The sequence below is a fragment of the Bacillus sp. JJ783 genome, assembly GCF_036963225.1.
Lineage (GTDB): Bacteria > Bacillota > Bacilli > Bacillales > Bacillaceae_G > Bacillus_A > Bacillus_A cereus_U.
Genome location: NZ_JBALMG010000072.1, coordinates 1 through 57,671, shown reverse-complemented (window position 1 = coordinate 57,671; position 57,671 = coordinate 1). Strand labels below are relative to the sequence as shown.

Here is a 57,671-nt window from a genome sequence, read left to right as displayed (position 1 = left end):
ATGCTCAATTCATGAACGATCTTATGATGAAAGAAATCAAAAAAGCTGACGTAAAAGTTGACGATAAAGATTTGAAAGATCTTTTCGAAGAACCAAAAGCTGACGATAAAAAAGACGAAAAGAAATAATGAAAAGCTCGGGCTAAGCCCGAGCTTTTTTTGTATGCCCTCTCCTTGCGTTACATTACGTTCAGATTCGGTAAATGAAATTATATGATCCGTTCTCCGGATCAATCAGCTGCGGATCTAATTATATCAGCGATTTTTCAATTATATCGACCGCAACTCCAATTATATCGGCGATTCTCAAAATTTATCGACCATAACTCCAATTATATCGGCGATTTTTCAATTATATCGACTTACCGACAAAAACTGACAATGATCGCTCCTCCCTCTTAAAAGACAACAAAAAACCTCGATTCCACCACATGCGGAACCAAGGTTTATCTTATTATCATTGATTAAATTAAAAAACTATGTTAAATTAGTACAGAAACGCATTCTTAAAAAATAAGAGAATGTATTTATCCGTATCTTAATTGTACAACAAAACACATCTTCAGTCAACCTCTATTTTTCACTTTTAAAGGAGTGCTTACGTATGAACAAAAAACTTGATCAAGAGCAAAAACGCTTGGATACCGTAATAGAAACGATTACGGAGCAAATTGATAAACTGGAAAGCGAAACTGGCAGACGCCGGGCAGAAGTAATCAACATTCGCAAACACTTCTGGGATGATGTAACAGTTAACACTGATACTTTTGACGATTATCTTGAAACAGTTATCAACTTAAGACAACAAGCTCAGTCACTAGCCGTAACACAAATTACCCATAAGCACACCTTTAATCGACTTGCCGCACTACGCCGTATGCATAAAGCACCTTACTTCGGACGAATCGATTTCAAAGAAGAAGGAGAAGTTGGTGCAGAACAAATTTATATCGGGGTGGCTACCCTTACCGATGCAAGCGGAGAAAACTTTCTTATATACGATTGGCGCGCACCCATTTCAAGTGTCTACTACGATTATCCACCAGGACCAGCTGAGTACAGTACACCAGGAGGCGTAATCCGCGGCAATGTGGAGAAAAAATTACAATATATTATTCAAAATGGCGAGATTGATTCTATGTTCGATACGAGCCTTACAATTGGAGACGAAATTCTGCAACAAGCGCTCGGAAAAGGTACGAACAAACATATGCAAAGCATCGTTGCGACGATCCAGCGCGAGCAAAATGAAATTATCCGTCACGATGAAGGTCGACTACTTATCGTGCAAGGAGCTGCTGGTAGTGGTAAAACGTCAGCTGCCCTGCAACGAATCGCCTATTTACTATATAAATATCGCGAATGGTTAAAAGCAGATCAAATCATTCTCTTCTCCCCTAACTCCATGTTCAACAGCTACGTGTCTAACGTACTACCTGAACTCGGTGAAGAGAATATGCAGCAAGTTACATTCCAGGAATATTTAAACCATAGACTAAGCAAGTCATTTGATGTTGAAGATCCTTATGAACAACTAGAATATATGCTAACTGAAACGAATAGCCCTGCCTATAAAACTAGAAATGCGAGCATTCGATTTAAAGCATCCACTCAATTTTTCGATATGATTAGAACGTACAGACAATCTCTTGAATCTTCAGGCATGTTATTTAGAGGAATGAAATTTAGAGGAAAACTAATTGCCTCTGCTAAAGAAATTACAGAGCAATTTTATAATACTGATTCCTCCCTCCGCTTCCATAATAGAATCGAGAAGTTAACGGATTGGCTAAATAAACAAATAGATACAATCGAAAAAACAGAACTGAAAAAACCTTGGGTAGAAGAAGAAATTGAATTACTTAGTAAAGATGAATATCAAAAGGCTTATAAATACTTACAGAAAAAAGGAGAGTTTGACGACAATTCCTTTAATGATTATGAGAAAGAAACGAAAGTACTCGGACGTATGATTGTCCGCAAAAAATTAAAACCATTGCGTAAAGGCGTTCAAACATTGCGCTTCATCAATTTCACAGGAATATATAAACAGCTCTTCACAAATTCATCATGGGTTACTGGAGAAAAACCTAAAGAATGGGACGACATTTGCTCATTAACAGTAAACATGCTTGATGAAGGAAAGCTATATTACGAGGATGCGACTCCATTTTTACTTTTAAAAGAGTTAATTGAAGGCTTCCAAACGAACAGATCCATTAAACACGTACTCGTCGACGAAGCCCAAGATTACTCTCCGTTTCAATTCGAGTTTTTAAAACGTCTCTTCCCTGCCGCAAAAATGACGGTACTCGGCGACTTCAACCAAGCGATATTCGCTCATGCGAGGGAAACGGTTAATTTCAATACACTTACTAGCTTATACGGGCCAGACGAAACAAACGGTATCAACTTAACTCGTAGCTATCGTTCAACAAAACCGATTATTGAATTTACACGCTATCTCGTACCGGAAGGAAAGAACATTAACGCCTTTGAACGTGACGGCGAGAAACCTACAGTAACGAAAGTTTCTGATTACAACGAACTGCATAATTGTATTACTTCCAAAGTTGTTGAACTACAAGAACAACAGCACAATACGATCGCAATTATATGTAAATCCGCAGCCGAGAGTGCCGCTGCCTACGAAGCACTCAGCCATATCGAGAATATTAAACTTGTGAAAAGTAACTCAGCCGAGTATGAACAAGGCATTGTCATTATCCCCGCTTATTTAGCGAAAGGTATCGAATTTGATGCTGTCATTATTTACAATGCCTCTAAAGATGTGTACAGTGATGCAAGCCTTCGTAGATTGTTCTACACTGCTTGTACGCGCGCGATGCATGAATTGCAGCTTTATAGCGTTGGTGAGGTTAGTCCTTTTGTACTTGAGGCTGATTCGGAGAGTTTTGAGCTTATTACACCTTGATATTAATCAAGGTGTTTCTTTTTTATGCAGGACTTACAACTAAAAAATAGAATATATCATTTTAGAAAAAATTAAGGAGTGAAAAGATGAATCATTATTTCATTGCTATTTATGACGGCGTGTTCCCTACCCAAAAATTACATACTATTTTACAATCTAATCCCACTTTTACCGAACTAAACGTCCGCACCATTTCAATCTCATCACCAAGACCTTTCACCTTATTAGTTGGTGAAGAAAACGATGTACTAACAACTGGACTTACAGATAAATACCACTTATTAACGAAAGAATTACAAGTACTTGAACAGCAAGAGAAGTACTATTACGTATACAATTATAAAATTAGAAAGACCATCGAGAATCCTATCCAAAAATGCTTTCCATTAGCCAAAATTAATATAAGTGTTACGAAATTCCATAAAATGATTCAAAAAGTAAAAGACTTAAAACGACCTGTATTTGCAGGTTATAACATCACTTCTCATGATTCAGATGTACTTACAATCGATGTACTTCTTTCTTCTCATTTATTGGATCCTAACACTTCTGAAAAAGACGCGGAAGAATACTTATATTTACAACAACTAGCTGAATCAATCTCTCGTTCTGAATTATGTATTTCTATTGAGGCTAGTTCACTTATTTAAATACAACAAGAGGGTTATTTGTCATAACCCTCCACTACTATCTATTTACGTTTATACTTGATCATAATAATGAATTCTTTTATATACAACTTATATAAGTATCAAGGTGTTTTTTTCATTCTAAATGAAATATCTTTACGTCGATACACACTTAACACAATCCCCATTAAAAGTGCATGAAATACAGTTGGTGTTAATCCATAGCTAATAAAAGGTAAGGATATAGAAGCAATCGGTAATAAACCTAGAATCATGCCAACGTTATAAATAAACTGGACTACAAAAAGAGTCATTCCTCCAACGAGAAGCAATTTACCATACCGATCATTTATTTTATAAGATATGACCATTATCCTTGCTACAAAAAGAGAAAGAACGAAGACAAGAATTAGCGCAAACACATACCCATAATAGTAAGTCAAACTGGCAAATACAAAATCAGTATGGGCAGCAGGGATAGACTTCACATTTCCATATGTACCAAACCAACCTGCTGACGACATTACCTCTTTTAAACGCATGTACATAAATCCTGGACCATCCGCATTACGCTCTGGACTTAAATACCCTAAAATTCTGGCCATCCGGTATTCTTTTACTGAGGACCAGGAATAGAATACTCTGATAATAAATAAACAAATTGGTACAATTGTAATAATCAATGCCTTTTTCTTTCCTAACTTACTCCACCAAAGCATAACGAATACCATCGTGACATAGATGAAAATTGGCGCAAGAACCGATACAGTTAAAAATAAATACAAAGAAAATAAGTACAAAATCAGAAGGTGCCTTACCTTTAATCTACTGTTATTAAAAAAAGAAGCCCAAGCTAACAGAAAGAATGGTACTGCCATTAAACACCCAATTGCGATGGGATTAATTTGTATTAACGCTTCTCCATTTATGAAAGCATTCGGAAAACATTTTATCATTAACAGAATAAGTGCTCCGATTGTATAAAACAGCCACCCGAGTCTCTCTAACTTCCGATAATCAAGTAGCATCATCCCAATAGCTGTTGCCACGCCGAGAATAACAAAAATCACCTTATTCATTAATAAATCATTCGTATGCCCAAGAGCTACTATTGGTAAAAACCCTAGCCCCATAGCAGCCACCAATAAAATAAGTAAGAACCAATCAACCTTTGGCTTATGAAGTTTGTTAAGTTCTTGCCCAAGTTTGATCGGACTTCCCATTTGTTCAACAGCTTTGTCTTCAGCAACTTCCTCACTTAACCCTTTTTCCATCCACATATTCTTCGCCTGTTTCATGTGAAAATCTAGTTCTGTTGCCACTAAGTCCTTCGCTTCTTTTGATTTAATATGGTTCGTAACTTCTTTTAAAAAACGCTCCCCTTTTTTGTTCAATTTCGCCTCACTCCTGTACTAAGCCTTTTAATATAAATCGTGCCTTCGTAGCATTCTTCTCTGCCTTTCGCAGCATCTTGTTTCCTTTATCATTTAATTGATAATATTTAGCTCCCGCGTGATCCCAGCTAGATTGGATAAAGCGATTCTGTTCTAGACGATGTAATAAAGTGTATAGAGACCCTTCATCGCCTTCGAATTTTTGAATCCCTCTCCCCCTCAGTAACTGCATCAATTCATAACCCGTTTTTTCATTCATAAGAAGTTGCAACACTGCTAAAAGGATATCTTCTTCCTTTTCGGACGATTGATTGATTTTTTCACGTACCCGCTTTCGATGCTGATCAGAAAAACTCAAATGTTTAAAAGTTGTGTTCTCCATTGATTTTCGCAAGCCTTTTAATCGATCTTCCATTTGATTATTCCTCCAATCCTTTCTTCAAGAGTTCCTTAGCTCTTTTCAGTCTTGTTTTTATCGTGTTTTCCTTCACTTCTATTACTATAGCAATATCTTTAATTGGCAATTCTTCATAATAAAAGAGATAAATGACCTCTCGATATTTTATTGGTAAATTCATTACTGCAGAAGCCAGCCTACGGTCTTCTGCATTTTGAATAACGGTTTGCTCGACACTATCATGTTGAACCTCAATATAAGCAAATTCATCCTCTGTAACGATTACCTTTTTGTTATACCAACTTTTTATATAATCCTTACAATGATTAATTGCGATTCTCCATAACCATGTTTTCAAGTTCGAATTCCCTTTATATGTATGAAGAGTTTTATAACATTTCACAAATATATCTTGCGTTAAATCCTCCGCAACTTCTTTATTATTCACATATGAGTACACAAGCTGTAAGACTTCTTGTCCATACTTGTTCATTATTTCGTCGATAAGGTCCTCCTTATCTTCTATTTCAAACGCTTCTACCGTTAATTCATCCACATCATTTCCTCCTTCCCATATATTAGACGACGCACTCTATGGAAAAGTTTTATAAATACATAAAAAAATACGGATGGTACTGTCCATACCGTTTTGTTAAACCTTTATTTCAAGTTTTATACACGCCATTATAGTCTAACTCTTAGCTTCATATTCTCCTCTTCCTACTAAAATAGCCTTTTTGTTTTAAAATCCGTCCCAGTAGTTGTCTGCAAATGTTTCAAAGTGATCATCTGTAAATTGCGGGTCATTTGCCATCGCTTCCGCAATTACATCGAATTTGCCTCGTGGAATATCCCATCCTTTTTCATCAACCAATAATTCCAATTGATGCTTAATAACCATTATTCTTCCTTTCTCTCAAACAACGCTTTTGTTTTCATTTCACCAACACCAATTACTAAATTTTACATAAATACATTTTTTTACTCTTTTAGTATATTAAATATAAGCTTCCTAAAAGCTGTTATACCATTCCCCTATCCTTATTAAGGATAGGGATTCTTTATTAAATCCTATTTATAAAATCACTCTAAATAAGGATTTTGTCAAAAACTTACATGCATCTGTTTTTCGTTGTATAATTAAATTATCAATATATTAGGAGTGTTAAGTGTGTCAGAAACAATAATGATTTTGTTATACATCTGTTTCGGAATGAGTGCAGTTTTTAGCTTAATAAAGGCATTTCGAAAGCCACAGAAAAACCAGTTCTTGATTTTATTTGATTCTCTAATTTTGATAGGAGCTATATTTTTAATAGCTAGTATCTTTATCTAAATTATATAACGGACACTCTCCAGGGAGTGAAGCAGCTAGCAAAAGCTAACTGCTTTTTTAATTTAACTAACACTTTTGTTTGATTTTCATCCGCCCATATTAGGATTGATACATTCCCACATATAATCATCAAATTCAATCTCTACGTTCTTAATAATTTCACCCTCAATGGTACGATTTGAATAACCATCCTTTTTCACCTCAATCACTTTCCACTTTATTTCTTCTGGATAATGAACTCTGGTCTTCAAACGAAAAACACCTCCATTGAATTTACATACTTAGCATGCGAATTCAGGAGGTGTTTTTTCATGTACCACTATTCGGGTTCACTTCAAATCACTGTGGTTTTTACTTTATTCTTCTAAATATCCAGTTGCGGCTAATGCCTGTAAGTATTCTTGAAACAAAGGGTTTTCAATGTTACATTCTTCTTTTTCTAAGCCCATAAGAACTGTAAGTTTATTATACACTATCTCTGAATGACCTAATAGGTTGAAGTAATTAACGTATGTTCCATCTGTACTTGCTAAAAAGATAACAATTAATTTACCCTCTTGGATTTCTTTATTGAAAAAATCTCGCTCATCGAAATCTGTATTTTGTTCAGATTGATTAAGTTGCATCATTTCAGCAAAGTTATTTTTTTCCTCATCACTAAACAAACTCATCAGAACGGCCTTTTCCTCAATCTTATAACACTTTACTATTTCCCTAAATTTGATATTCGAATCTAGATGAATAGAGCCAATTTTATTTTTTTCGATTTCTGTAACTCCATACTCGCTTTTCAAAATTGTATCGATTTCATCTATTGAAAATTTGTTTGGGATGTTTCGCATTTTGTACTTTTCATAAAGTTTATTTATCATACATTACTCCTTCTTAATAGAATGATTGACCACCTGTTCTATTATGGATATGGAAGTGGAAATAGTAACCTTCTGCTGACGTTTTTCCTTTGTCACGTTCAGGGCCAATTGGTGTTCTACCGTTTCCAGCGTCTTTTGCAACAGTTGCGGCTAAAGCATAAGATTTTGACCAAACATTGTTGTTCTTTTTATCACTTGATTTTAATCTTGAAACTGCAGTTGCTTTAGAGATTGATCCGCCAATATATAAATCTCCTTTTGTTAGAACAGCAGCATAGTGATCATATTTTTTCTTTCGTAATTCTGCAGCAACTTTCCCTACTACTGTATATGTAGCACCTGCAATAACTACAGCAGCACCAATTGCGATTAAGTGCGAAACGAGTCCTTGACCAATTACACCTGCAATTGGTAATAAGAACGCTAGAGAAGCGTGTGCTTCCATAGAATCTACTTCAAAGGATTCGTTTGTTTTCAGATCGGTAAATGTCGCTTTAAACACTTCATCAGTTGCTTCTTCAACGTCAACTCTATATTCTTTTTCAACTTCATTTCCGTTTGCATCTTTTTCTATTGATTTCACTGTAAATGTGTTATCTGTTTTATCCCAAGCTGCTGAAACTCCGGCATCACCTTCTACCGTTTCAACTTCTGTTTGTACTTCTACTTTCTCACTATTATTCTCAAGTACTTCAATATTCTCGTCTTGAACCAATTCTTCTGCTAATGCTTTACCATTTGGAAGGATTCCAATGCTTAAAACAAAGATTAACATTAATGATACTATCTTTTTAACCATAATTCTCCACCCTTACTATAATTTTATAAACCCATTTCCGATTTGACTACTATCTCCAATGTCCACAGCATTTTTCTCTAAAATTTTATACACTTCTTTAGGGAACTTTAATTTGTTAGATGACAGTTTAAATGTTTCCTTATTTGCGAGAATTAAAGATACAATTCCTGTTACGTGAGCCGATGCTAGAGATGTTCCATTTTCAATCGAATAACCATTAGAAGTTTTAGTGGTTAATACGTCCACACCTGGGGCTGCAAAATCAATTTTTCCATTCTTCGCAGCGAAACTTGCAGCGTTATAGGCATGATTTACTGCTGTTACTGAAATGACATCTTTATAATTAGCTGGATATTCAACTTTTCCGCCGTAATTATTACCTGCAGATGCAATAACAATTATCCCTTTTTGAAGCGCCTTCTCAACTACCCTCTCAAGTTCAGGATGGTTAGAAGACATACCAAAGCTAATATTTAACACATCAGCATTGTTTTCAATGGACCAATTGATACCTTGAACTAAATTATCAATCTTTCCTTTTCCATCATCATCAAGAACCTTAACATCATAGAGTTCTACTAGAGATGCTGCGACACCGGTTATTCCAATTTTGTTATCATGTGCTGCGATGATACCTGCCACAGTCGTCCCATGACCTAAGACATCAATTACTGGCTGTTGTGGCTCAATTGCATTGTATTCTTTTTTTACAAGATTTCTTAAGTCGTCATGTTGTTTTTCTATTCCGCTGTCTAATATCGCAATCTTGATCTTACTTACAGATTTAATTCCTGAATATTCTGAATTAAAATTCGACAGTGACCATGATTTTACTTGCTCCTTCTTGCTTTTTTCTAGTAATATAAGGTTGTCTGGTTGATTTATTTTAACCAAACCTGCACTTCGAAAGAAAAAGAAATAGACAGCGCAAATCGCAAAAACCAAGACTAAAAAAATCAAAGAATACAAGATCTTATTCTTAATTACTACCCCCTCCTTCCTCAGATTATATTCCAATATATAAATATAATGAAAACAATACTATTTTTTACAATTTCCCCTTGATATAATGATGCTGAGTTTAGATAAGTATTTCACTTAGTAACCTATTCATGAAATGAATTTAACTGGAATAAATGCAAAATAACAGAATAGTTAATCAGAAATTTATTTTACTAGTAAATGATAGCCGCACTCAATACATTACCCCATACAGTTTCAAGATAAAAAGACTCTCTCCATCATTGGAAAGAGTCTTTTTAATGCCAAATACTCATAGTTTATATCCTACAAAAAAGAAAAAACGAATTGTGTATTTTCAAACCTACACAATTCGTTCTTACGAAAACATATCTATTTATTTTACGCTAACGCAGCTGCTTGTTCTTGTTGATCTACAGGAATTACAGCATCTCTTAACGCTTTTTCTAGTTCAGCTGTGTATTTCATTTGCTCTTCTTTGCTCCAGCCTAGTTTTGCAGCCATGTAGTTGATTACTGCTTCTTTCCACTCGTATACCCAGTGGATGTTGAAGAATACAGCGCCTCTGCGGCGTACGAAGAAGTCAACTGGTTTCGCTGTCATTTCGTAATCCATCGCGTATACAAGCGGGATAAGAACGTCTAGCGGCATGTTGTATTCTTTCGCTTCGTCTTTATGTTTTTTCGCTAAATCAAACAGTACGTCAACGTTAGAGCCGTAGAATTTAGCAAATTCTTCAGCTTGCGCTGTCGTTAAACCATATTTCGTACCTTCGCCTGCTTTTTTTGCGATAAATGCTGAGAATCCGTGTGAACCACTTACATGACCACCAGAGATTGGCATATGTTTCGTATCGCTCTTCGGATATGCGCTATGTCCTTCTTTTTGTAATAGATTCGTTACGTAGTCTACTACCATTTCAGCCATTTTGCGGTATCCTGTTAATTTTCCGCCCGCGATTGTAATTAAACCAGATTCAGAAGTCCAAATTTCATCTTTACGAGAAATTTCAGATGCATTCTTACCTTCTTCATAAATTAACGGACGTACACCAGCCCAGCTTGACTCCACATCTTTTTCTGTAATTTTCACGCTTGGGAACATGTAGTTAATCGCATTAATGATATATGTGCGATCTTCTGTTGTCATGTGCGGTACAGCTGCGTCTTTATCATAGAACGTATCTGTTGTACCTACGTACGTTTTTCCTTCGCGAGGAATCGCGAACACCATACGTTTATCTGGTGTATCAAAGTAAATCGCTTGCCCTAACGGGAAACGTTTTTGGTCAATTACTAAATGCACACCTTTTGATAACTGAAGTACTTTCCCTTTTTTAGAGTTATCTTTTTCACGAAGTGTATCTACCCAAGGACCAGCTGCGTTTACAATTTTCTTACCGTAAACTTCGTACACTTCTCCGTCTAGTAAATCGATTACACGTACACCGCATACTTTTCCATCTTTATATAAGAAACTGTCTACTTTTGCGTAGTTAACAGCTTTCGCACCGTGTTCAATCGCTTCTTTCATTACTTCAATTGTAAGACGCGCATCGTCTGTACGATATTCTACGTAGTAACCGCCGCCTTTTAATCCTTCTTGTTTTACAAGAGGCTCTTTATTTAGCGTTTCTTCACGGTTAAACATCTTTCTGCGCTCGCTTCGTTTTACACCTGCTAGGAAGTCGTATACACGAAGACCAATTGATGTACTAAATGACCCGAACGTGCCGCCTGTATGGAACGGAAGTAACATCCACTCTGGTGTTGTTACATGGGGACCGTTCTCATATACGATCGCACGCTCTTTCCCCACCTCTGCTACCATTTTCACTTCAAGTTGTTTTAAATAACGTAAACCGCCGTGTACAAGTTTCGTTGAACGACTTGATGTACCTGCTGCAAAGTCCTGCATTTCAAACACAATTGTTGATAAACCGCGTGTTGCCCCATCTAATGCAATACCAGAACCAGTAATACCTCCACCAATTACGATCACATCTAACTCTTGTTTATTTACTCCGTTTAATACGTCTTTACGTTGTTTACTTGAAAATTTCATGGTAATTCCTCCCTTTGATAACGAAAAAAGAGACCACGAACTCCGCTATAGATTTCGCCTCTATAGCGTGTTGTGGTCTCTCCAAATCTCCTACCGAATTATTAACTTGTCATCATTATAACACTGTTTATGATTATTTGAAAGCTTTAGTTGCTTCAATTGCCTTTTTCCATCCAGCATATAGCTCTTCGCTTGTTTCCGCTTCCATTGCCGGTGTAAAGCGTTTATCCATATTCCACTGCGCTTTAATTTCATCTTGGTTTTTCCAATACCCAACCGCAAGACCAGCTAAGTATGCTGCACCTAAAGCTGTCGTTTCACTGATCACTGGACGCTCTACAGGAACGTCTAACATATCGCTTTGGAACTGCATTAAGAAGTTATTCTTAACTGCCCCGCCATCAACGCGTAATGTATTCAGTTCAATACCTGAATCTGCTTCCATCGCGCATAGTACATCTTTCGTTTGGTATGCTAAAGATTCTAGCGTTGCACGAATGAAATGCTCCTTCGTCGTACCGCGCGTTACACCAAACATAGCGCCGCGTACTTCACTATCCCAGTACGGTGTACCTAATCCTACGAATGCTGGTACTATGTATACACCTTCAGTTGATTCAACACGGCTAGCATACACTTCACTCTCACTCGCATCTTTAAACATGCGCATTCCGTCACGTAACCACTGAATTGCAGAACCTGCTACGAAAATACTTCCTTCTAATGCGTAATTCACTTTACCATCTAAACCCCATGCAATTGTTGTTAATAGGCCATGCTCAGAAGCTACTGCCTTTTCGCCTGTGTTCATTAACATGAAGCAACCAGTTCCGTAAGTGTTCTTCGCCATACCTTCACCGAAACAAGCTTGTCCAAATAATGCTGCTTGCTGGTCACCAGCTACACCTGCAATCGGTACATTTTGACCGAAGAAGTGGTAATCAATTGTTTCTCCATATATTTCAGATGATTGACGTACTTCTGGAAGCATGCTCTTTGGTACTGTTAACATGTCTAGAAGCTCATCATCCCACTGTAAGTCGTGAATGTTAAACATTAATGTACGTGATGCATTTGAGTAATCTGTTACGTGCGCTTTACCACCAGACAATTTCCATACAAGCCATGTATCAATTGTTCCGAATAATAACTCTCCGTTTTCCGCTTTTTCTCTTGCACCTTCAACGTTGTCTAAAATCCATTTTACTTTCGTACCAGAGAAGTATGCATCAATTAAAAGACCTGTTTTTTCGCGAACCATCTCGCTATAACCTTTTTCTTTTAACTCATCACAAATTTCAACTGTTTGACGAGATTGCCATACGATTGCGTTATAAATTGGTTTCCCAGTCGTTTTATCCCATACAACCGCTGTTTCACGTTGGTTCGTAATACCGATACCAGCGATTTGTTCTGGCTTCACATCTGCTTCGCTTAAGCAAGTTGCGATAACTGCTAAAATAGATCCCCAAATTTCTTGTGCATTATGCTCAACCCAGCCTGGCTTTGGAAAATGTTGCGTAAACTCTTTTTGAGCTGAATGAACGATTTTTCCTTCTTTATTGAAAAGAATTGCGCGTGAGCTTGTTGTTCCTTGGTCTAATGAAAGAATATATTTTTTCATATCAGTTTCCCCCTATGCTACTTTTCTACTATTTGTAGTAGTTTCACTTTTTTTACTTGTCATATAAGAGATTGCTAGTACAATCACAGTTGCAATAATCACATAAATAAGTGCTGAATTTTGTTTTCCTTCAAATACAACTTGATGGAATAATCCTGCAAGTGATCCGCCTAGAATCGGACCAACTACCGGGATCCATGCATACTTCCAGTTTGAACCGCCCTTTCCTGCAATCGGAAGGAAGAAGTGTGCAATACGCGGACCTAAATCACGAGCCGGGTTGATTGCGTATCCTGTTGTTCCACCTAATGATAAACCAATACTTACAATTAAGAAACCTACGATAAATGGATTTAAACCATCTGCAAATTTATTTGCTCCAATTGCTAATATACCAAATACTAAAACGAATGTTCCAATCATTTCACTTAAAAGGTTTGTAAATGTGTTCGGAATTGCTGGACCTGTTGCAAATACACCTAACTTTGTTCCTGGATCTTCTGTTTCTTTCCAGTGTGGTAAGTAATGTAAATATACGAGAACTGCCCCGATAATTGCCCCAATCATTTGTGCTGCGATATACATAGGTACGTCACTCCATGGGAACGCTCCCTTAAAAGCAAGTCCTATCGTTAAAGCCGGATTCAAATGTGCCCCACTAATTGATCCAACTGCATACGCTGCCATCGCTACCGCTAAGCCCCATCCCATTGTAATTACAATCCAACCAGAATCTTTCGCAAACGATTTCTTTAAACTTACACCAGCGCAAACACCGCCACCAAGTAAGATTAACAACGCAGTCCCTATTAACTCTCCTAAAAATGCTGACATAGTATCCCTCCACTATCAATTTTAACGTTTTCAAATGCGATAGAGGTAAAATGAATGGCCATTCGTTTTTTTTCAAAAGAAAAAGATCCACAGCTTACATGCTTCTATATAATATATAGAAACAATAAAATGTGGATCTCTTCTTTTCTCCGTCACGTTTATTAACTTGTCTATAATGTTAACCCCTAATGAAAGCGGTGTCAACAGAATTTTTTCACATTTCCGTCACTTTTTTTGGTAATGTTTCCATAATTCTTTTTTCGATGTCGTAATTGCTGTCGCACCAGCATTTAACGCTCTTTCAACGTCTTCTACAGTTCGAATAAAACCACCTGCTAAAATCGGTACACCTGTACGCTCTTTCACCTCAGCAATGACACCCGTTAACGCACCAGGAAGCACCTCTATATAATCCGGCTTCGTCTTTTCTAGTAAATTACAGCTCTTTTCCATTGCGCTAGAATCAATTAAAAAGATGCGTTGAATGGAGACGACACCTTTTTGCTTCGCCTTCATAATTACGCTCGCCTTTGTCGATAATAACCCGTACGGTTTATATTCTTGGCATAAAAACTCCGTCGCATGCCCATCACTTTGTAATCCATGGATCAAATCAACATGTAAAAATACTTTTTTATTATGCTGCTTCGCGAGTGACACAACACTCTTCAATTGACCAACATGAATATCTAAAATAACAATATACTCATACGAACTATGTAATAGCTTTTCCAAATCTTTAATTTGCCTCACTGCCGGCAAAATCTTCTGTTCATGAAATTCCATTCTAAATGTCCCCTTCTTTATATCATCCTATCCTTTATAGTACACAATTTAAGTGAAAAGAACAGCTAGTGTAGGGGATTTCTTACAAATCTTTCTCTTATCTATATATTTTCTTCAACTTATCAGAAACCGTACCACCTATAATCATTAATAAGAGAGGTAAAAAATTCATCACATATGGTGCATCCGCTACAATGGTAATGCTTGCTCCTGCAAACTTATTTAACATCCATACAACGATTTTTGTAATAAACAAAAATACTCCCATCATGAATAGACTATCAAAAAACACCTTCCATTTTGGATACGCTAATTGTTTACTATCTTCGATTACCTTCTGTGTCAACTCTTCATCACTCCTCAACAACTCATCAATTGTAATACCGAACAGATCACTTAAATGAATAATAATTTCAATGCTCGGATAGTTCTTTCCCGTCTCCCATTTCGAAACAGACTGCCTACTTACATGAATTTTTTCAGCCAAATCATTTTGCGACCAATTTCGTTTTTCTCTTTCTTGTTTTAAGCGTTCACTAAAAATCATACTGTGTTTATCACCTCTCTACGTCTAGTATGGGCAAATAAATGATGAAGAGTAAAGCTAGTTATCGTTGCATCGCCTGTGCAACTTGTGCGTTACACTTTAAAATGGCGCCATTTTGTATTTTATATCATGCAGATATCATATACTTTTTTCCTATAATAATTTCCCGAACAATAAAAAGAAGAGAAACTAAACCCTTTTCTCTTCTTCAAAAGTTTCTATTAAAGCAATACCGAATCTTTATCGCTATCCTGATTACGTTTCTCTCGTTCTTCTTCTAAGCGCTTCATATATACTTCGCCTTCTTTTTCGATAAAATCGTTATCCATCTCTTGCTCTTTTTTCGAAGTATATAAAACCATGTAGCCACTTAATACAATCCCAATGATTACAAGATAAATCCACCATGGTAAAATTTCCACTTTCGTTCATCCCTTTCCTTAGACAAGCTTTATTAGTTTCACTCTATGAGGAAAGAAGTGGATTTATGCTTAAAATTTCATTGTGGATTCTCCGCGAAGAACGCTTGTACATATTCCATAAACTCGATTGGCTCTTGACGGAACGGTGCGTGGTATCCTTTTTCAATGATATGAAACGTACTATTTGCAAATAACTGATGATACAGCTCACCATTATTCCAAGGAACGCTCTTATCGTGCCTACCCCAAATAATTAAAGTCGGCACCTTAATTTTATCCGCTTCCATCGCAACGCGGCGCTCTCTCATTTTCGTAAGCTCATCATAATGCTTTTTATCATCGCGACTATTTTTCACTTCATTTTTATTATAATCCGTAATCTCTGTTACAGTTTGTAAGTCCGTCGATAGTGGCGTCACTTCATAACTTTCTTTTTGCTGGAAAGATTCAATCCCTGTAGAATCCGCCAAAATAAGATGCGTCACTGCGTCCGGATATAAATACGCTAAATTAAGGGACATCTCTCCCCCCATTGAATGACCAAGTACCGCAAACTGATCATATCCAAGTTTCTTCATTAACTTATAATATAAATTCACTTGCGCAGGAAACGAATACTGAAAATCAATCGGCTTAGAAGAACGTCCAAATCCTAAAATATCAACAGCGATAATCGTATGGTCTCCCGCTAGTTCCGGATAAATATCACTAAATCCATCTGAAGAACCACCGAATCCGTGAAGCATAAGTAAGGGCGGTTTTCCCTCACCAATTTGCTTAAAATAAATCGTCTGTCCATCAATCTGTGCCATCTTCTCTTTCGTATTTATCTTCATCATAACAGTATCCTTCACTTCTTCAACCTTCGCAATCGGCTTATCGACGAAGTTACATACTACTAAAAAAACGAGCACAATACCGCTAATCATATAAAACTTAAACCGTTTCAAAATTCAAGTCTCCTTTCTCATGTTGCTATTTAAAGTTTTTACATTTTTTGGTTGTTTTATAATTAATTTTAATTGTAACTAAAATAGTTACAATTATACTAAAAAAATATTACTCACCGCTATTACCGATGGTTGTTATGTAACCATTATAGTTACGCATTAAAAGTAAGTCAATTATTTTAATGATAAAAAAACAAGCAATTCTAGCGATTCGCTAAAACTACTTGCTCTTCTACTTATTATCTCTATTTTTACTCTTTAATAAATTCCTTAGTACTTCTCACTGTATCAATCGGACGAACTAATTTTTCGATTTCTTCACGCTTTGGCTCTAAGAACGGAGGTAAAGATAATTTTTCTCCAAGTGTTTCGTATGGCTCATCTCCCATAAACCCTGGGCCATCTGTTGCAAACTCGAATAAAATTTGCGGCGCAACTCTTGCGTATAATGACTCAAAGAAGTGACGATTTACATAACCAGATGAAGGGAGTCCAACTCGACTTAGTCGCTCAATCCACTCTTCTAATACAGCTCGATCCTCTACGCGGAATGCAGCATGGTGCACTGTACCAAAACCTTGTTGTGCTTCAGGAAGAACCGTATTATGTTCTACAATGACAGAAGCACCATTTCCACCTTCGTTTACTTCAAACAAATAGAATTCTCCTTCTTGAGCAATCTCTTTAAATAATAGAACTTTTTCTAGTACTTCTTTGAAATAACTAAAGTTCGCGATACGAATAAATACAGGTCCTAATCCAGTAATTGCATATTCTAATGGAACTGGACCGTTTTGCCACGGTGTACCTGATTCTATCCCTTTATCCAATTCGTCAGAGATTAATTGATAGTGTTGATCATCAAAGTCAACGAAAGAAAGAGTTTTCTTACCGAATTGCTCTTTAATTCCTGTATGCTCCACTTCAAGGCGGTCAAAACGTTTCACCCAATATGCTAATGCCGCATCACTTGGAACTCGGAATGAAGTTTTTGAAATTTCATTTGTCCCGTGTACACCTTTCGGAACGCCTGGAAAGTCAAAGAAAGTCATATCCGTTCCGGCACTACCTTTATCATCTGCAAAGAATAAATGATACGTTTGAATATCATCTTGGTTTACCGTTTTTTTAACGAGACGCATTCCTAAAACATGAGTGAAAAATTCATAGTTCTTTTCTGCACTACTTGTAATCGCTGTAACGTGGTGTATTCCTTTTAATTGGTTCATTATATATTCCTCCAATAATTTTAATTTATATTTAATGGTTTTATTTCGGCTCGCTGGTCAACGTAGCATTTGTTTATAAAAGTAATCATTCATTTTACTAGTCAAGTGATAATTAAAAAAATAATTCAATGTGTAAAACGATTCGTCCGAAAGTAATAATTCCTTTCGTCACTATCACTTTACATCTCAAGTGATTAAAAAGCAAGTAAATTATCTCGAATTCGAGATAATTTTTTAATATCTCAGTATTAGTTTAAAATGCTATATGTTTTGTGGCGTAATTATTTTCATATCTACTGGTAATAAAACCTTTTCACTCGCCAAAATAAATAGCCTACAATCAATGAACTAATCCTAGGCTATTAAAATTCTTTAATAGTTAAATATCCTTACAATAAATTGTAATTTTAGCGAATAATTAATATTAGTAATTCTCTGTTTCATTAAATGATTTATTTTATATATTCCAAAAATCACTATTTATATCACTGTTATATTTATAATCAACCTTTTCTTTACCACATTTTTCGCACTTATAAACATTAGCTGTCCCAATCTGCCCTGTTTTAAAATTTTCACTATCCTGAGTTTTAATAAATTTATAATTGTGTATACATCTAGGTTCTCTTACTTTATCCATCCATTTTCCTAGCATAAAGTAATCACTCTCCTTAAAAGAATATTCCTACTACAACTCTATATTTAGAATACTCTACAAAAGATTTCCAATCAACGAACACGTTCTCTTGCATCACATGGTATGCAAAAGAATGGTTTTGTTTAAGATCCGTTTTTTTATTGACAACAGACCCTCATCCATTAGCTTTACACGAGCTAATGCAATATAAATTTGCCGTATGATTTACATCTTTTTCTCTCATTATTTCTTTCCTCATCAAGGAATAAATAATGGTTTTTAAAGCTGTTTGCAGTGTCTTCCCTTATCAGGGCAATAAAAGATGGTGTGAAAACTTAATTTCACACCATCTTTTTAAACAATTTTATTGTCATGCCACACTTAATGAGGCCATTCTATTCACAATCTTAATTATGGAAAGTTGGCTTATAGAACGAACGATTATCAAGCGCAAAGACACGTTCTGTGTATTCGCCTGGTTTTGTGCGTCCTAATGCGCGGTCCATCATGTTCATTTTTGCATCTAAGTTATCGATGTAGTGCAGAATTTCTGCTTCTTTTACTAATGGTGGTTTTGGGCTACCCCATTCTGCTTTTCCGTGATGGGAAAGGACGATGTGCTGAAGGATTAATACTTCTTCTGCATCGATTTGTAGTTCCTCTGCTGCTTTACCAATTTCGTTCACCATGATAGAGATGTGGCCAAGTAAATTTCCTTCTAACGTATACGTCGTAGAAATCGGGCCAGATAGCTCAAATACTTTACCAAGATCGTGTAAAATAACGCCCGCATATAGTAAGTCTTTATCTAACGATGGGTATAGAGCCGAGATAGCTTTCGCTAAATCTAACATCGATACTACGTGATAAGCTAGTCCAGATACGAACTCGTGATGATTTTTCGTCGCTGCTGGATATTCTAAAAATTCGTTTTGGTGCTTATTTAACAAATGTCTTGTTAGACGCTGAATGTTCGGGTTTCTCATTTCAAATATGTATTGCGTAATTTTCTCAACCATATCTTCTTTTTTTATTGGAGCTTTTTCTACAAAGTCTGAAATGTCCGTTACTTCATTCTCATTCGCAACACGGATTTGTTTCACACGTAATTGAATACGTCCTTTATAGTTTAGAATATCGCCAGCTACTTTAACGATCGTTTCCGCTACATATTGCTTCTCAACTTCTGGTGATACATCCCATAGCTTCGCTTCAATATCTCCACTTGGATCTTGTAAGATTACTGTTAAAAACGGCTTACCATTACTTGCGAGACCTTTTGTCGCTGTTTTAATTAACAAGAAAACATCGACTTGTTCACCAACTTCATATTCTACAATTTTCTTTTTCATTCGAATTCCTCCACCAAATCAATTACTTTTAGTATAGCATACTACAACTCATTTTCTTTACGCTTACGTGTTAATTTTATAATCTCATTTTCTGTAAAATACGTGAGTAGATGCGCATGGCACGTAAAGAAGATAACTTGTCTATCTTTCGCAATTTCCTTTATTAGTTCAATCGTTCGATTCGTCCTTACCACATCAAAATGCACGAAACTATCATCAATAATAAATGGATAATCATGCTCAAACGTTTTCGCTAGTGCAAATCGTAACGATAAATATAACTGCTCCGCTGTCGCTTGGCTTAGTTCATGGCTGTAAAAACGCATACCATCGTTACGTTCGACAATGAACGGTTCCGCCTCTGACGGTGAGAATATTTTACTATATCGTCCGCCCGTTACATACACGAAATACTCTTCAGATTTTTGTAAAATGCGCGGAAGATGCACTTCATGATAATATTGCTTCGTTTTCGTTAACACTGTCTTCGCGGCCGCATATGCAGCCCACTTCTTCACTTGTTCACGCACTTGTGATTTTTTCATTTCCCACTCATGTAGTAAATCACCATACGTACTGCCTTCTTCTAAATTCGCAATTTCTATTCGATGCTTCGCAATGCGCTCTGTCAGTTCTTTCTCCCCTGCAAGACAGTTTTGCGCGGCTGTAATTTCTTGCTTTAATTTTTCATCATAACCGTCAGCCTCATAATGCTCAGCTAATGACAAACTCGTTAAGCGCTGTTCTAAAAGATCAATTTGAGGTAATAAACGCCCCACTTGCTTATCCGCATCTTCACGTTTCTCTGCCAGTTTACCTGCTTCTAAAAACATCTCTTCATCTGTAGATTCTGCGATATGCCATAACCCATCTCGCTCTACTACAAGTTGTTTTAATTGCTCTTGCATGAACTCATATTCTTCTTGCCATTCCGCCAGCTTCTCTTTCAGCTGCTTACAAGTTTGGCGCTTCTCTTTCTCATTTTGCATACGACTTTGCGCCTCATGCAAATTACTATACTCTTTACTACCGATAACAGTTTCTAGTTTATGTTCAAAGTGCGAAATCATTTCATACAATGAAGATTTTCGCTTACTTTGCTTCTCTAAATCACGATATAATGACTGCATTTTTTCAATACGCTCAAACGCCGGCAATATGTGCGCATACGTATAAAATTCAGGGAGCATATAGCGCGTTTTATACGCATCTACTTGTTCTCCCGTACGGAAAGTTTCTCTCTCCCATTCTTCATAAGATGAAACGACTTTATCATATGTACGTTCCATTTGCTGTAACTTATACGCCTCGCGTTCAAATAGCTTACGAAGCTCTTCATCTTTTTCTAACTGATAGCGCACGGACATCGCTTCTTCACTTTGACGTCCGCCAGCACTTTGCTGAAGAGTAAGAAGCTCTTCTTGTAATCCACCTGATGGATCTTTATATAAAACAAGAGCAAGGACAATCCCTACAAAAACAATCACACTAATAAATAACAGCACGCGGTTATCTATAAATAGACTCGTGAATAAAACAAGCGTGTTAATAAGAAGTAACAGAAGACAAACTCTTTGCCACTGTTTTTTCTTTTGCATAGCCGCTCCTGCTTTTTCCTCATACTTACGCTTCATTCTCTCTGCGCCCATACCGATAAACGCCGCATCTTGAAATGATTTTTCTTTCTCAACTAACGTATTTCGTTCTTCATCCGCTAACATTTGCTGACTTATTTGTCTTATGTTTTCTTCTTGCTCTTCTAATTGCTCTTGAGCCGTTTTAAAACGATCATCTAGTTGTGCTTTTTGCGTTTCTAATTCGCGCGCCTTTTGCACAGTTTGCGTAATTAATTCTTTCGTCGCTAAACTTATATCAAATGAAAGAACAGTCTCTTGTTCAAAAGTAGCACCAATTTGTTGCTGTAGTTCTGCGATTTCTTCTTTTATATTCGCAATACTTCCTGTCATATCACGCATTTCTTGACGTGCATTTTCATAAGACATATGCTGCATACGAAGTTCTTCTACATAACTTTCTTTTTGTAAAAATGCTTCATCTATTTTTGTGGAATCAATTTCTGATTGCACTGTTTCTATCTTTTTTTGAAGTGAATCTACTTGTACTTGCAGCGGTTCTATCTTTGCCTTTACCGCCTCATAGCGCGCCATCCCGTTTACAGGAAACTGCCCGTTTTCGTTTTCTAACACTTTCTCGTGCGCACTCTTTTCAATAACGAGAGGCTCAAGCGCTGCTAATATTTCATAGTCTTGCTTTCGTTTTTCCGCACTCTCTTTCTCCGCACGAACAGAAGCAAGTTTCTCTTCACTTTCTTTTAACTGCTCGACCTGTTTTTCATACGTGCCAATTTTTCCTTGCCACTCTTTCATCTTTTCCTCAATTTTCTTCATCTCTTGCAGTGACACGTTAATTTCAGGATTACGACCACTCGGCTTAAAACGCTGATTCATTTCTTTTTCTAATTTTTTATCTAACTGCAATAACGCATCGCTTCCGACTGCGCTGGCCGAAAATAAATAATTACCAATATCCGCTTCACCGAGCTGATGAATATTCTGCAGGCCATGCATATCAAATGAAAAGACTGAATCAAATAAGCTTTCATTCATGCCGCTTAATATATCGTTTAAAATATCTTCGCCGCCCGTTTTCCCGTCTTCAAAATAAACGGTCACCTCACCAGCTGCCGTCTTTGGCAATCGTTCAATTTTCAAACGGCCGTACTTCTCTGTTTGAACAGTCATCGCCCCGCCGTACTTTCCGCCTTCTTTCGGCTCATAACGGCGCTGTCCTCTCGTCGGAAAACCAAATAATATACTTTTCATAAACGAGCGAATTGTCGATTTCCCCGCTTCATTTTCACCGTACAACACCGTCAGCAATGAAAGATCCATTTCCACATTTTCTAGTTTTCCATAGCCATAAATATGGAGTTTTTCAATTCTCATTTTTTATCCCTCTCTTGCTGGAATAATTGCTCTAAAATAATATTTTCCGCTTCCTTTTGAATCTCTTTCTTCTCTTCTTCCGTAAAAGCTTCAATACTATTACGCGCTACAGGAGATGTCCAAATCGTGCGCAACACTCCGTCCATATTTGTAAAAGCTTCTAACTCTTTTAGCACACTACCGACGAAATGATTTTCTTCTTTCAAACGCTCAATTTCCGCAAAAGAAACCGTCTCGTTTTTCCACTTCATCGCATATACAAAGTCTTTTCGCTCTTCTCCCGCTGCTAAAATATGAAAAATCTCTTCCACGCGCTTGTCTTCACGTAAATAAGGAGAAAGTGGTCCCTGCCCTATAAATACAACAGTTAAAAGCGTGCCTTCCTCTTCTCTTCGGCATTCATTCATCGCACTTGACGCGCTCGTCATAAGATCATCAACAGTTTCAAGTCCATCGATACTCACTTCAATCTCATCCCATACAACATCCGCCGTATGGAAAAATGAACAATGCGTTCCTTGTTTCGTGAGTTCAATAAGGTATGCACCCTTGTCCCCTGTTTCCTTACGATGGCGCCCTTGTATGTTACCTGGATAAATAATGTACGGCTCTTCTGATAGAATTTCACGTTTATGTATATGGCCAAGAGCCCAATAATCAAACTGCTTTTCTTTCAGCTCACGAATTTGAAACGGTGCATAGCGATTATGCTCTGCATCCCCTTCCACACTCCCGTGAAGCATTCCAATATGAAAAGGCGCATCACTCATTTTCGTATACTGCGCTGTCATATTATCCGTTACTGCTTGCTGCAAATAACTAAACCCGTAAATAGAAGCTAACAACTCACCATTTTTATAAAACGACTTCTCTTCTACATAAGGTTCCGTAAACACATGAACATTTTCTGGAAACTCAATTGCTGCCCAGCTTCCCCCTAAATGATCGTGGTTACCGTGAATAATAAAAACGGGAATATCGTACTGCGAAAGTCTCTTCATTTGCTCGCGCACAAACACTTGCGCTCTCAAACTTCTCGTCTCCGCATCATACAAATCCCCAGCTAGTAATACGAAATCAACGCGCTCTTGAATCGCTTTATCAACAATACGCTCGAACGATTCAAACGTACTTTGCTTCATTCTTTCCCAAACAGACTGCGCAACATTCATTTCCATCCCTTTAAACGGACTATCCAAATGCAAATCAGCCGCATGTATAAACTTCACTTGTTTCACAAATAACGATCCTTTCTATATTTCAAAAGTTTCATTTGATCAATATTAAAATAGCTGAAAACTAATAATTAGTGGGATGAAAAGACTCCCCCGCTTATTACACCTTATTTTACCACGCAATGTCATATATTTCTTTGCATATTCTAGTGATTTATGACAAAATAGTTATAAGATTCTGATTTTAATTATTGGAGGTAATTTGCATGGGAGTATACGTTCTAACAGTCTTTGAAAAAGATGGTTCAAAAGCATTAGATGAATCATTCGAGGCGGCAACTGAAAAAGAAGCGAAAGCAAAAGGTGAATCTATTTTACAAGAAAAAGGATTGTACGAAAAAACACATCGCTGCACATCTACTGCAGGCAAGCTCGTTTTATTCCAGCGCTAAAAAAAGAAGCGTCATCCGCTTCTTTTTCACTCTACTATATCTTCGTCACACCACGTAAACACCACATCTAGAATACGATTACCGATACGTATGCGCTTATTCCATTTTCCTGTTTGGATCTGATGTTGCAATTCCGCTTTCATCTTTTCCGTCCAGTCGTGAATCGTTTCACTACCACCGTACGGATATACGCTCGGAAACTCTTCCTGCAGAAGATGTAAGCTCTCTGCATCAAAATGAAAATGGAAGAAGTAGTTTGCTGTAAGCGATGGTTCTTGCAATCGTAAAAAATGATCATCAACTTGCTTTCTATTTCTATAGAAAGTAAAGATATTCACTTTACCGCTCGTAATTTGGTCAATTTGAATTTCGTGCTTCTCTATAATCACGTCTTGCCCACCTCGTTGTATACTACCTTTAGTATATATGTCTTTTGCAACAAAGTTAACCATTTTCGCACGAAATTCATTTCCTTCATTATATTACCTGTACCTCCAAGTACAATCAGGACAAATAAAAAAAGTTGAAGGGGAGCGATCACATGTATTTCGGAAGCAAAGGTTGGTATGTAAAAGAACTTAAAAAATTAGGTATTCGTACTTATGAAGGTAAAAAACTAGAATCTTATCGTACGCATATTTTATCTAGTTTACTTGAGAGAATGAAGAAAGCTTCGGCTTAATAGAAAAAGGAAGCAACAATTTGTTGCTTCCTTTCATTTTTATTTAGAAAATAAAAACTGGAATCATTATAAATTAACAATCTACCTTTACTATTATACTCTCTTGATAAAAACCACCTAATATCGACTGAACTTTTATTATCAAATACTCTTCCAGATGATTATTCGTATATATTTTAAATTCTCCATACTCATTAACCCGTCCACTTCCAACAAGCATATCGCCGCTCGTTATGACAATTGTTGCATAAGGTTCCGCATGACCCGATACATAATTATCACCATATTTCACAAAATCTATCGTTATTTCCTCATGAATATTACTAACTGAATCTATACATTTCTTTTCATACAAATTAGCATTTAGTTCTTCGGCCCTCGAAAGCGCTCGATTCCTGCTAACCTTTTCTGAAGAGAAAGCAAAACTCCCCAGCCAACTAAACCTATAAAATGTAGTAATAGGTAGAAACATCTGTGTTAACTCCCCCATTTCTTATCAACTGCAATCTTTGAATGAATTTACAGCAATACGTTCTATGTTGGGATAAAAGAAAACGTCTGTAATTGTACTGTTCTTAAATCTCTCATACTTTCTGAAGCATAACATGAGAAAGAAATAAAAAAATCGTACAAAAGGGCAAGCCTATAATGTACGATTGGGCATATATAATGTTTTAAAAATGAATTAACTTCCTTTCAATAGACACAGCTACTGCTTCTGACCGTGAGTTAACGCCTAATTTATTGTATATATTTGTTAAATGCGCTTTTACCGTTCGCTCAGCTATCCCCATATCAAATGCAATTTCTTTATTCTTATATCCGCGCGCAATAGCTTTCAACACAAACAATTCTTTTTCTGTTAAGTTGTTCCCTTCAACCTTATCAGCATGTACTTCTTTCCTTTTATAGTTCACAATCTTTTCCATAATATTTGGTTGTAGTAAAATCTCACCTCGAATAGCCGCTTCCAACGTTCGAAATAAATTCTCACGATCCGTATCTTTCAGCAAATATCCTTTTGCTCCTAGCTCAATTCCCTTTAACATTAATTCATCTTCGTTATAAGTAGTTAATATAATAATCGGCGTATGATTTTGTTTTTTATTCAAAGCCTCAATCGTTTCTAAACCACTCATTTTAGGCATATTTAAATCCATTAAAATAACATCGGGTTTCTTTTTTTCTATGAAAGAAAGGGCTTCTTCTCCGTTTGCAGCCTCACCTATAATTTGAAATGAATCACTCGTTTCTATTATTAATTTCAGACCTTCTCTTACAACGAAATGATCATCCACAATTAATACGTTATACTTCATGGCTATCTCCTTCTTTATTTATAGGCACTTGAATATACACTTTCGTACCCTTCATCTTTTCACTCAATATATGTATTTCTCCCTTAATCAATCGAACACGCTCATTTAAGCCAATTAAACCATAGTGTCCAGGATTCTTACCGATATATCCAGTGTCAAAACCAATTCCATTATCTTCAACTTCAATAGTAAGCTTTTCAATGTCAGCGATATATTCAACTTTTAAATTTACATCTGTTGCCTGCGAATGTTTTGCGATATTCGTTAAACATTCACTAATTACATATAAACAGTGCTCCTTTACTAAGCTTGAAATATGCGGGGGGCTTTGAATAGTAAATCTCACATGTATAGACGTAGCCTCAGAAAAACGTTGAACCTCTTCCTCTACTGCTTCATTAAATGAATTGGTAGTATGACGCAAATCATCAATAACCAACCTTGCATCATGTAAAGTTTGTCTCGCTCTTACCATAGTTTGTTTCATAATCTCTTGAGATCGTCCTGTATTCCCTTTTTGCATATGGGCATTTATTGCTTCCAATTGCATAATTAAGCTCGCTACACCTTGCGCTAACGTATCATGTAAATCTCTTGCCATTCGCTGCCTTTCATTAGCTAATGTCAATTCTTCTACTCTCATATATGCAGACTCTAACTCTTGAATGTAGCTCTGTATACGATTACGTGCATCAAATTGCTGCTTATTAATATAGGAAAAAGGAATAATAATTGCTAATACTAAAAGGAACATAGAGATAAGAATAGCTACTTTATTCACACCATAATTGATACTGATTGCAGTACAAAATATGGCATACATAAGAGTAAAAACTGCCATTACTTTAAATATATTGTTATAAACATATAGACTTTGGGCAATTAAAATAGGGGGTAATCCAACAAAAATAGCTATTGAACCATTTGGTACAATAAATGCAGCGAGAAACACAATGAAGAGTTGTACAAAAAAGAAATACAACAATTGCCTATTCTTTAATGAACTCGCATACCAATGAAAAATAGTATGAATAACAATGACTATTGTAAAGAAGAAACTATCCATAGAGAGAATATTATTCCGAAATTCTAAAAGCATTGAAGCTATATATACGAGTATAATCCATAAAACAATAAACCTTCTTGGAATAAATACCGCTTCCAATACATTTGTATCCAAATCTATATTTGAATTTATTTTTTTCATATCCGACCTCCACCATTACATTATACTATACAAGATGCGACTTATATTTTGATAGGTTACTGATTCCTCTTTATCCTCATTACCGAATACAAATATGAAATAATGCATATCGAAATGCATTGATGTATTTGTAAACGCTTACTATAATGAGGGTATAAAGATTCATTACATCTTACTATTAAAAAAAGGAGGCAATCATATGGAAATCGCAATGGCAGTTTTAAAATTCGTAGGTGGAGTAATTCCATTGGTTCAAGAACTTTTAAAAGCATTCATGTAAGGTTATCATTCAGCAATTATCTATAAGAATTATCATGCAAATGATCTGTATATCAAAACAAATTGATACACAGATCATTTGTGTGAGTAAACTTTAAACGAGAGCTATGTATCCTAATAGAACAATAATGATACATCTATCTCAAGTCGGAAAAAGGCGCTCACAAGGGCGTCTTTTTATTATATTACTATGTACCTAATAACTTATTCAGGAAATCGATTTTACAATCCATACAATGCTACATAATTCATTTGTTTTTTTGAAATTTGCACAATAAAAATCCCCTCAAAGCATAAACTCCAAGGGTCGAGCCTATTTTTCATTAAATTTTTTAAACACAGCAATACCATTTTCTACGATTTTATCAAATGTATAAACGAAGACTGTCTGTTCCTCTTTATTTAGTGCTACTGAAATAATCAATTAAGCTAAAAATGCTATAATTAATCCAATCACACTAAGGAGGAACATTTATTTTGCTTGGAAAATACATTCAATTTCATGAGTTTGGCAATCCGAAAGATGTGTTACAAGTTGAATATAAAAATATAGAACCACCGAAAGATAATGAAGTGCTAGTTCGCATGTTAGCAAGACCTATAAATCCATCTGACTTAATTCCAGTAACCGGAGCGTATGCACATAGAATTCCGTTACCTAACATACCTGGTTACGAAGGTGTTGGTATTGTAGAAAATGTAGGAGCTTTTGTTTCTAGAGACCTTATCGGTAAACGCGTTTTACCTTTACGCGGGGAAGGTACTTGGCAAGAATTTGTTACAACATCGGCTGACTTCGTGGTCCCTATTCCTGATTCTATTGATGATTTCACAGCAGCACAAATGTATATTAATCCCCTTACAGCATGGGTTACGTGTACAGAAACTCTAAAATTAAAATGTAATGACATTTTATTAGTAAATGCTTGTGGATCCGCTATTGGACATCTTTTTGCTCAATTATCACAAATTTTAAACTTCCGATTAATTGCAGTGACTAGAAATAGTAAACATACAGAAGAATTACTTCAGCTTGGTGCCCATCATGTAATAGATACTTCCACTACCCCGCTTTATGAAACAGTTATGGAATTAACAAACGGGATAGGTGCAGATGCTGCAATTGATTCTATTGGAGGATCCGATGGAAATGAATTAGCTTTTTCTTTACGTCCAAACGGGCACTTTTTAACTATAGGCCTTCTATCAGGAATACAAGTAAACTGGGCAGAGATTGTCACTAAAGCAAAAGTGCACGCTAACATATTTCATTTACGACATTGGAATAAAGAAGTGTCCGCATATAAATGGCAAGAAACGTTTCGTCACTTAATTCGCTTAGTAGAAGATAAACAATTACGTTTCATGACAGTACATTCTACGTATGACTTAGCAGATTTGAAAACTGCGGTTGATGTTGTGCAGTCTGCCGAGAAAACAAAAGGAAAAGTGTTTTTGACTAGTTATTAAAAAATCCCCTCAAAGCATAAGCTTCGAGGGGTGAGCCTGTTTTTTTATTTAATTATATACGTACAGCTGTACCACTTACAGCAACCATTAACATTCCATCACGAACAACTTCATAATCTACGTCAATACCAACGATAGCGTTCGCACCTTTTTGTTTTGCAAGTTCTTTCATTTCGTCCATCGCGATATCACGAGCTTCTTTTAGCTTGCTTTCATAAGAACCAGCACGGCCACCGACAACATCACGAACGGAAGCAAATAAATCACGAACAATATTTGCACCCATAATAGCTTCACCATTTACAATATCAATATACTCAATAATTTCTTTACCTTGGATTCCAGACGTTGTTGTTACAATCATGACTGACACTCTCCTAATAACTTATAGTTTTTTGATTAGCTTTCTTATGTCTTTATTATGACATGGAAAAAGTAACGAATCTATTGAATTACCTTACATGAGTGTGACAATTTTGTAAGGATGAGATATTATTTTACCTTTCCCCTTACAATAACTACCTAAATTAACAGAATATTGTTATAATTAAATTAGAGGAGGAGATAAAATGAAAAAAATCACTTATATATGCGCTCTAAGTGTTCTATCTTTTACTTTAATAGGTTGTACAAGCACTTCTACTACAAATAATACTCCAAAAACTAAGCAAGAAAATACGAAAAATACCATTCAATTAAACTCTGCAGACATTACAAACATTGAGATGCTTAGAACATCAAGTAATACTAGTTCCAAATCTCAAACAGATAACGAAAAAATGATACAATCTATCGTTTCGGCAGTTCAAAATGGAACACCTAAAACAATCACACTAGATCAAAAAAAGAGGGCATCTGCGCATTCTACTATAACCGTTACATATAAAGATGACTCAAAAGAAGAATTTCTTGTGTGGGTTGATAATACGGAGCAAATTACGATCGCTAAAGATGAAAAGAAAGATAAAGTAGAAGGTGTGACATTGAACATTAAAGGCGCTAAAATGATGAAGGATTTCTTTAAAAGCTAAAAAAAAGATCCCCTTCAGCTTGATAGGTATGTGGCGAGACCCCATATCATTAAACTTGAGATGGTTCAAATCGGAGAAAGACACCTTAGAAGGTGTCTTTTCTTTATTTTCAAAAGGACCTGCTCAATTCATGCGTAAATACATAAAGTAAATTGAATCCGTTAAAATACATGAGTGACCTCTTGTTTTCTCCTCTTATCTAAAGGAGGAACTGTTATGGGCTTTGGTGGTAGTTGTAGTAGTTGTGGCGGCGGCTTTGCTTTATTAGTTGTATTATTTATTTTATTAATCATAGTTGGAGCTTCTTGCTTCTGCTAAAAAACTATCGGAAAAGACACTCATGTGAGTGTCTTTTCTTCATGAAAAAATGCCCGTGCTAAACAAAAAATAAAATAAGCTGCCCATATGGACAGCTTATTTACATAATTATCGTTATTGGAAGTTGATTAAGGGGTATCGTTAGGAATTTGCCGCACAATAGTATGTACAGAAGGAATAGGATATTTATTAGATATCTCCTGTTTCTAACTTTTTATTTAATAATATATAATCCTCTTTTTTAAAACATATTGTGACTCTATCTAATCTATTTCCATTTGGATACAACAATAATTGTTGTTTATATGTGATACCTAAAGGTATGACTGTTTGATAAATTAGATCTAAAATTCTAAAGCACTCTATATCTACTCCCTCTTTTAAGTGATTTTTAATATGAATAAGTACTAGCTCTTCCATATCATTAAAATTTTCGAATCTAGGTTTTCGAGGAGAAATATTGTTAATTTTACATAATCCTTTTAGTAAATCTTTATAATGATCTTTTTCTTTCAAATAACTCACCTCTTAAAGTATTATCAAAAATGTTTACTATGTTTAAGTCTAGTATAGATGAATCAGTTTGAGAAAAAAGTAAAAATGGTGATGAATAAAGATTCATGCTCGGTTAACATAACGTCCTATTATCGGTAGCAAGAATAAGGAGGAACCCTAATCTCACAAGTAAATCTCCTTTTTTGTTCTATGGATCTATGCATTTTTTATACATCCCTATCCTAGCGCGGTTTTAGGGTTCTCGTTTGTTATTGGATTAGCCGAAAAACTGTATAAAATCTTGCATGCTCTTAGCGGGGTACCGCCAACAAAACGCGATTTCGTACGCTAAGAAAAAAGCCTTACTACATAGGTAATGTAGCAAAGCTTTTTTAAGTTGTTTAATTCTCGCTCCACTATCAGCTTTGTTAACTAACACTTTAATTATTTTAACAGCCTTTTATTTAATTCCCACAAAGCCGTTTTGTTACTATCCCATTTTAAAAGCGTTACGGCTTCCTCAAAGCACAGCCATTTATAATTGAAGTGTTCTTTAGATAATTTAATATTTTTTGTAGGAACTTTAACTCCAAAAGAAAATTCTTTTATTACATAAACATCTTTCCCCCAAAGAAATTCACCAACTACATCCTCTACTGGTAGTGAAGACACAGAATCTAGTTTTATATATGGACTTTCTCTTGTAATACCAGCCTCTTCAAACGCTTCCCGTTTTGCTGATTCAATAGGAGTCTCACCATCTTCTCCACCACCAGCTATTCCTTGCCAATAACCATAATCACTTCGATTAAAAATAGCATATTGAATGGAATCGTCAGTTTTTATATAAGGAAATATCAATACTTGATACGGTGCTCTCATTGCTTAACCTCCTCTTGAAAAAATATGAACAATTTATTCACTAACTTGCTATTTTAGTAAATAAAGTATTTGCATTTAAACTTTATAAAACTCAAATGTATTTTTTTCTAAACATATTGTTTCATTGGAATTTTTGATAATAATATTAAAGCGTTGACTATACGGATGCATAAACACTTCATACTGAATCCGACGTTCTTCATGAGACTTCCTTAAGTAATTAATATCGGCTCCTCTTTCAATAATATCACGGCTAGACCTTCTCATTAATTCTGTTTCTCCATCTGTATAGAAGTAAATTTTCAAATCAAATAAATTTGGATTAATAAATGCGACACTCATTCCTTCTACAATCGTCACCTTATTTTTCGAAGAAATTAACTCACTTTTTATATAATGTGTATCCATTGTATAAAAATCTAAACCAGCTCTTACCATTTGAACATCTCTTTCTAACGCAGACAAATGATGGGCTGATGGATGACAAGCTGTCATTTTATCATAATGATTTTCATTCTGATATGTATAGTGGATATTTGTATACTTTCGTACATTTGAACTAACAATGTATGGATCTGTATTAATATAATTCACTTTATTTTGATTTAATTGGTTTATGAGCTTATTGGCGAACGTTGTTTTTCCGGCAGCACCGTGCCCTGAAATGCCAATAACAATCTGTTCATCGGTCATACTGATCCAATTTATAATTTCTTGTAATAACTTTTTCATTATTCTCCCCCTGTTACTAATATCCCTCCGTCATTTACATTATCTTAATATAGGGGTATCCTACTGTAAAATCATACATGAAGTGAAAAAATGGTATGATTATCCATCATATCATCTCTATTTTTAAAAAACTATATTAATTTTCGAAGGATTTTATTGTTATTTAGGGTAGTACCACATGCCCATCAAGCTAACCAAGTACACCATTTACAAATTCAAAAAAATCCCCTCAAAGCATCAGCTTTAAGGGGATTTCTCCTATCATTTTCTCTCTTCATACAATCGATTTGCTTTATATGAGAAAAAGAAAAACATACCAATCGCAGCTGGGATAAACAACCATGAAATGCCCCTCATTAATGCAAATGGTGTTTCAAATAAGAATGATCCTAAAAATGCTGTGCCTTGCTTATCCCATAGCCCTGGCGTAAAGTATAGTTCTTTCGGATTTACAAGTGCTCCTAAATTAATTGTACTATTAGACATAAATAGGATTAATATCGGCAAATAACATATTGCTAATTCTAAAAATGTCTTAGATAAACGTTTATACTTCCCTGCTCGTGACATTTGATCTGAAAAAATGTCATCTTCACTTTCCTCATCTATCTTTTTAAAATATTGCGTGCCTGCCCACCATTTACCGGCTATATGCTTCCAGCCACTATCTTCAAATAACGTACAATAATTAATAAAGTCACTCCGTCTATTAAATACTCTATGGTCTATTTTAATTTTCGCATCTTCCGGTTCAGCGATTTTAAATCTATAACCGAATGTATTACTTTTTAGTTGATAGCCTTTCCAAGCCATCTCTTCTAACCATTTCTCCTCTTTCTCAAAGTCTAAAAAGAATTTCAATCTCCACATCATCGCTTCCCCCTAACTATACATTTAATAAGCTTTTTGTAACTCCAACAATGTGCTGCATCCTCATAAAGTCTAAGTGTAATACTTCTTTCCCGCGTTCAGTAATGATATACACTTTTCTTCGTTTATCTTCACTTTTTACCGATTCTATTAATTGTTGCTTTAATAAATTTTCAACCGCACCATACAATGTACCCGCTGCGATTTTCACTTGATGATCACTAAGTTCCTCCACCTTTTGCATAATTAAATATCCATGAGCTGGCTCTAATAAAGCTAAAAGAACGTAATACGTTGTTTCCGTTAATGGTAAATTTTTATCCCTATTCATAAAGACCTCCAATGTAACGATAACTATATAGTCCAACTATATAGTTTAACTGTATAGTTTCATTTTATACAGTCTAACTGTATATGTCAAATTAAGGTATAAAAAAACAACCTAGACCCCTTATATGGATCTAGGCTGTTTTTAATACGTAAACGTAATCGTCACTAAAGAATATCCTTCTTTCGCATTATACGGCTCCGCTTTATAAGAAACACGGTTCGCTCCTTGCGGGAAACGAATTTCTCCAATTGCCTTCTTCACATCTTGCAGTGCACCGTCCATTGATTGCTTATAAAGAACTTCAATCTTTTCTGGCTTTGCACTATAACGCTGCTGCATTTTACTTTTTAATTCGTTATAGCTATTTACAATGTATTCATTTCCTAAATAATTTAGTTTTGTATCTTTTAATATTTGTTCGTATGCAGCTGATTTCGAGCTACCCACTGCAATTTTATTTGTAAGTGTATCATAATAATTTGTTGTAGCCTGCGGATAGTCTCCGCGGTTCCACTCGTGATTTCTTGCAATTTGCTCATCTGATAAGTTGAAATATGAATACGTTACGCGCCCTTGTTCATCTGGCACAGGATCATCGAATGTTGTATCAAGATGGTACCACTTGTTATCGATTTTAACTAAATTCCAAGCATGAGGCTGACCGTCTCCAGTTCCTACTACAAAATGATTCTCAATTCCAGCTTCTTTTAATAATTGATAGGTTAATAGTGTGTAACCTTGGCAAACGGCAGAACGATTCACGAGTGCCTCATATGCTGTATACGCTTTATAAGACGTATCGTAAGAAACATGTTTTACTACGTAATCATGAACCGCCTTCACTTTTTCATGATCATCCATACCGACTTGAATAATAGAGGAAACGATTGCCTTTGCTTGTTTCATTACATATTCCGTTTGTTCTTTCGTTTCGCGATATGTAATATGTAGCGTAAAGGTATAATCTCCAGGTGATCCAGAAAGTCCATATGAAACATTCGATCTATTATAATTTGTATACTCATTTTTACTTGCGACTTCTTTATATGCGGTGAAAAGTGTATTCATCACTTCTTTTGTATTACTATTTTTCGTTTTATATGGAAGTGTAATGTTCGTTTCGTACGTATTAATACGCTTTTGCACTTCGTCTTTAAACGCTGTTAATAATGCCGCATCTCCTGTATCCTTTACATCAGTATTTTTATATTTCAAAGTTTTATATAAAAACTGTGCATACTGTTCACGTGTTACTGTGCCATATGGTTCAAATTCCCCGTTGCCTGTACCATCTGCGATTCCGTTTGATTGCACCGCACTAATCGCATTTTCTGCCCAAAATGGACTTGGAACATCATTAAATGTATGTTTTTGTTTAGCAGCAAGATGAAAAGCATTTGTAAGAATTTGTGCCATTTCCGCACGACTCACAGAAGCTTTAGGTCTAAATCGGCCATTTTCGTCACCTTTAAAAACCCCTAAATTCGTTAAAGTTAATACCTCTTCTGGAAACATTGTAGAATCACGATTAATATCACCGTAAGGATTTTTAAACGTAGAGCCATCTTCTAATACGTAACGAGTTCCATCATTACTAAACGAGCCGCCTTGCTTATTCGGCACTAGCACTCGATAAATTAAAGCTGCAACTTGCTCCCTCGTCGCAACATCCCCAAAGCCAAATATCCCATTTCCATAACCTGAAATAATATTTTTGCTCGCTAAATCTTTAATCGCAGGATACGACCAATGCGATGTAGGCACATCAGAAAAAACGCCCGCTTCAGCAGCTTTCACATCACTGCCATTTGTATATAATAAAGCACCACCTATTAGTGATAATGATGTAATTGATTTTAATAGTTTTGTGTACATAATGCCTTCTCCCAATACGTCTTCTATTTTTTGTTATTTTTTGTCGAAAAATCTAAAAGAATATGACAAAACACATTATACAATCAAAAGTTTTCGGAGGATATACTGAATTTCAAAATATGCAAAAATTCATATTACTATAGGGATTCATACTGATATTATGCTATTTTACTTGCGAATATATAAATGAAAAGAAAAACACGAATGTAACATTGTTAATATACATATCGCTTTTTGAGCTTTTATTTCGCTAAAATGTAGCCTAAAAAACAATGCTATCTCCATTAAAATCGCAATATAATCCTGAGAACATACCTTTTAACATGATTCATTGTAATTAACTTAACTTTTTATTTGCTAAGAAACTTTGCAACAGAACCTAGTAAAGTCTCAAAAAACAACTTATTATCAATCAATATTTAGTAAAAATATATTAATACTTTAGAATTTCTTTAATTTTCATTATTCTTTTTTTAAGGTTATCCTTTATATTTATAATGTATTTATTTGAATTTATCGTATTGAAGCAAAGTTTCACACGACTATAAGCAATTCGAAAAATGGAAAAAACAAGGTCCCCATTAGATTAATTATACTGTTTTTTTTGCGTCTTTTATCTATTTATGTTAATTACTATGCAGCTAAGAAAAGCACAATTTATTGATGGATATACATATAAGAATGTAGTTAAAAAACGAGAGAATGCGACAATTAATATTACAGTTCTGTGCGGGAAAACTTGGGTAAATTCAAAGGCATTAATACGGCAATTGATTGGGATCGTAATTACGGAAATGGTAACATATGAAAACGATGGAGAGAGGAAATAAAATGAATTTAGTGAACTTACGTCCTAAACAGCGGTCTAAGTATCGCATTCTACTAGGGACATGGTATTACTCTACAAAGAGGTACATTCAGTGGTTAGCAGACGGAAAAACATATGCAAAAACGTTTCAACAAGAAAAGTTACCCTATACAGCGATTCAGCACCGAACGATACTACTTCGTAAGCTCAAAGATGTAGATATGTGGTATCAACAGAATAAAGTTGTTAATTTGAAGATTGCTATTAAACAACTAAATGGTATCGTCATTAGACCGGGAGAAACATTCTCTTACTGGCGTTTAATAGGTAAGCCCACGAAGAGAAAAGGCTATGTAGAGGGCATGATACTACACTATGGATCTTTTCAAGCAGGCATTGGAGGAGGGCTTTGTCAGCTTTCAAATTTAATATATTGGATGACCTTACATACACCATTGACAGTAACAGAGCGATATCGTCATAGTTTTGATGTCTTTCCTGATTCCAAGCGGACCCAACCATTTGGAAGTGGAGCGACTTGTTCTTATAATTATTTGGATTTACAAATCAAAAATGAAACGGACCAATCGTATCAACTTCACCTTTATATTACAGATAAGCATTTAGTCGGTGAATGGAGAATTGCCCATCCGCAGCTTTATCAATATGAAGTATATGAAAAAGAACACTCAATCCAATCTGCATACTGGGGTGGTTATATACGACATAATGTTATTCAACGTAGAGTATATAATCAACAGAAACAGTTTATAGAAGACCAATATGTAACGGAGAATCACGCTATAATGATGTACGAACCACTATTAGCTTATAATAATGAGGAGGGTGAGTGAAGGTAACATTGGTGTATCAAGTATTTTTGTCTAGTAACACACTACATGCCTCTCTTCATATAATTAATAGGCACAACCCTTTTTGCAACATAACTTTTTCGTTTTTATTGAAAATGAATTTTATATCTTTCTTTCCAACAAACTGGTTCCTAAACTAAACTGCCTCGTTTCCACAATAAAAATAGAGCTGTCCATAAGTCGGTTTCACCAACTTATGAGGCAGCTCCCTCTTAATTTCACCTTATTCTATCGATGAATCCAAACTGCACCTGCAGACTTGTCTTCAGCTTGGCCTACTACTTCAAACTTCAATCCTAGTTTCGGTAACTTACGTCCTGCATCTGGAATAGCGCTGTTGATGTACTGCTTAGAATCATCAAACTTTGCAACTCCTGGTAATCCTTTATAGTCAAAGATACCGCGAGTTGGCGAATTCACTTTCCATGCTGGCGCTTGATCAAATGAGAATGCCGCATCGGCAATTTGATAACGCGTACTGCTCTTCACAGTCGGTTGTCCGTTTAATGTTCCTACGATTGCCTCTGGATGAGAATCTACTACCCCTAAGAATCCTTCACCTGGATGAACGCCTACCCAGTTATCTGTAAAGCTTTGATCCGCATACCATACAACCATTCCTGTATTAAACACTGGGCCACGCGCATGTTGTAACGCAGTGTCAGAACCAGCGTAATTTCTCCACTCTACATAGTAGTTATTTTTTTTCTGTTCCAATCCGTTAGATACAGTAAATCCTTTTAACGTCATTGCTGGCTGGCCTTCTGCATCATCCGAGAAAACAACTTTGCCATCTACAGTTAATGCTGCATTATCTAACGCAAATCCTTTATAAGCTACTGCAATATCTGTTAAATACTCAAATTGCAGTTTTACTTTTTTCCCTTTGAATTGGCTTAAATCGTAAGTTTTATCAACCCACTTACCATCAGTTGTATCCGCGCCGCCTTTTACATCTTTTTCGCCCATTCTATCAATACGTGTCTTCGTTCCATCTTCTGCAATCGCATATACATCAAGGAAATCATACTTCGCTTCAAGTTCGTAGAATGCCTTATAATCGAACTTAGCATCTTTTGCATTTGTTAAATCAAATACTGGTGTCTCAAGTGTTGTATGAATGTCATTTCCTTTTGTACTGTAATAAAACTTCTTACCAAATGCCGATTCGATATTTTTGATATCTTTGTCTGGCAAGTTAACACGAACGATTCCTGGTCGTTTTGATTTTGTAACACTTTGATCTAAATATGTTGCAACACCGACTCCTGTGCGAAGTTTATCATAATCTACCTCAACGATATTCGCCCAGTTGCCCTTCATATTCTTTTGGAAAAACTCTTTATTTTGTGGTGAGAAACTTGTTGGCTCTGTTCCTGCAATTTTTCCAGCCCAGCTGCCGCCGCTCATAATAGACCATGACTCAACAGGTTCACCTTGTCCTGAATACTTTGTATCGTACTCATCTGGTAAGCCTAAATCATGACCATACTCATGCGCAAACACACCAACTGCTCCGTCCTCAGGCTCGATTGTATAATCGTATGCAGCCATCTTTCCGCCCCAATTTGAAACAGAAGATTTTGTGCCATCAATCGCATATGGTTTTGATCCAAGTTTTGAACGATGAGACCAAATCGCATCATCTTTCAATTTACCGCCGCCAGCTTCTTGACCCACGCCAGCATGTACAACCATTAAATGATCAATAATGCCATCTGGCTCGTTTTTATTTCCATCACCATTTTGATCATATTGATCGAATTGATCATAGTCTGCTAAATTAATTCCTTTTGCTACCGCTGCCTTTAATGCTTCTTTCACAAAATCACGTGGCCCTAAAGGACCTTTATTATCATGGCCAGTACCCGCATCCGAACCGTAATCTGAAGCTTTCCCTGGAACAGTAAGCCATTCCGTTACAGTTCCATCAACTGTGTAGCTCCCGCCAGATTGTTCTTCATAAAATTGTTTAAATGTATTAATCTTCGATCCATCAAATAACGTAAATGGTTCATCACCAAATAACATTTTTTGATAATGTTCACGATTAAAGTCCTTAGAATACATGTATCCTGGCTCTTGATCAATATTGTTATGCTTAAAATCGCTAAATTCTACAAGTAAAACAAGTACTTTATCTTTTCGAACAGCACCGTTGTACTCTTCTTGCTTCGCTGGTGCAGTAGGTACTTTTCCATTTAATTTACTAGAATTCAATCCAGCACCTTGTCCAGCTGCTGGCCCTACTGTAGGCTGCTGCGCCTGTTCATTTTCCTTCATTTTTGCATCTTTTACTTTTTTCATAAAATCAGAAGCCTCTTGCGTAAGACTATCTTCTTTAATAATTTCTTTCCCAGGGTTTTCCCCTTTCTTGTTCTCAACATATTTCTCAACAGCCTTTGACGTCTCAGCTTGTGATGCAGATTGATCAATTACTCCCCTTTGTTTTAGCGCTTCTGCCAAACGCTCATCCGGTATTAAATGCTCATCTATTGGTAGAGATGGTGTTGGTGGTGTCTCAGCATAAGCTGCATGACTTCCAAAAGCAAAACTACTACTTAGTACTGCCGCTGTTGCTAAAACTGATAAAGGTTTTAACTTCTTATTCTTTTTCAATGTATTTCCTCCCCAGTGTCTGCGAATTATCATTTTTTTGTCGATAACAACATAATATTCGTTATAATAAGAATATTCAATATTTTTCAACGGATGAGATGTTGAGAAATATTTTTTTGTGCAGGGTGAAATACGTACGATAGCAAAATACAAAGGTTCTGCTGGTTTATGCTTTTTTCAAGTTTTTTACATAACCATAAAGTGGGATCACTCTTTCTTTTATCTTGATGGCGATGGAGTAAAATGCTTATTTACAATACTAAGAAAATAAAACATACAAACAGCCCAAGTTCCTCATTGGAACTTGGGCTGTTTGTTATTTGAATGAATACTTTCCATATGGATTCTTATAAGATTCTGAATCAGTTTATGTAGATTCACTTTACAAAAAGGCTGTTATTTATTTTAAGTGCAATAGTCATACTTGCTCGATTCACTTATTTTTTGACAATAAATAAATGATCACCACCTAAGGAATCCTAGTTGAATTTCTATTTATATTCTAATTACCTTTTGAATTATCAGAAAATTATTGAAAAAGTTTTTTCTTTCAATCTATCACTCTATCACACTTAATTTGGTTCTGGTGCAAACACTCCAAAACGCTTGTAAGTAACCTCCTAAACTTGGACATACTGATACTAGTACTCTAAAAAAGGATGTGATTGGTATGGAAAAGAAAAATCTATTCAAGTGGAAACATTATCAACCGGATATTATTTTATTAACCGTGAGATGGTACCTACGGTATAACCTCAGTTTTCGTGATTTAGTCGAAATGATGGAAGAACGCGGGCTATCCCTTGCTCATACAACTATCATGCGATGGGTTCATCAATATGGTCCCGAATTAGATAAGCGAGTACGACGTCATCTTAAGTCAACCAATGATTCTTGGCGAGTCGATGAGACGTATGTGAAAGTCAAAGGTCAATGGATGTACCTATATCGTGCTGTTGATTCGAAAGGAAATACAATTGATTTTCATTTAAGCAAAACAAGAGATCATAGGGCTGCAAAGCGTTTTTTCAAGAAAGCTTTGCAGTCTTTTCATGTTTCAAAGCCCCGTGTGATTACAGTGGACAAAAACCCGGCCTATCCTATAGCGATTGAAGAGTTGAAGACAGAGAAAAAGATGCCTGTAGGCATCCAAATAAGGCAGGTAAAATACCTTAATAACATTGTAGAGCAAGATCATCGTTTTATTAAAAAGAGAGTTCGTTCAATGCTAGGATTGAAATCTTTTCGTACAGCTAAATCTATTCTTTCAGGAATAAAAGCGATGCATATCATTAAAAAAGGCCAACTTATTTTACGGGACAAGTCTGTCCAAAATGAAGTGAAGTTTATTCATCAACTATTCGGAATGGCTGCATAAGAATAGATTCCATTAGGCATTTATATACCTCTTTCAAATAAATACAATCTTTGCACCAGAACCCCAAAAACTAAAAGTTTTGAAATCTTTTTATAAAAAATAAAAAAGGTGAAGGACCAATATGTTCCTTCACCTTTTCCTATAAATGCATTACTAATTTAAATTCAAGCCATATGCCCTTGAGCCACGTTTATGTTTGTAAATCTTTGCGCCAGAGTCGTTTCCGTACCCCTATTGATTCACTTCTTTTGCTACAAGAGCAGCATATGCTTCTGCACCTGTTTTCGTTAAATGTACGCCATCTGGTTCAAAGTACGCCTTATTTCCAGCACTTGCTGAATACCAATCAACTAACACCACATTTTTGTAAGATGATGCTGCTTCTTTTAACTTCTCATTCACCAGCGATTCCCACGGACGTGGTACCCTCGTATTGATTAATATAATTTTACGTTCATTCCCGATTACTTCAATTAATGATGCTAATTGCTCCTTGGTAAAGGCTCCATTTGTACCTAATCCAATAATGACATGACTTCCTAAGTTCCCCTCATTCTTTAGCTGTTCCACAGCAGAGATTGCCTGTGACATTTGCCTTCCTATTTTCGCATCAATCCCAATATTAGGAAAAGCATTTTTTAAATACGGAGCAATATCAATCATGATTGAGTCTCCTACAGCTGTAACTGTTAGAGGATCTTTAGGCTGTGCGGGATTCTCTTCTTTTTGTTCTTCTTTATTTTGAGGTGGTTCATCGGCTGGTTTTTCCCAAACTGCAACTGGATGTTTAGCCTGTTCTTCTTGCACTGCTTCCACCTTTTCTTTTTGAGGATTCTCCTTTTCTTTACTAGCTGTTGTTAATCCAAAAGTAGCTATCGAAGAAATGCATACTGCACATATTAAAGCTAACTTACCACTTAAAGTTAAGTTTCTTATTTTCAAGTTCTTAATCCGAATATTCTTCAATGCGCCTTTTCGTATTGGATTTTCAATAAACTTCCACGAAATTTGTGCAACAATTATAATAAGAAGAAATTGAAGAATTGCTCTTGTAGACGAAAACTCCCCAGCATTTACCTTCGGAGTCGTCAATGTAATAATCGGATAATGCCAAAGATATATCCCATATGATCGTACCCCCATCCAACGCAGTGGTCTAAATCTCAAAAATTGTGCGATTCTGCTAGCCGGATGAGCGAGGTTAGCGACTAACAAGGCAGTAGCCAGTGATAAAAGAACCATTCCCCCACGGTATAGAAACGGCTCATATTGATTCGTCCTCCAAAACATAATGAGAATGATGATAAGAGCAAGTCCCCCAATGACATCAAGAATTAGACGTGCTTGCGGAATAATTTTATTCGCAAGCCTACTGCTTGGCCAAATTAAGGCAAGTGCCGCTCCAATTAGTAAAGAAAAAGCCCGTGTATCAGTACCGTAATAAATTCTACTCGGGTCAGAGCCTGGCTCATATAGGATTGCCATTGCTAAAGCGGAAGCAATCGCTCCTAGACAAATAAATAAGATCATGCGTGATTGTTTTTTTATGTAATAAAACCCCAAACTAATAACGAATGGCCAGACCACATAAAATTGTTCCTCAACAGCTAACGACCAAAAGTGATTTAGCGGGGAAAGCTGACTAAAGCTATCAAAATAAGATAATTTATGATAAATATACCACCAATTACTAAAATATAATAAAGCAGCTAGTGAGTCTCCTCGCATTTTTACAAGTAAAGAACTATGAAAAATTGTAATCCATGCTAAGGTGACGATGAGCATGATAAGCATTCCAGGAAGTAATCTCCTTGCCCTACTGAGCCAGAATTTCTTCAGGTCAATTCTCTTATTATTCTTCCATTCTATAGCCAGAATATCTGTAATTAAATAACCGGAAAGTACAAAGAATACAGTGACACCTAAAAATCCACCGGGCATCCAATTAAAATTGATATGATACAAAATGACACCTAGTATGGCTAGGCCCCTTAGACTGTCCAATCCAACCATATAGCGACTATTTTTCTTTAATGGTTCGGGCATTCACAGTCACCCCCTATATTCATCTGAAAATTACGCAAATACTTTTACTATAAAAACCTATTAATTTCATTCTCTCTAAAAAGTATGAACTATTTCCAAAATATAAAGATTACAAAACTCTTTAACAAAGAAACTTACTTTTTATGATTAGATACACAGCAACTAGAATTTTATCACGGTATCTAGTTTCATAAAATAGTTTTTGCACCAGAACCGCCAAGATACCTATCTAACCAAAAGCATTTTCAACAAACCAAGGTAAAAATGGCAGGGCTGAAGAAAATATAAATAGATTCAAAACTAGAAGAAATAATTGTATGAGAGATAATCTTATATGTAGTTGTTTCATTTTGTTACACCTCCGATATCATACAAATTTAATTATGTCTTATTTTTTAATGGTGGTCATTTTTGTACAGCAAAGAATTCTCAAGGCTTCATAGCATGATTTCAATTGAGTAAAAATATCTATGTTTTATTCAGTCTCAAAGAATCGAATTGGCAAGCAATAATAGGGAGTATACCTAAAAAAACTAAAACGGATCATAACATGGAAAATAAACTCAGTCCATGTCATGACCCATTTTTATACGTATAGGCTAACTTTTCAAACTATCATTATGTTATTACATTTTATGTCCCCACTGGTCAAAGTGATAATCTTTACCATCAATTTTAAACCAACCGTCTGAATAAAGGGAACCATCTTCTCTAGCACAATACCAAAGGTATCCGTATGCAAGAGGGAAAGGTCTATATCCACCACCAACTTGGAACCACCCTGTTTTAGCTGCCCCATTTTCATCGAAGTAATAATATTTATTATCGATCGTTTGCCAGCCCGTTTGTGCTACGCCGTTATTGTCAAAATGGTATAGCTTACCATCGATTTTTTCAAATCCTGCGCGATTAACTGATCCATCTTCATGAAAATAATATTTTTTTCCGTCAATGTTTTCATAAGCATTGAACGTGTAATTGCGACCATTTGTGAAATAGTATCTTTTACCGTCTATCATTTTCCAACCGGTATAGAAAATTCCATCTTCTAAACTATAATATTCCAGTAGTTGTTCACTTTTGTTGAGCCCTGTTTTATAAAGCGAACCGTCATGCTTAAATGATAATATTTTGTTGTCCAACTCAACATTAACAACGCTGTCTATAACTTTTCCATTTAGATCAGAAACTCTCTCAAGCACACCTTTGTCGGAAAAGTGAAGGATAACCCCTCGATCTTCTATACGTACTTCCTTTTTATTTACATTGTAATTTTGGAAGTAATAAATTTTACCATCTACTTCTTTTAGACCTTCTTTAACGAATGCTCCAGAAGCATCGGCATAGGAATCTCCCTCCCAGGTTGATCGTTGTAAAACACCATCATCATTAAAGTAGTAGTATTTATTCTCAATCTGTGAATCACTTCCATTTCCAGCAACCATGTAGCCATAAGGCGCTGAGAAATAATAAGTCTTCCCCTTAATTTCTTGCCAGCCTGTCAAAATGACTCCTTCAGCATCTGTAAAGGAATACCCATCACCTCGATTTATCCAACTGTTCTTTATCACGTTTCCAGAGGAATCTTTTGCAATCCATTTAGTAGAATCTTTTTCATCAGCTATAGCCTGTACTTCATCATACTTCTGTCTCTCATTTTCTTTACCCGGATACCACTCTATTAACCAATTGTTAATTTCATTGTTGCTTTTATCATCGAAACGAATTTCAGATTTGAAACTCCAATCCGTAGCGAATCCAGAAATATACTGATTACCAGCTAAACTTACTCCATTCTTGTTATTCAAACGGAACTGAAATTTACCATCGTTAGAATTTCCTATCTGAACAAGTTCAAACACTTCATCCTCGCCAAGCAAATCGGAATATTGAAGTCCGTTTCCTTCTTTTCCTGAAAGATATTTTGAACCTGTTTTTACGATTACTTTATTCGTTCCTTTTTTATAAGGGATAATTTGATAAGGTTTACCGTCATTTAGTGTAATGAATGGCAGTGCCATAGATGTCTCTAGGACGTTAGTACGCTCCGCCAATATATCAGATAATCGATCATAAAAATCTGCACGAGCTTTAGGATCATTATTAACATAGTTGTTAAGGACATCTTTATCTACTGGCTTTGAAGTCAATGTTATCAATCGTTTTTGCTCATCTGATAATTTATTTGCTATCTGATCAAATAGGTAATCTGAATTTCTAGCAATCACCGTCCAATCGCCAAAGGAGTCGCCGGAATATTTTTTGTAAAGTGGACCAAGAAATCTTGGGTTTTTACCAGATGCTTTTTCTACAAATGCATGTTGGCCTTGATTTATCACAACTCCGGTCTTTCCTTCGTCTAATTGTGCTTGTGTAATATAAAGAAGATCGTGTTCTGAGACATTTGCTGCATTAGGGTTTAAATCTATAATTGCACCTGCTTCAGTAATTTTAAGCTGTTGCCCAGATCTTAGTTGATGAATTTCAATTCTTCCATTTGGATAGCGTACTTTAACTGGTTTAAGAAAATTCCCATCACCTTGTGTATGATACATGGAAATATTAAATTCCCCAGATTTAAAACTAGGAGCCTGGTAAGTTTCGTTTTCTGCATATACATCAATGTGAGTGCCTGGGTCTGGATTCCCTGGGTTTATTCCAAGTGCTTCATAAGTGTTTGCTACAGCACCTAATACAGTAATAGTTATATCCACTACCGCACCTACCCCTGCGCTAGCCTTATTTTCTGCTACAGGAGCCATAGAAAAAAGAATACCTAGTGCTGCTGTTGCAGGGATTACCTTCTTTCCAATTCCTACAGGGAGGATCTTTTTTACCCTTTTTGTTGCTTTTCCATTCATAATGTCATTCCTCGCTTTTTATTTGTTTTTTATCTACATACTTCATCCGAATTTCATTTTCGGAAGTTCAGTTTAATTTAAATACCTTTCAAATCCCTTTCATAAATGTTACAAAAGTCTTTCATAACCTTATTTCTTTTCTGAGGTAACAGGAAGAGTAAACCAAAATTCACTTCCTTGTTTACCATCTGAACGATCTTGCACACCAATTTCACCTTTGTGCATTTCAATTAACGATTGTGCAATGGCTAATCCAAGTCCGGACCCTCCAGATTGTGAACTTCTTGATGGATCTGTTCTAAAAAAGCGTTCAAATATGCGCAGTTGATCACTATAAGCAATGCCTTTTCCTTCATCACGTAAAATGAATTGAACATGCTGCTTCTGCTTATCTTCCTCTATAATTAACTCGATTGCTCCACATACTGGAGAATATCGAATCGCATTATGTAACAAATTACTGATAACCCGTGCTATCTTACAAGGCATAATCCAGAGTTTAGGAAATGTATCAGAAACGCGTAATTGTAAATGGATCTGTTTTTCTTTTAATAAAATAGAATGCGAATCTAGCACTTCTAATAGAATACGATCCATATGTGTAAAACTTGGATAAAAATCTTCTTGTCCAAGTTCCAACTTAGAAAGATCAAATAAATCATTGATAAGTCCACTTAATCTTTGTATTTCTTTATGGATTGTCGTTAAGCACTGCGCCTTCATTTCGGGATTCTCAATTACATCATCTTGTAATGATTCTATCATCAACTGTATGCTAGCTATAGGTGTTCGTAAATCATGTGAAATATTCGCAATAAGCTCTGTACGCGCTTTCTCTCCTTCTTCTAACTGAATAAACCCTTCCTCTAAATTTTTAGCCATTTGTTGAAAAGCAGTCGCTAATTCTTTAAACTCTTGTGGTCCATACCCAATCCTATACATCGTTCCAAATTGTCTATCACTATATTTTGTTAATGCAATTAAATTTTGAATCGATTCCGTAATAGGGCGTGTTAATATCCAGTAAATCATCGTTGAAAACGCCATTGCTACGATTACAATTCCTATAAATAATTGCGTTTGTTCTAGTCTAAGTAACATTTTCATTTCGCTATACCAAATAGCAATTAGCATAATACTGGTGCTTAATATATTCATCAATAATAATTGATTTCGTAATTTCATATTGTAGTTCCCCCTTGTTGTAACATAAAACGAATATCAGTAAACCCATCTTATCTTAAACATCTTTCAATTTTCTTTCAAAACTGTAACAAAATTCTTTCAAGAGTATCACTAAAGATCAAAAGGCTGGATTGAAATTGCGAAGCTCACCTTAAACCAAAATTAAATTAATATTTTCATAGCATACCCACAGAAACCTTTTTAAAATTCATTGATTTAAACACAGAAGAAATAGGGTTCTGGTGCAAAAACTATAAGATTTATGTAACTAATCTCTGAAACTTGGACATACTGATACTAGTACTCTAAAAAAGGACCTGATCAGTATGGAAAAGCAAAACCTATTCAAGTGGAAACATTATCAGCCTGAACTAATCTTATTAACAGTAAGGTGGTACCTACGGTACAATTTGAGTTTCCGTAACTTGGTGGAAATGATGGAGGAAAGAGGATTATCCATTTCTCACACAACGATTATGCGCTGGGTTCATCAATATGGACCTCAATTAGAAGAGAAAGTACGACATCATCTAAAATCAACCAATGATTCATGGAGAGTCGATGAAACCTATATTAAAGTAAAAGGGCAATGGATGTATTTATATCGTGCCGTTGATTCAAAAGGGAATACAATTGATTTTCATCTAAGTAAATCAAGAGATAAACAAGCCGCCAAGTGCTTTTTCAAGAAAGCCCTGGCTTTTTCGTACGTTTCTAAACCTCGCGTGATAACAGTAGATAAGAACCCTGCCTATCCTGTAGCAATTCAAGCGTTGAAAGAAGAAAATCATATGCCTGAAGGCATTAAGCTAAGACAAGTTAGATATCTCAATAATATAGTGGAACAAAATCATCGTTTTATTAAGAAACGTGTGCGTTCTATGTTAGGGTTCAAGTCTTTTGGCACAGCTACATCCATTCTTGCAGGAGTAGAAGCTATGCATATGATTAAAAAAGAACAGATTGATTTACGGGATCAGTCTGTTCAAAATCAGAAAGAATTCATCCATCAATTGTTTGGGCTAACAGCATAAAATACAATTCTGCTCGAAATATATGCGCTATATTCTCTTTTATTTTATCTTTGCACCAGAACCTGGAATAATCTCTTTATCCCACTCAAACCACTTCAGAAGGTGGCCAACCATAATTTTGAAGCCCAAAACAATAAACACCACCTTTTGAAGTGCTTCCTGTCGATTAGTCAGTTTTCAAAAATACAATTAAACAACCTGAATTCCATATTTATAGGAACTCACGTTGCTTCTTTTAACTATTATCTTAGTATTTATAAACATACATATCTTTCTGGGGAAAGCATCTAGCAAAATTATATATCAATCAATAATATAAAAAGATCCCTTCTACCTTAAGGTAGAAGGGATCTTCTCATTTCTATTTCAAACTACCCGCAATCTCCGTAAAGATAACCCCAAGCGCATGCGCACCTGCATCAGGATAGCCTAAACTTCTTTCACCAACTGTACCGGCGCGGCCCATGCGAGCGACGATTTCTTTCGTATACTCTGCTCCTTTAACCGCTGCTTCTGCTCCTTTTTCAAAGGCAGTTTTCACGTCTACTTCGTTTGAAGCGCTATCTAACCAAGAGTCTACACATGGAGCAAGTGCATCAACAAGCGTTTTATCACCAACTACCGCTCCTCTACCGAATGATCTTTCACCGATAGATTGTATACCTTGCAGTGCTGCTTGTAACATTTCAGCGAACTCTCCTACTGTTAACTCACGTTTTTCGCCTGCTGCTTTACTAGCTGCGCGGAACGCACCGCCCCAAATCGGACCAGAAGCGCCGCCGCAATGTTCCATAATAATCATAGAACAACCGTCAAGGAACGATCCGATCGTTACATTCTCTTGTTCTACAATAGAATGCCATTCACGTTTTAATTGCTTAAATCCTTTTGCAACACTCATTCCGAAGTCGCCGTCACCTGCATGTGTATCTAACTCACAGAACGGTACTTCATTTTTAATAATAATGTCACTCATTTTATCAACGAGATAAACCATATTGTTTAATGTAATGACATTATCTTTCATAACAGCGTGCTCTTCCGCTGTTTCTATTTCAAAGGAAACTTCCTTCTCTTCTACATCTTCAAGCACATTCACGTACTCTACACTCTCAACTGGTCCATCTACTTTAAACGCTGGTGTATTACACTCTTTCGATAATAACGTTTTTAACTCGTCATCTAATTTCATTACTGTTAAAGACATACCAGCCATATCGATACTCGTCATATAGTTACCGACGAATACTCTATTAATTTTAATGTTTCTTGCAGCTAGTTCTCTCGTAACTGCATTGTTAAATAGGTAAAGTTCTTGCAGTGGTGTGCCGCCAAAACCATTTACAAGAAGCGCGATTTCCTCGCCATCTTTTACTCCTAAATCTTTTACTAAATCATTTGTCATACGGTTAGCTAATTCATCTGCTGACAGCGTTTTTTCACGTTTAATTCCTGGTTCGCCGTGAATACCTACGCCGTATTCCATTTCATCTTCCGCAAGTGTAAAAGTAGGTGATCCGCTTGCTGGAACTGTACAAGAAGTTAACGCTAAACCGATTGTGCGCACGTTAGCCGCTGCTTTTTCTGCGATAGCTTTCACCGTTCCTAAATCCATACCTGCTTCCGCTGCTGCGCCGGCAATTTTATGAACTAAAATAACTCCCGCAACGCCGCGGCGTCCTACTGTGTACAGACTATCTTCTACCGCAATATCATCGTCCACTTTTACGTAGTCTACTTCAATTCCATCTTCAGTCGCTAAATGCGCCCCGTTTTTGAAATTCATAATATCGCCGCTGTAATTTTTAATAATTAATAACGTACCTTTTTTACTTGCCGTCTCTTTAATCGCTTGATATACCTGAATTTGCGAAGGAGAAGCAAACACATCTCCGCACACTGCCGCATCTAACATTCCTTTTCCGACTAGTCCCGCATGTGCTGGCTCATGACCACTACCGCCGCCGCTAATTAACGTTACTTTATTTTCATTCATTTCTTTCTTCTTAATCACTTTATATTTTTTCAAAAACTCAAGCTCTGGATGAGCCATAACCATTCCGTTGCACATTTCCATTACTAATGTTTCTGGTTTGTTTATAATCTTTTTCATTGTGATTCTCCCTCAATTCCTTTAATATATTGTGATATATTTGAAATCTTCTTCTTACTACTCATGTTAAAATGAAAGCGTTTTATAGTAAACGGACAAAAAGGACAATCTGTCTAAAGACACCGCTCTCATTTATAGATAGGATTTTTATATTAGGCTATTTTCGTATAGATTGTTGCTCTCTTGAAAATACTGATTATGGTTGAATATAATGCATTTTCAGGAGGCGTTCAATGATGTGGAGATACGTATTATTTGGATAGTTACCTCTACTGGTATCGTTGGCTTGAGTTACATAAAAACTTAGCATTTGAAAATCGAGTAGAGCAAATGCTTATTTCAGCTTGTCAAAAATCTAACTATTTCACAGTTGAAGCATTAAGAAAAGATAAAAAGCATCATTAATCAGATGCTTTTTAGGTAGATTCAGTGGTTTATTGTTATGTAACTAACGGAGCAGTTTAGTTGAATAAGAAAAAAAGATTAATGCGTATTTGACTTAAAATGCGATACAAAATGAACTGTACAAGGATGACAATTCATTTAATAGGTAGGTATTATTTCACATTCTTTAGAGGGGAAATTACCTTGTTATAAAAAAATCTTTCCCATTTAGCTAACAAACCGTTCCCATTTTCACCACGCTGAATTTCAATTTCGTGGTTTTTATGACATTCTGCTATTCGTTTATTATGCTCTTTGTGCAAATGATGGAGAGCTACTTGTTTCATTATTATCCCTCCTTTCGATTAACCATAATTATATATCCTGGGTTGATTATAGCAAAGTATTCTACACGTTTTGTAGATTAAATCTGCCTTTTAGTTTTAACAGCAACAATCTTTGAGAAAACAGCCTTATATTACTAACATTCTAGGGATGATTAAGATGACCTCTTCTATAATTTCTAAAAAGATAATCGCGAATTCATTGAAACATTTAATGGAAACAGAGTCATTTCATAAAATATCAGTGAGCGATATTATGTTACACTGTCAAATGCGTAGGCAAACTTTTTATTATCATTTTAAAGATAAATTTGAACTATTAAGCTGGATTTATAGAGAAGAAACGAAAGAAAACATTATAGACTTTCTCGACTATGAAACATGGGAAAATATTTTCGATTTATTATTTGATTACTTTTATGAAAATCAAAAATTTTACCGAAATGCTTTTAAAGTCATTGAACAAAACTCGTTCAATCACTATTTATTTGAGCATACGAAAAACTTATATATGAAGATTATTGATGAACTATCTATGAGCTGTAGATTAACTCTTTCTATTGAAACAAAAAATACGATTGCCTCCTTTTATAGTCACGGCTTCGTTGGAACGATAAAAGATTGGATTGAAAGTAAATGTGAAGTAGATCCATCCATTATGTCTTCTCTCATGAAAAATATGATAAACAATCAATTACTACTTTTACTTGAGCAATCAGCAAAGTAATCATAAGGTGGCAAAAGCAATGAAAAAGATTATGAATGATGTAGAAAATATTGTTCAAGATATGCTGCATGGCTTTTATTTTGAACATAACGACAAAGTAAACTATGACGAAACACATAACATCATTTATGTAAAAGATATCGAAAAACTGAAGCAAGACGTCGCTATTATAAGCGGCGGTGGGAGCGGACATGAACCTGCTGATATAGGTTATGTAGGAAAAGGAATGCTTACAGCGGCAGTAAACGGAAGTATCTTCACTCCGCCTACAGTCAAACAAATTGCAGCGGCAACTCGCCTCATGCCAAAGGAAAAAAGCATTTTATTCATCATTAAAAACTTTAAAGATGACGTTGAAAACTTCCTAGCTGCAGAACAAATCGCCAAAGAAGAAGGAAGACAAATTGACCACATCATCGTAAATGACGACGTTTCAATTGAAGATGATGCTTCTTTTAATAAAAGAAGACGAGGCGTCGCTGGTACTGTTTTCGTTCAAAAAATATTAGGTGCAGCCGCTCTTGAAGGTCACTCTTTAGAAGAACTAACAGCACTTGGCCGTTCTGTCATCCAAAACTTACACACATTAGGAGTCGCCCTTTCACCTGCAAATGATCCAGTACAAGGAAAAGCTTCATTCACATTAAATGATGATGAAGTGTTTTACGGCGTTGGTATCCACGGGGAAAAAGGTTACCGTAAAGAAGCACTATCCTCTTCTGAAATATTAGCGATCGAACTTATGAATAAACTAAAAAGCATTTATCGCTGGAGAAAAGGCGACAACTTCGCCATCCTCATTAATGGACTAGGTGCGACACCATTAATGGAACAATACATTTTCGCAAACGACATTCGCCGTTTATGTGAGCTGGAAGGCTTACAAGTTAAATTCGTAAAGGTTGGTACCCTTCTCACTTCTTTAGATATGAAGGGTGTTTCGCTCAGTTTGCTTAAGGTAGAAGATTTGGATTGGGCGAAGTGGTTGAAGGCGGATGTTGGAGTGAGTAGTTGGTAACAAATTTGCAATTTATCCACCAGTTCCCACAATCCAATACATGAAATGTCGTTATCCAGTCGGAGGAAGGCACCTTAGGATGTCTTTTCTTTATTTTCAAAAGGACCTGCTCCATTATTGCGTAAAAAACATAAAGTAAGTTGAATCCGTTAAAATACATGAGTGTACCCTTGTTTTCCCCTCTTATTAAAGGAGGAACTATTATGGGATTTGGTGGTAGTTGCGGCGGAAGCTGCGGTTTTTCTGGAGGATTTGCTTTATTAGTTGTATTGTTTATTTTATTGATCATTGTTGGAGCTTCTTGCTTCTGCTAAAAAACTATTGGAAAAGACACTCTTTATATGGGTGTCTTTTCTTTGTAATAAAAAAACTATCCATAAAGGAAAGTTTTTAGGTTTATACATTCAAGTCATCCAAATTAGTTATTTACACAACACTTTATCACTTTCGGTCTTTAGTGTGGTGTGACATACACATAATCCTTCCGCTACACAAAGTTGCTCAACTAACTTTAATTCCTTAGATTCAAAACTTATATAAGTAAAACACCCATCATCATTAAATTCATTTTCTTAAATCAATAGTTAGCTCATCTGTAATCTGCTCAAGATGGAAAAATCTTTTTATATAATGGATATCTGACCACTTTTCTTCCCCACCAATAACAAATAATTCTTGCGCATCATACATAAATGAAAAGCTTGGATAGAAACTATCAGCCTTTAATCCAATCTCCCCAGTATTATTGCTGATAATCTTACAGCCCGCTGAATAACTTAATACCGTATAGAGGGAATCTTGTGCTGATTGGAAGAAATACTTCATAAGTGTAGTTATATCATCACTATTAGTAATTAACACGTTAAAAAAGTTCGTATCCCTTTTCTTATTAGTAAAAACCAGCTCAAACGGGAATTTATTCTCTTCTAAAAACCCTTCAATAAAGTCCCTACACAAATAAGTTTCAAATAACATATACATAGGAAATTTGTTAGTTACGCCTATAAATCCTTTAATGATTTCTTCAAATCCTTTATGCTGATTCCAATTCGTTCCCACACCCATCATAATAGGTTGATTTCAATAGATAGGATAAGGTGATAACCCTTCATCATTTAACATATACACTCGTTTTCCATCTGGATGAAGAGCAGATTGAGACTCTTTTAGTAAGTATTGAGATAATTGAACACGTAACACATTTACACCTACCTATCTTAATAGCTTTTAGAAGCACGCCCCATATTGAACTTTATACCCTTGCACAACACATAATGATGCCCTGTATCTTTACGGAAATGCCATACATTAAATGCACCATTATAACCTTTTCCAGTTGTTTTATGAACTAATTTGCTATATTTATATTATCTGACAGTATCTTAATCACCTCATTGGAGGATTATAGGTCTTCCAAATACAGCTGGATAATAAATTAACATCACACCTACAAGTGAGCAAACTACATAAAAAACAGCCTCGTAGTACTTTAACCGATGAAGCATATATAAAATCATAGTTATGAGTGTCTCATAAGATTTGTCTCAAAACGAGGTGATATTTTGCGGAAAATCGGTTATATTCGTGTCAGTTCGACTAGTCAAAATCCTTCAAGGCAATTTCAGCAATTGAACGAAATCGGAAGGGAACAAATAATCATTCCTTATTCCTTAAAGGACCATTTAATGGAGTACAGGGCAGGAATATTTTGTGGGGAAGTCGAAGTTGTTTTATCGTATAGCAACTACGGTATCGAATTTTTGAAACTATTTGAACATGATGGCATTCACGAAATAAGGTTCGCGAATATTCCAATAGTAGAGGGTTTACGAAGTGTTGTTCGTTAACAAGATGCTATATGACATACCCGAAAACCCAATTTCACATTTTCCTATACTGTGACTTTTCTTTGTTATCATGAATTGCGACAAAGTTTTTTTTGTTTGGAAGGAATTTGTAACAGAATAATTATGAAGAGGACCAGATAATAAATTTTTACACATAAGGAGATAAAACTATGGCAAAAAACAAATTACTAAGAATGGACAATGTCGGCATCGTTGTAGAATCCCTTGATGACGCAATCTCTTTCTTCGAGGAGATTGGCTTGAACCTCGAAGGGCGAGCCACTGTCGAAGGTGAATGGGCTGGCCATGTAACGGGACTCGGTTCTCAGTGCGTAGAGATTGCTGTGATGGTTACCCCAGATGGCCATAGCCGAATTGAACTTTCGCGATTTCTCACCCCACCTACTATAGCAGATCACCGGACTGCTCCTGTAAACGCCCTCGGTTATCTACGCGTCATGTTCACCGTTGAAGACATTGACGAAATGGTATCCAGACTTATTACTAAGTATGGTGCTCAGCTCGTTGGCGAAGTTGTTCAGTACGAGGACTCGTATCGTCTCTGCTACATTCGTGGAACCGAAGGACTTCTAATCGGTTTGGCGGAACAACTCGGTAACAAATAAGTAAGTGATGTTTTATAAAAAGCCTTTAATGAAATATACATTACTGAAGTGAAAATTGAAACAGAAAAGCAGTGTAAAGTAACTCGAAGAAATCGGGTACGTCATATAACACAGCATTCACGCTGCGATTTAAAGAAAATTCTTATTCAATAAAAGGGCGCCTTTCCGAAGTAACGAAAAAAGTCCAATTTCTTAATACCGAGAAATTGGACTTTTTAATATTGTAAACTCCTTAACGTTATAAATCCGCATTTTCCTGACGCTAAGGAAATGTCACTTATTAAAAAAGCCGATTTCCATCTCAAGGAATCGACTTCTTTAGTTATTCTTAATGAACTAACGCATGCGTTAGTTGCATAAGTAAGAGGTTTGAAAAAATAGCCTGTATATATTTGAACGATGAATAACTTACCTATTTTCTTGTGTTTGCACCATATACAGAAAATCGGGAAAAACGTAACATATTATTTATCTGTTTGTTTTTGCTTCTTTTTCAAATACTCCGCACGCAATTTTTCAAGTTGCTGCTTTTTATCAAATTTGGCAGGCGTCTGTTTTTCATGAAACTTTGCCACAGCTGCCTGACCTTTGTAATCCAATTGATATTTTCCCACTTTGTTCACCTACTTTTCTTGTCTTTAAAGAGAATCTATTCAACAAATATACTATACCTTATTTTACTGAAGTAAACCTTATTATTTTATTAGTTGCAAAGTCTTTTTACTACTTGTTTAAAAAAATCTACATCCCCAATATTTCCCTCCAAAAAATCACCCCTTGTTATTAATTTTTCTACTTATATCTATCTTAATCCAAATATCACCTTATCAAACTAACCTGCCCCGTTAGTTTAAGTAGGAAACTTCACAATCTCAATAGAGTAAAGCCTATTGGTACATAATCAAATCACCTTTAAATTAGACTTCATAATGTCTCATAAGACTTGTATCAAAATGCTTATCGTTGTAAATGCGCATTTTCCTGACTCTACCCCATACCCATCACCATCAACCTAATGTTTTCATATACCCCCTAAATGAAAATTTTCTTTCTCTACAGATAGTTACTCTGAGAAGTCAGCTCATTTTTTCGTTTTGGGAGCATTTATTTTTCTTAAGTTGATGGATGTGGGGTACCGCCACATCACCATCAAGCTAAGCTCATGTAACGTCAACGATAAGCGAGATTATTTCTTTTTTTCGAAATCCTATATGTAGGTGCTTTAAAGATTTGCATACGAAATAAACCCTAACGGGTTTCCTTTTTTCAATTAAGCCGCTTGATTATCAGACATGGTACAATTGTAAACAACACCTAATATATCAAAGACTGTTTTCTTCTCATATCGATGAGATTTTCGCCCGTTTTGCTGTAGGAGGTTGAATAGGCGAAATAGAACCTTTGATAGCTCTTGGGTGTCTTTCTGTATAGCTTGGAAAAGAAGAAGAAAATAATCTTTAATCATATATATGGCCTTATACTCACTCAGTTCTCGTTTCTTTTTCATAATAAGTAATTGCCGCATTTGAAACATGATAGAAGAACAGAGTAGAATGGCAATCAACTGTCCATACAAATGGCACTCCCATCTTTCTGGTTTTATCTTTTTACACTGATGAATTTGAAAGAATGACTTCCACGTTTTAAATAAAATTTCGATTTGCCAACGTAAAGAATACCAATCATGTACTTGTCCCATCGGGACAATGTCTGTAGGGGTGTTTGTCATATATACATTGATGCCACTGAGTCGTTTACTACGAGGAGAATACTTCATTCCTTTCTTTTTTTCTCTTACAGTTTGATCTTGTAATCGTTTTTTTTGTTGTTCTTTTGTTAGCTGATGAACAATCACACGAGTAGGTACTTTATCAGTCATTCCTACATAAGCGTCGGATATTTCACATGTTTGTCCTGGGTGAAGAGAGTTCATTAAGA

The 57,671-nt window shown here is 35.8% G+C and carries 55 protein-coding genes and 4 pseudogenes (1 of these 59 running past the window's edge); 18 read left to right on the top strand and 41 right to left on the bottom strand.

What is annotated here, in order from left to right:
* The 3 genes from prsA to V7038_RS16025 form a co-directional block, all read left to right on the top strand.
* Window positions 1–128, top strand: the final stretch of a protein-coding gene (gene prsA, locus V7038_RS16035) for a peptidylprolyl isomerase PrsA (protein WP_335470898.1). 736 nt of this gene lie to the left of the window's left edge; only the last 128 of its 864 coding nucleotides appear in the window; its start codon lies beyond the left edge, outside the window; it ends in the stop codon at window positions 126–128.
* Between the two features lie 475 nt (window positions 129–603).
* Window positions 604–2,934: an RNA polymerase recycling motor HelD gene (helD, locus tag V7038_RS16030; RefSeq protein ID WP_335470896.1), complete on the top strand. Its 2,331-nt coding sequence runs from the start codon at window positions 604–606 to the stop codon at window positions 2,932–2,934.
* Between the two features lie 86 nt (window positions 2,935–3,020).
* The gene (locus tag V7038_RS16025; RefSeq protein WP_335470894.1) at window positions 3,021–3,584 is read left to right on the top strand and encodes a hypothetical protein; all 564 of its coding nucleotides are present in this window, start codon (window positions 3,021–3,023) and stop codon (window positions 3,582–3,584) included.
* 101 nt (window positions 3,585–3,685) lie between these two features.
* Here V7038_RS16025 and V7038_RS16020 read toward each other — a convergent pair whose 3' ends face one another.
* From V7038_RS16020 to V7038_RS15925, 20 genes are all read right to left on the bottom strand, one after another.
* The gene (locus V7038_RS16020; protein WP_335470892.1) at window positions 3,686–4,957 is read right to left on the bottom strand and encodes an FtsW/RodA/SpoVE family cell cycle protein; all 1,272 of its coding nucleotides are present in this window, start codon (window positions 4,955–4,957) and stop codon (window positions 3,686–3,688) included.
* A 7-nt stretch (window positions 4,958–4,964) separates the two neighbouring features.
* Window positions 4,965–5,372 carry a PadR family transcriptional regulator gene (locus tag V7038_RS16015; RefSeq protein ID WP_002159014.1) on the bottom strand — a complete coding sequence of 136 codons (408 nt, stop codon included), beginning with the start codon at window positions 5,370–5,372 and terminating at the stop codon, window positions 4,965–4,967.
* A 4-nt stretch (window positions 5,373–5,376) separates the two neighbouring features.
* Window positions 5,377–5,910: a sigma-70 family RNA polymerase sigma factor gene (locus V7038_RS16010; protein ID WP_335470889.1), complete on the bottom strand. Its 534-nt coding sequence runs from the start codon at window positions 5,908–5,910 to the stop codon at window positions 5,377–5,379.
* A gap of 186 nt (window positions 5,911–6,096) precedes the next feature.
* Window positions 6,097–6,255 carry a hypothetical protein gene (locus V7038_RS16005; RefSeq protein ID WP_165763958.1) on the bottom strand — a complete coding sequence of 53 codons (159 nt, stop codon included), beginning with the start codon at window positions 6,253–6,255 and terminating at the stop codon, window positions 6,097–6,099.
* Window positions 6,256–6,776: 521 nt separating this feature from the next.
* The gene (locus tag V7038_RS16000; protein ID WP_165763957.1) at window positions 6,777–6,941 is read right to left on the bottom strand and encodes a hypothetical protein; all 165 of its coding nucleotides are present in this window, start codon (window positions 6,939–6,941) and stop codon (window positions 6,777–6,779) included.
* A 105-nt stretch (window positions 6,942–7,046) separates the two neighbouring features.
* Entirely contained in the window at window positions 7,047–7,562 is a 516-nt protein-coding gene (locus V7038_RS15995; RefSeq protein WP_335470887.1) for a hypothetical protein, read from the bottom strand.
* A 13-nt stretch (window positions 7,563–7,575) separates the two neighbouring features.
* Complete coding sequence (locus V7038_RS15990) at window positions 7,576–8,361, bottom strand: SAR2788 family putative toxin (RefSeq protein ID WP_335470885.1); 786 nt, start codon at window positions 8,359–8,361, stop codon at window positions 7,576–7,578.
* Between the two features lie 15 nt (window positions 8,362–8,376).
* Window positions 8,377–9,321 carry a S8 family peptidase gene (locus V7038_RS15985; protein ID WP_081339956.1) on the bottom strand — a complete coding sequence of 315 codons (945 nt, stop codon included), beginning with the start codon at window positions 9,319–9,321 and terminating at the stop codon, window positions 8,377–8,379.
* 402 nt (window positions 9,322–9,723) lie between these two features.
* Complete coding sequence (gene glpD, locus V7038_RS15980; protein ID WP_070128066.1) at window positions 9,724–11,406, bottom strand: aerobic glycerol-3-phosphate dehydrogenase; 1,683 nt, start codon at window positions 11,404–11,406, stop codon at window positions 9,724–9,726.
* 133 nt (window positions 11,407–11,539) lie between these two features.
* The gene (gene glpK / locus V7038_RS15975) at window positions 11,540–13,030 is read right to left on the bottom strand and encodes a glycerol kinase GlpK (protein ID WP_002201498.1); all 1,491 of its coding nucleotides are present in this window, start codon (window positions 13,028–13,030) and stop codon (window positions 11,540–11,542) included.
* A gap of 12 nt (window positions 13,031–13,042) precedes the next feature.
* Window positions 13,043–13,864 (bottom strand): glycerol uptake facilitator protein GlpF, encoded by an 822-nt coding sequence (gene glpF / locus V7038_RS15970; RefSeq protein WP_002159020.1) that lies wholly within the window; start codon window positions 13,862–13,864, stop codon window positions 13,043–13,045.
* Between the two features lie 225 nt (window positions 13,865–14,089).
* Window positions 14,090–14,650: a glycerol uptake operon antiterminator GlpP gene (gene glpP, locus V7038_RS15965; RefSeq protein WP_000394293.1), complete on the bottom strand. Its 561-nt coding sequence runs from the start codon at window positions 14,648–14,650 to the stop codon at window positions 14,090–14,092.
* A gap of 97 nt (window positions 14,651–14,747) precedes the next feature.
* Window positions 14,748–15,197 (bottom strand): helix-turn-helix domain-containing protein, encoded by a 450-nt coding sequence (locus tag V7038_RS15960; protein WP_070146265.1) that lies wholly within the window; start codon window positions 15,195–15,197, stop codon window positions 14,748–14,750.
* A 221-nt stretch (window positions 15,198–15,418) separates the two neighbouring features.
* Window positions 15,419–15,619: a sporulation YhaL family protein gene (locus V7038_RS15955; RefSeq protein WP_002064098.1), complete on the bottom strand. Its 201-nt coding sequence runs from the start codon at window positions 15,617–15,619 to the stop codon at window positions 15,419–15,421.
* A 77-nt stretch (window positions 15,620–15,696) separates the two neighbouring features.
* A complete protein-coding gene (locus V7038_RS15950) occupies window positions 15,697–16,569 on the bottom strand; it encodes an alpha/beta fold hydrolase (RefSeq protein WP_078179732.1) in 873 nt (290 codons plus the stop codon).
* 251 nt (window positions 16,570–16,820) lie between these two features.
* A complete protein-coding gene (locus tag V7038_RS15945) occupies window positions 16,821–17,798 on the bottom strand; it encodes a ring-cleaving dioxygenase (RefSeq protein ID WP_070138888.1) in 978 nt (325 codons plus the stop codon).
* A gap of 457 nt (window positions 17,799–18,255) precedes the next feature.
* On the bottom strand, window positions 18,256–18,453 hold the full coding sequence (locus tag V7038_RS15940; protein ID WP_002166209.1) for a hypothetical protein: 198 nt from the start codon (window positions 18,451–18,453) through the stop codon (window positions 18,256–18,258).
* A gap of 389 nt (window positions 18,454–18,842) precedes the next feature.
* Complete coding sequence (gene yhaM, locus V7038_RS15935) at window positions 18,843–19,787, bottom strand: 3'-5' exoribonuclease YhaM (RefSeq protein WP_002030183.1); 945 nt, start codon at window positions 19,785–19,787, stop codon at window positions 18,843–18,845.
* A 41-nt stretch (window positions 19,788–19,828) separates the two neighbouring features.
* Window positions 19,829–22,753, bottom strand: a complete 2,925-nt coding sequence (locus tag V7038_RS15930) for an ATP-binding protein (RefSeq protein WP_335470879.1) — start codon at window positions 22,751–22,753, stop codon at window positions 19,829–19,831.
* Window positions 22,750–23,991 (bottom strand): metallophosphoesterase family protein, encoded by a 1,242-nt coding sequence (locus V7038_RS15925; RefSeq protein ID WP_335470877.1) that lies wholly within the window; start codon window positions 23,989–23,991, stop codon window positions 22,750–22,752. The genes V7038_RS15930 and V7038_RS15925 overlap by 4 nt, the downstream gene beginning before the upstream one ends.
* Before the next feature lie 203 nt (window positions 23,992–24,194).
* Between V7038_RS15925 and V7038_RS15920 the strand changes: the two genes are divergently transcribed.
* The gene (locus V7038_RS15920) at window positions 24,195–24,380 is read left to right on the top strand and encodes a YhzD family protein (protein WP_000539552.1); all 186 of its coding nucleotides are present in this window, start codon (window positions 24,195–24,197) and stop codon (window positions 24,378–24,380) included.
* A 26-nt stretch (window positions 24,381–24,406) separates the two neighbouring features.
* Here the strand turns inward: V7038_RS15920 and V7038_RS15915 are convergent, their stop codons facing one another.
* Window positions 24,407–24,769 (bottom strand): hypothetical protein, encoded by a 363-nt coding sequence (locus tag V7038_RS15915; RefSeq protein ID WP_033714215.1) that lies wholly within the window; start codon window positions 24,767–24,769, stop codon window positions 24,407–24,409.
* Between the two features lie 152 nt (window positions 24,770–24,921).
* On the opposite strand from V7038_RS15915, the gene V7038_RS15910 reads away from it, so the two are divergent.
* Window positions 24,922–25,062, top strand: coding sequence for a YflJ family protein (locus tag V7038_RS15910; RefSeq protein ID WP_000273535.1), 141 nt, complete (start codon window positions 24,922–24,924; stop codon window positions 25,060–25,062).
* A 73-nt stretch (window positions 25,063–25,135) separates the two neighbouring features.
* Here V7038_RS15910 and V7038_RS15905 read toward each other — a convergent pair whose 3' ends face one another.
* The 3 genes from V7038_RS15905 to V7038_RS15895 all read right to left on the bottom strand — a co-directional run bounded on the left by V7038_RS15905 (window position 25,136) and on the right by V7038_RS15895 (window position 27,588).
* Window positions 25,136–25,534: an Ig-like domain-containing protein gene (locus tag V7038_RS15905; RefSeq protein WP_002202902.1), complete on the bottom strand. Its 399-nt coding sequence runs from the start codon at window positions 25,532–25,534 to the stop codon at window positions 25,136–25,138.
* 202 nt (window positions 25,535–25,736) lie between these two features.
* Complete coding sequence (locus V7038_RS15900) at window positions 25,737–26,381, bottom strand: response regulator (protein ID WP_070146261.1); 645 nt, start codon at window positions 26,379–26,381, stop codon at window positions 25,737–25,739.
* On the bottom strand, window positions 26,371–27,588 hold the full coding sequence (locus V7038_RS15895; RefSeq protein ID WP_335470874.1) for a sensor histidine kinase: 1,218 nt from the start codon (window positions 27,586–27,588) through the stop codon (window positions 26,371–26,373). Before V7038_RS15895 ends, V7038_RS15900 begins: the two co-directional genes overlap by 11 nt.
* Before the next feature lie 756 nt (window positions 27,589–28,344).
* Between V7038_RS15895 and V7038_RS15890 the strand changes: the two genes are divergently transcribed.
* Window positions 28,345–29,337 carry a zinc-dependent alcohol dehydrogenase family protein gene (locus V7038_RS15890; protein WP_335470870.1) on the top strand — a complete coding sequence of 331 codons (993 nt, stop codon included), beginning with the start codon at window positions 28,345–28,347 and terminating at the stop codon, window positions 29,335–29,337.
* 52 nt (window positions 29,338–29,389) lie between these two features.
* Here the strand turns inward: V7038_RS15890 and V7038_RS15885 are convergent, their stop codons facing one another.
* The gene (locus V7038_RS15885; protein WP_000637510.1) at window positions 29,390–29,701 is read right to left on the bottom strand and encodes a YbjQ family protein; all 312 of its coding nucleotides are present in this window, start codon (window positions 29,699–29,701) and stop codon (window positions 29,390–29,392) included.
* Between the two features lie 205 nt (window positions 29,702–29,906).
* On the opposite strand from V7038_RS15885, the gene V7038_RS15880 reads away from it, so the two are divergent.
* Window positions 29,907–30,368, top strand: coding sequence for a hypothetical protein (locus tag V7038_RS15880; protein ID WP_335470868.1), 462 nt, complete (start codon window positions 29,907–29,909; stop codon window positions 30,366–30,368).
* A 216-nt stretch (window positions 30,369–30,584) separates the two neighbouring features.
* Window positions 30,585–30,686 (top strand): YjcZ family sporulation protein, encoded by a 102-nt coding sequence (locus V7038_RS15875; protein ID WP_000505688.1) that lies wholly within the window; start codon window positions 30,585–30,587, stop codon window positions 30,684–30,686.
* A 189-nt stretch (window positions 30,687–30,875) separates the two neighbouring features.
* Here V7038_RS15875 and V7038_RS15870 read toward each other — a convergent pair whose 3' ends face one another.
* From V7038_RS15870 to V7038_RS15845, 6 genes are all read right to left on the bottom strand, one after another.
* On the bottom strand, window positions 30,876–31,202 hold the full coding sequence (locus tag V7038_RS15870; RefSeq protein WP_098159447.1) for a hypothetical protein: 327 nt from the start codon (window positions 31,200–31,202) through the stop codon (window positions 30,876–30,878).
* 423 nt (window positions 31,203–31,625) lie between these two features.
* Window positions 31,626–32,063 (bottom strand): NUDIX hydrolase, encoded by a 438-nt coding sequence (locus tag V7038_RS15865; protein WP_002202908.1) that lies wholly within the window; start codon window positions 32,061–32,063, stop codon window positions 31,626–31,628.
* 75 nt (window positions 32,064–32,138) lie between these two features.
* Window positions 32,139–32,795 carry a uridine kinase family protein gene (locus tag V7038_RS15860; RefSeq protein WP_199662045.1) on the bottom strand — a complete coding sequence of 219 codons (657 nt, stop codon included), beginning with the start codon at window positions 32,793–32,795 and terminating at the stop codon, window positions 32,139–32,141.
* Window positions 32,796–33,056: 261 nt separating this feature from the next.
* On the bottom strand, window positions 33,057–33,665 hold the full coding sequence (locus V7038_RS15855) for a DUF2812 domain-containing protein (RefSeq protein WP_199662044.1): 609 nt from the start codon (window positions 33,663–33,665) through the stop codon (window positions 33,057–33,059).
* Between the two features lie 16 nt (window positions 33,666–33,681).
* Window positions 33,682–33,996 carry a PadR family transcriptional regulator gene (locus V7038_RS15850; protein WP_070138882.1) on the bottom strand — a complete coding sequence of 105 codons (315 nt, stop codon included), beginning with the start codon at window positions 33,994–33,996 and terminating at the stop codon, window positions 33,682–33,684.
* A 141-nt stretch (window positions 33,997–34,137) separates the two neighbouring features.
* The gene (locus V7038_RS15845) at window positions 34,138–35,871 is read right to left on the bottom strand and encodes an S-layer homology domain-containing protein (RefSeq protein WP_335470862.1); all 1,734 of its coding nucleotides are present in this window, start codon (window positions 35,869–35,871) and stop codon (window positions 34,138–34,140) included.
* 635 nt (window positions 35,872–36,506) lie between these two features.
* Between V7038_RS15845 and V7038_RS15840 the strand changes: the two genes are divergently transcribed.
* On the top strand, window positions 36,507–36,701 hold the full coding sequence (locus V7038_RS15840) for a hypothetical protein (protein ID WP_236735883.1): 195 nt from the start codon (window positions 36,507–36,509) through the stop codon (window positions 36,699–36,701).
* 1 nt (window position 36,702) lies between these two features.
* Entirely contained in the window at window positions 36,703–37,533 is an 831-nt protein-coding gene (locus tag V7038_RS15835) for a VanW family protein (protein ID WP_070138879.1), read from the top strand.
* A gap of 246 nt (window positions 37,534–37,779) precedes the next feature.
* Here the strand turns inward: V7038_RS15835 and V7038_RS15830 are convergent, their stop codons facing one another.
* The gene (locus V7038_RS15830) at window positions 37,780–40,170 is read right to left on the bottom strand and encodes an immune inhibitor A domain-containing protein (RefSeq protein WP_216095319.1); all 2,391 of its coding nucleotides are present in this window, start codon (window positions 40,168–40,170) and stop codon (window positions 37,780–37,782) included.
* A gap of 670 nt (window positions 40,171–40,840) precedes the next feature.
* Here V7038_RS15830 and V7038_RS15825 point away from each other — a divergent pair.
* Window positions 40,841–41,548: an IS6 family transposase gene (locus V7038_RS15825; protein WP_335470858.1), complete on the top strand. Its 708-nt coding sequence runs from the start codon at window positions 40,841–40,843 to the stop codon at window positions 41,546–41,548.
* A 231-nt stretch (window positions 41,549–41,779) separates the two neighbouring features.
* Here the strand turns inward: V7038_RS15825 and V7038_RS15820 are convergent, their stop codons facing one another.
* From V7038_RS15820 to V7038_RS15810, 3 genes are all read right to left on the bottom strand, one after another.
* The gene (locus V7038_RS15820; RefSeq protein WP_335470856.1) at window positions 41,780–43,594 is read right to left on the bottom strand and encodes an acyltransferase family protein; all 1,815 of its coding nucleotides are present in this window, start codon (window positions 43,592–43,594) and stop codon (window positions 41,780–41,782) included.
* A 626-nt stretch (window positions 43,595–44,220) separates the two neighbouring features.
* Window positions 44,221–46,455: an N-acetylmuramoyl-L-alanine amidase family protein gene (locus V7038_RS15815; protein WP_070128042.1), complete on the bottom strand. Its 2,235-nt coding sequence runs from the start codon at window positions 46,453–46,455 to the stop codon at window positions 44,221–44,223.
* Window positions 46,456–46,584: 129 nt separating this feature from the next.
* Complete coding sequence (locus tag V7038_RS15810) at window positions 46,585–47,640, bottom strand: sensor histidine kinase (protein ID WP_335470852.1); 1,056 nt, start codon at window positions 47,638–47,640, stop codon at window positions 46,585–46,587.
* 326 nt (window positions 47,641–47,966) lie between these two features.
* Here V7038_RS15810 and V7038_RS15805 point away from each other — a divergent pair, with 326 nt between their 5' ends.
* A complete protein-coding gene (locus V7038_RS15805; protein ID WP_002166227.1) occupies window positions 47,967–48,674 on the top strand; it encodes an IS6-like element ISBwe3 family transposase in 708 nt (235 codons plus the stop codon).
* A gap of 361 nt (window positions 48,675–49,035) precedes the next feature.
* Here the strand turns inward: V7038_RS15805 and dhaK are convergent, their stop codons facing one another.
* Window positions 49,036–50,787 (bottom strand): dihydroxyacetone kinase subunit DhaK, encoded by a 1,752-nt coding sequence (gene dhaK / locus V7038_RS15800; protein ID WP_335470849.1) that lies wholly within the window; start codon window positions 50,785–50,787, stop codon window positions 49,036–49,038.
* Between the two features lie 246 nt (window positions 50,788–51,033).
* Here dhaK and V7038_RS15795 point away from each other — a divergent pair.
* Window positions 51,034–51,192 (top strand): annotated as a pseudogene (locus V7038_RS15795) (IS1595 family transposase); the annotation flags it as partial.
* 152 nt (window positions 51,193–51,344) lie between these two features.
* Here the strand turns inward: V7038_RS15795 and V7038_RS15790 are convergent.
* Entirely contained in the window at window positions 51,345–51,518 is a 174-nt protein-coding gene (locus tag V7038_RS15790) for a hypothetical protein (protein ID WP_002202923.1), read from the bottom strand.
* A 157-nt stretch (window positions 51,519–51,675) separates the two neighbouring features.
* On the opposite strand from V7038_RS15790, the gene dhaS reads away from it, so the two are divergent.
* The 3 genes from dhaS to V7038_RS15775 all read left to right on the top strand — a co-directional run bounded on the left by dhaS (window position 51,676) and on the right by V7038_RS15775 (window position 53,574).
* Window positions 51,676–52,242: a dihydroxyacetone kinase transcriptional activator DhaS gene (dhaS, locus tag V7038_RS15785; RefSeq protein WP_002202924.1), complete on the top strand. Its 567-nt coding sequence runs from the start codon at window positions 51,676–51,678 to the stop codon at window positions 52,240–52,242.
* Window positions 52,243–52,261: 19 nt separating this feature from the next.
* Window positions 52,262–53,260 carry a DhaKLM operon coactivator DhaQ gene (gene dhaQ / locus V7038_RS15780; RefSeq protein WP_070128038.1) on the top strand — a complete coding sequence of 333 codons (999 nt, stop codon included), beginning with the start codon at window positions 52,262–52,264 and terminating at the stop codon, window positions 53,258–53,260.
* Between the two features lie 203 nt (window positions 53,261–53,463).
* On the top strand, window positions 53,464–53,574 hold the full coding sequence (locus V7038_RS15775; protein WP_000505686.1) for a YjcZ family sporulation protein: 111 nt from the start codon (window positions 53,464–53,466) through the stop codon (window positions 53,572–53,574).
* A gap of 250 nt (window positions 53,575–53,824) precedes the next feature.
* Here V7038_RS15775 and V7038_RS15770 read toward each other — a convergent pair.
* Together V7038_RS15770 and V7038_RS15765 are read right to left on the bottom strand one after the other, a co-directional pair.
* Window positions 53,825–54,460 (bottom strand): annotated as a pseudogene (locus tag V7038_RS15770) (hypothetical protein).
* Window positions 54,461–54,651: 191 nt separating this feature from the next.
* Window positions 54,652–54,744, bottom strand: a pseudogene (locus tag V7038_RS15765) (VanZ family protein); the annotation flags it as partial.
* A 78-nt stretch (window positions 54,745–54,822) separates the two neighbouring features.
* Between V7038_RS15765 and V7038_RS15760 the strand changes: the two are divergent.
* Window positions 54,823–54,915: pseudogene (locus V7038_RS15760) on the top strand (resolvase); the annotation flags it as partial.
* A 362-nt stretch (window positions 54,916–55,277) separates the two neighbouring features.
* Window positions 55,278–55,733 carry a VOC family protein gene (locus V7038_RS15755; RefSeq protein ID WP_002159053.1) on the top strand — a complete coding sequence of 152 codons (456 nt, stop codon included), beginning with the start codon at window positions 55,278–55,280 and terminating at the stop codon, window positions 55,731–55,733.
* A gap of 464 nt (window positions 55,734–56,197) precedes the next feature.
* Here V7038_RS15755 and V7038_RS15750 read toward each other — a convergent pair whose 3' ends face one another.
* Both V7038_RS15750 and V7038_RS15745 read right to left on the bottom strand, forming a co-directional pair.
* Window positions 56,198–56,347: a hypothetical protein gene (locus V7038_RS15750; protein ID WP_002069316.1), complete on the bottom strand. Its 150-nt coding sequence runs from the start codon at window positions 56,345–56,347 to the stop codon at window positions 56,198–56,200.
* Window positions 56,348–57,003: 656 nt separating this feature from the next.
* Window positions 57,004–57,671, bottom strand: a 668-nt coding sequence (locus V7038_RS15745) for an IS4 family transposase (protein ID WP_335470845.1), incomplete at its 5' end; no start/stop codon positions are given.

Excerpts from the sequence above, each read along its gene's own strand:
- helD (WP_335470896.1), top strand. The coding sequence starts at position 604 with ATGAACAAAAAACTTGATCAAGAGCAAAAACGCTTGGATACCGTAATA.
- V7038_RS16025 (WP_335470894.1), top strand. The coding sequence starts at position 3,021 with ATGAATCATTATTTCATTGCTATTTATGACGGCGTGTTCCCTACCCAA.
- V7038_RS16015 (WP_002159014.1), bottom strand. The coding sequence starts at position 5,372 with ATGGAAGATCGATTAAAAGGCTTGCGAAAATCAATGGAGAACACAACT.
- V7038_RS16005 (WP_165763958.1), bottom strand. The coding sequence starts at position 6,255 with ATGGTTATTAAGCATCAATTGGAATTATTGGTTGATGAAAAAGGATGG.
- V7038_RS15995 (WP_335470887.1), bottom strand. The coding sequence starts at position 7,562 with ATGATAAATAAACTTTATGAAAAGTACAAAATGCGAAACATCCCAAAC.
- V7038_RS15990 (WP_335470885.1), bottom strand. The coding sequence starts at position 8,361 with ATGGTTAAAAAGATAGTATCATTAATGTTAATCTTTGTTTTAAGCATT.
- glpD (WP_070128066.1), bottom strand. The coding sequence starts at position 11,406 with ATGAAATTTTCAAGTAAACAACGTAAAGACGTATTAAACGGAGTAAAT.
- glpK (WP_002201498.1), bottom strand. The coding sequence starts at position 13,030 with ATGAAAAAATATATTCTTTCATTAGACCAAGGAACAACAAGCTCACGC.
- glpF (WP_002159020.1), bottom strand. The coding sequence starts at position 13,864 with ATGTCAGCATTTTTAGGAGAGTTAATAGGGACTGCGTTGTTAATCTTA.
- glpP (WP_000394293.1), bottom strand. The coding sequence starts at position 14,650 with ATGGAATTTCATGAACAGAAGATTTTGCCGGCAGTGAGGCAAATTAAA.
- V7038_RS15960 (WP_070146265.1), bottom strand. The coding sequence starts at position 15,197 with ATGATTTTTAGTGAACGCTTAAAACAAGAAAGAGAAAAACGAAATTGG.
- V7038_RS15945 (WP_070138888.1), bottom strand. The coding sequence starts at position 17,798 with ATGAACCAATTAAAAGGAATACACCACGTTACAGCGATTACAAGTAGT.
- V7038_RS15940 (WP_002166209.1), bottom strand. The coding sequence starts at position 18,453 with ATGCTAGGAAAATGGATGGATAAAGTAAGAGAACCTAGATGTATACAC.
- yhaM (WP_002030183.1), bottom strand. The coding sequence starts at position 19,787 with ATGAAAAAGAAAATTGTAGAATATGAAGTTGGTGAACAAGTCGATGTT.
- V7038_RS15930 (WP_335470879.1), bottom strand. The coding sequence starts at position 22,753 with ATGAGAATTGAAAAACTCCATATTTATGGCTATGGAAAACTAGAAAAT.
- V7038_RS15920 (WP_000539552.1), top strand. The coding sequence starts at position 24,195 with ATGGGAGTATACGTTCTAACAGTCTTTGAAAAAGATGGTTCAAAAGCA.
- V7038_RS15910 (WP_000273535.1), top strand. The coding sequence starts at position 24,922 with ATGTATTTCGGAAGCAAAGGTTGGTATGTAAAAGAACTTAAAAAATTA.
- V7038_RS15905 (WP_002202902.1), bottom strand. The coding sequence starts at position 25,534 with ATGTTTCTACCTATTACTACATTTTATAGGTTTAGTTGGCTGGGGAGT.
- V7038_RS15900 (WP_070146261.1), bottom strand. The coding sequence starts at position 26,381 with ATGAAGTATAACGTATTAATTGTGGATGATCATTTCGTTGTAAGAGAA.
- V7038_RS15895 (WP_335470874.1), bottom strand. The coding sequence starts at position 27,588 with ATGAAAAAAATAAATTCAAATATAGATTTGGATACAAATGTATTGGAA.
- V7038_RS15885 (WP_000637510.1), bottom strand. The coding sequence starts at position 29,701 with ATGATTGTAACAACAACGTCTGGAATCCAAGGTAAAGAAATTATTGAG.
- V7038_RS15880 (WP_335470868.1), top strand. The coding sequence starts at position 29,907 with ATGAAAAAAATCACTTATATATGCGCTCTAAGTGTTCTATCTTTTACT.
- V7038_RS15875 (WP_000505688.1), top strand. The coding sequence starts at position 30,585 with ATGGGCTTTGGTGGTAGTTGTAGTAGTTGTGGCGGCGGCTTTGCTTTA.
- V7038_RS15865 (WP_002202908.1), bottom strand. The coding sequence starts at position 32,063 with ATGAGAGCACCGTATCAAGTATTGATATTTCCTTATATAAAAACTGAC.
- V7038_RS15860 (WP_199662045.1), bottom strand. The coding sequence starts at position 32,795 with ATGAAAAAGTTATTACAAGAAATTATAAATTGGATCAGTATGACCGAT.
- V7038_RS15855 (WP_199662044.1), bottom strand. The coding sequence starts at position 33,665 with ATGTGGAGATTGAAATTCTTTTTAGACTTTGAGAAAGAGGAGAAATGG.
- V7038_RS15850 (WP_070138882.1), bottom strand. The coding sequence starts at position 33,996 with ATGAATAGGGATAAAAATTTACCATTAACGGAAACAACGTATTACGTT.
- V7038_RS15845 (WP_335470862.1), bottom strand. The coding sequence starts at position 35,871 with ATGTACACAAAACTATTAAAATCAATTACATCATTATCACTAATAGGT.
- V7038_RS15840 (WP_236735883.1), top strand. The coding sequence starts at position 36,507 with ATGCAGCTAAGAAAAGCACAATTTATTGATGGATATACATATAAGAAT.
- V7038_RS15835 (WP_070138879.1), top strand. The coding sequence starts at position 36,703 with ATGAATTTAGTGAACTTACGTCCTAAACAGCGGTCTAAGTATCGCATT.
- V7038_RS15825 (WP_335470858.1), top strand. The coding sequence starts at position 40,841 with ATGGAAAAGAAAAATCTATTCAAGTGGAAACATTATCAACCGGATATT.
- V7038_RS15820 (WP_335470856.1), bottom strand. The coding sequence starts at position 43,594 with ATGCCCGAACCATTAAAGAAAAATAGTCGCTATATGGTTGGATTGGAC.
- V7038_RS15815 (WP_070128042.1), bottom strand. The coding sequence starts at position 46,455 with ATGAATGGAAAAGCAACAAAAAGGGTAAAAAAGATCCTCCCTGTAGGA.
- V7038_RS15810 (WP_335470852.1), bottom strand. The coding sequence starts at position 47,640 with ATGAAATTACGAAATCAATTATTATTGATGAATATATTAAGCACCAGT.
- V7038_RS15805 (WP_002166227.1), top strand. The coding sequence starts at position 47,967 with ATGGAAAAGCAAAACCTATTCAAGTGGAAACATTATCAGCCTGAACTA.
- dhaK (WP_335470849.1), bottom strand. The coding sequence starts at position 50,787 with ATGAAAAAGATTATAAACAAACCAGAAACATTAGTAATGGAAATGTGC.
- V7038_RS15790 (WP_002202923.1), bottom strand. The coding sequence starts at position 51,518 with ATGAAACAAGTAGCTCTCCATCATTTGCACAAAGAGCATAATAAACGA.
- dhaS (WP_002202924.1), top strand. The coding sequence starts at position 51,676 with ATGACCTCTTCTATAATTTCTAAAAAGATAATCGCGAATTCATTGAAA.
- dhaQ (WP_070128038.1), top strand. The coding sequence starts at position 52,262 with ATGAAAAAGATTATGAATGATGTAGAAAATATTGTTCAAGATATGCTG.
- V7038_RS15775 (WP_000505686.1), top strand. The coding sequence starts at position 53,464 with ATGGGATTTGGTGGTAGTTGCGGCGGAAGCTGCGGTTTTTCTGGAGGA.
- V7038_RS15755 (WP_002159053.1), top strand. The coding sequence starts at position 55,278 with ATGGCAAAAAACAAATTACTAAGAATGGACAATGTCGGCATCGTTGTA.